At 46.5% G+C, this 48,766-nt stretch carries 41 protein-coding genes and 1 pseudogene; 20 read left to right on the forward strand and 22 right to left on the reverse strand.

What is annotated here, in order from left to right:
• Together D908_RS20535 and D908_RS07140 are read right to left on the reverse strand one after the other, a co-directional pair.
• On the reverse strand, window positions 1–98 hold a 98-nt coding region (locus tag D908_RS20535; protein ID WP_134815413.1), incomplete at its 3' end, for a transposase DNA-binding-containing protein.
• 164 nt (window positions 99–262) lie between these two features.
• Window positions 263–1,609, reverse strand: a complete 1,347-nt coding sequence (locus D908_RS07140) for a DEAD/DEAH box helicase (protein ID WP_001159699.1) — start codon at window positions 1,607–1,609, stop codon at window positions 263–265.
• A gap of 326 nt (window positions 1,610–1,935) precedes the next feature.
• On the opposite strand from D908_RS07140, the gene D908_RS07135 reads away from it, so the two are divergent.
• A complete protein-coding gene (locus tag D908_RS07135; RefSeq protein ID WP_001038494.1) occupies window positions 1,936–2,184 on the forward strand; it encodes an Lpp/OprI family alanine-zipper lipoprotein in 249 nt (82 codons plus the stop codon).
• Window positions 2,185–2,276: 92 nt separating this feature from the next.
• Here the strand turns inward: D908_RS07135 and D908_RS07130 are convergent, their stop codons facing one another.
• From D908_RS07130 to D908_RS07115, 4 genes are read right to left on the reverse strand one after another with little or no spacing between them, the layout of a single operon-like run.
• The gene (locus D908_RS07130) at window positions 2,277–3,197 is read right to left on the reverse strand and encodes a L,D-transpeptidase family protein (RefSeq protein WP_000269112.1); all 921 of its coding nucleotides are present in this window, start codon (window positions 3,195–3,197) and stop codon (window positions 2,277–2,279) included.
• Between the two features lie 8 nt (window positions 3,198–3,205).
• Complete coding sequence (gene phrB / locus D908_RS07125; protein ID WP_005525304.1) at window positions 3,206–4,615, reverse strand: deoxyribodipyrimidine photo-lyase; 1,410 nt, start codon at window positions 4,613–4,615, stop codon at window positions 3,206–3,208.
• 9 nt (window positions 4,616–4,624) lie between these two features.
• On the reverse strand, window positions 4,625–5,422 hold the full coding sequence (locus D908_RS07120) for a MerR family transcriptional regulator (protein ID WP_000742039.1): 798 nt from the start codon (window positions 5,420–5,422) through the stop codon (window positions 4,625–4,627).
• Window positions 5,412–6,365 carry a YbgA family protein gene (locus D908_RS07115; protein WP_001195132.1) on the reverse strand — a complete coding sequence of 318 codons (954 nt, stop codon included), beginning with the start codon at window positions 6,363–6,365 and terminating at the stop codon, window positions 5,412–5,414. The genes D908_RS07120 and D908_RS07115 overlap by 11 nt, the downstream gene beginning before the upstream one ends.
• A gap of 321 nt (window positions 6,366–6,686) precedes the next feature.
• On the opposite strand from D908_RS07115, the gene deoD reads away from it, so the two are divergent.
• The 6 genes from deoD to D908_RS07085 all read left to right on the forward strand — a co-directional run bounded on the left by deoD (window position 6,687) and on the right by D908_RS07085 (window position 13,851).
• The gene (gene deoD / locus D908_RS07110; protein WP_000224888.1) at window positions 6,687–7,397 is read left to right on the forward strand and encodes a purine-nucleoside phosphorylase; all 711 of its coding nucleotides are present in this window, start codon (window positions 6,687–6,689) and stop codon (window positions 7,395–7,397) included.
• Between the two features lie 64 nt (window positions 7,398–7,461).
• Window positions 7,462–8,931, forward strand: a complete 1,470-nt coding sequence (locus D908_RS07105; RefSeq protein WP_005525306.1) for a hypothetical protein — start codon at window positions 7,462–7,464, stop codon at window positions 8,929–8,931.
• A gap of 155 nt (window positions 8,932–9,086) precedes the next feature.
• The gene (locus D908_RS07100) at window positions 9,087–10,574 is read left to right on the forward strand and encodes a tetratricopeptide repeat protein (protein WP_005525308.1); all 1,488 of its coding nucleotides are present in this window, start codon (window positions 9,087–9,089) and stop codon (window positions 10,572–10,574) included.
• Complete coding sequence (locus D908_RS07095; protein ID WP_005525309.1) at window positions 10,555–12,135, forward strand: GGDEF domain-containing protein; 1,581 nt, start codon at window positions 10,555–10,557, stop codon at window positions 12,133–12,135. Before D908_RS07100 ends, D908_RS07095 begins: the two co-directional genes overlap by 20 nt.
• A gap of 196 nt (window positions 12,136–12,331) precedes the next feature.
• A complete protein-coding gene (locus D908_RS07090; RefSeq protein ID WP_000478175.1) occupies window positions 12,332–12,721 on the forward strand; it encodes a DUF3302 domain-containing protein in 390 nt (129 codons plus the stop codon).
• Complete coding sequence (locus D908_RS07085) at window positions 12,721–13,851, forward strand: HlyD family secretion protein (RefSeq protein WP_005525311.1); 1,131 nt, start codon at window positions 12,721–12,723, stop codon at window positions 13,849–13,851. Before D908_RS07090 ends, D908_RS07085 begins: the two co-directional genes overlap by 1 nt.
• A gap of 61 nt (window positions 13,852–13,912) precedes the next feature.
• Here the strand turns inward: D908_RS07085 and D908_RS07080 are convergent, their stop codons facing one another.
• Entirely contained in the window at window positions 13,913–17,170 is a 3,258-nt protein-coding gene (locus tag D908_RS07080; RefSeq protein WP_005525313.1) for a S41 family peptidase, read from the reverse strand.
• A 135-nt stretch (window positions 17,171–17,305) separates the two neighbouring features.
• Between D908_RS07080 and D908_RS07075 the strand changes: the two genes are divergently transcribed.
• A complete protein-coding gene (locus D908_RS07075; RefSeq protein ID WP_005525315.1) occupies window positions 17,306–17,830 on the forward strand; it encodes a DUF2975 domain-containing protein in 525 nt (174 codons plus the stop codon).
• A 14-nt stretch (window positions 17,831–17,844) separates the two neighbouring features.
• Entirely contained in the window at window positions 17,845–18,072 is a 228-nt protein-coding gene (locus D908_RS07070; protein ID WP_001121820.1) for a helix-turn-helix domain-containing protein, read from the forward strand.
• Between the two features lie 102 nt (window positions 18,073–18,174).
• Here D908_RS07070 and D908_RS07065 read toward each other — a convergent pair whose 3' ends face one another.
• Window positions 18,175–18,462 carry a GNAT family N-acetyltransferase gene (locus D908_RS07065; RefSeq protein WP_000185914.1) on the reverse strand — a complete coding sequence of 96 codons (288 nt, stop codon included), beginning with the start codon at window positions 18,460–18,462 and terminating at the stop codon, window positions 18,175–18,177.
• A gap of 130 nt (window positions 18,463–18,592) precedes the next feature.
• On the opposite strand from D908_RS07065, the gene D908_RS07060 reads away from it, so the two are divergent.
• The gene (locus D908_RS07060; RefSeq protein ID WP_001088589.1) at window positions 18,593–19,348 is read left to right on the forward strand and encodes a flagellar brake protein; all 756 of its coding nucleotides are present in this window, start codon (window positions 18,593–18,595) and stop codon (window positions 19,346–19,348) included.
• 86 nt (window positions 19,349–19,434) lie between these two features.
• Here D908_RS07060 and gltS read toward each other — a convergent pair whose 3' ends face one another.
• The gene (gene gltS, locus D908_RS07055) at window positions 19,435–20,661 is read right to left on the reverse strand and encodes a sodium/glutamate symporter (protein WP_005525317.1); all 1,227 of its coding nucleotides are present in this window, start codon (window positions 20,659–20,661) and stop codon (window positions 19,435–19,437) included.
• Between the two features lie 634 nt (window positions 20,662–21,295).
• Between gltS and D908_RS07050 the strand changes: the two genes are divergently transcribed.
• The 6 genes from D908_RS07050 to D908_RS07025 all read left to right on the forward strand — a co-directional run bounded on the left by D908_RS07050 (window position 21,296) and on the right by D908_RS07025 (window position 27,604).
• Complete coding sequence (locus D908_RS07050; protein WP_001108572.1) at window positions 21,296–22,207, forward strand: polyprenyl-phosphate transporter; 912 nt, start codon at window positions 21,296–21,298, stop codon at window positions 22,205–22,207.
• A gap of 182 nt (window positions 22,208–22,389) precedes the next feature.
• Window positions 22,390–22,809, forward strand: a complete 420-nt coding sequence (locus tag D908_RS07045) for a hypothetical protein (RefSeq protein WP_000992665.1) — start codon at window positions 22,390–22,392, stop codon at window positions 22,807–22,809.
• On the forward strand, window positions 22,806–23,402 hold the full coding sequence (locus D908_RS07040; protein ID WP_000042314.1) for an SCO family protein: 597 nt from the start codon (window positions 22,806–22,808) through the stop codon (window positions 23,400–23,402). The genes D908_RS07045 and D908_RS07040 overlap by 4 nt, the downstream gene beginning before the upstream one ends.
• A 117-nt stretch (window positions 23,403–23,519) precedes the next feature.
• Window positions 23,520–23,975: a copper chaperone PCu(A)C gene (locus D908_RS07035; protein ID WP_000769858.1), complete on the forward strand. Its 456-nt coding sequence runs from the start codon at window positions 23,520–23,522 to the stop codon at window positions 23,973–23,975.
• A gap of 366 nt (window positions 23,976–24,341) precedes the next feature.
• The gene (gene sstT / locus D908_RS07030) at window positions 24,342–25,559 is read left to right on the forward strand and encodes a serine/threonine transporter SstT (RefSeq protein WP_001180726.1); all 1,218 of its coding nucleotides are present in this window, start codon (window positions 24,342–24,344) and stop codon (window positions 25,557–25,559) included.
• Window positions 25,560–25,819: 260 nt separating this feature from the next.
• Entirely contained in the window at window positions 25,820–27,604 is a 1,785-nt protein-coding gene (locus D908_RS07025; protein ID WP_005525320.1) for a M28 family metallopeptidase, read from the forward strand.
• Between the two features lie 60 nt (window positions 27,605–27,664).
• On the opposite strand, the gene D908_RS07020 is transcribed toward D908_RS07025, so the two are convergent.
• The gene (locus D908_RS07020; RefSeq protein WP_005525322.1) at window positions 27,665–28,417 is read right to left on the reverse strand and encodes a phosphatase PAP2 family protein; all 753 of its coding nucleotides are present in this window, start codon (window positions 28,415–28,417) and stop codon (window positions 27,665–27,667) included.
• 228 nt (window positions 28,418–28,645) lie between these two features.
• Between D908_RS07020 and D908_RS07015 the strand changes: the two genes are divergently transcribed.
• A complete protein-coding gene (locus D908_RS07015; protein ID WP_005525323.1) occupies window positions 28,646–29,476 on the forward strand; it encodes an HDOD domain-containing protein in 831 nt (276 codons plus the stop codon).
• Between the two features lie 59 nt (window positions 29,477–29,535).
• On the opposite strand, the gene D908_RS07010 is transcribed toward D908_RS07015, so the two are convergent.
• The 4 genes from D908_RS07010 to D908_RS06995 all read right to left on the reverse strand — a co-directional run bounded on the left by D908_RS07010 (window position 29,536) and on the right by D908_RS06995 (window position 36,159).
• Window positions 29,536–31,410 carry a PhoX family protein gene (locus tag D908_RS07010; protein WP_005525324.1) on the reverse strand — a complete coding sequence of 625 codons (1,875 nt, stop codon included), beginning with the start codon at window positions 31,408–31,410 and terminating at the stop codon, window positions 29,536–29,538.
• Window positions 31,411–31,649: 239 nt separating this feature from the next.
• Window positions 31,650–32,486, reverse strand: coding sequence for an arginase family protein (locus D908_RS07005; protein WP_005525325.1), 837 nt, complete (start codon window positions 32,484–32,486; stop codon window positions 31,650–31,652).
• A 6-nt stretch (window positions 32,487–32,492) separates the two neighbouring features.
• Window positions 32,493–33,227, reverse strand: a complete 735-nt coding sequence (locus D908_RS07000; RefSeq protein WP_000005050.1) for an IclR family transcriptional regulator — start codon at window positions 33,225–33,227, stop codon at window positions 32,493–32,495.
• A 388-nt stretch (window positions 33,228–33,615) separates the two neighbouring features.
• Window positions 33,616–36,159 carry a glycosyl hydrolase family 18 protein gene (locus D908_RS06995; RefSeq protein ID WP_005525326.1) on the reverse strand — a complete coding sequence of 848 codons (2,544 nt, stop codon included), beginning with the start codon at window positions 36,157–36,159 and terminating at the stop codon, window positions 33,616–33,618.
• A 431-nt stretch (window positions 36,160–36,590) separates the two neighbouring features.
• Here D908_RS06995 and D908_RS06990 point away from each other — a divergent pair, with 431 nt between their 5' ends.
• Window positions 36,591–37,223 carry a DUF2057 family protein gene (locus D908_RS06990; RefSeq protein WP_005525327.1) on the forward strand — a complete coding sequence of 211 codons (633 nt, stop codon included), beginning with the start codon at window positions 36,591–36,593 and terminating at the stop codon, window positions 37,221–37,223.
• A 105-nt stretch (window positions 37,224–37,328) separates the two neighbouring features.
• Here the strand turns inward: D908_RS06990 and D908_RS06985 are convergent, their stop codons facing one another.
• A complete protein-coding gene (locus tag D908_RS06985; protein ID WP_001081275.1) occupies window positions 37,329–38,717 on the reverse strand; it encodes an SLC13 family permease in 1,389 nt (462 codons plus the stop codon).
• Between the two features lie 310 nt (window positions 38,718–39,027).
• On the opposite strand from D908_RS06985, the gene D908_RS06980 reads away from it, so the two are divergent.
• Together D908_RS06980 and D908_RS06975 are read left to right on the forward strand one after the other, a co-directional pair.
• Window positions 39,028–39,984, forward strand: a complete 957-nt coding sequence (locus D908_RS06980) for an AEC family transporter (protein WP_001002375.1) — start codon at window positions 39,028–39,030, stop codon at window positions 39,982–39,984.
• Window positions 39,985–40,114: 130 nt separating this feature from the next.
• The gene (locus tag D908_RS06975) at window positions 40,115–41,140 is read left to right on the forward strand and encodes an acyltransferase (RefSeq protein ID WP_032467648.1); all 1,026 of its coding nucleotides are present in this window, start codon (window positions 40,115–40,117) and stop codon (window positions 41,138–41,140) included.
• A gap of 61 nt (window positions 41,141–41,201) precedes the next feature.
• Here D908_RS06975 and D908_RS06970 read toward each other — a convergent pair whose 3' ends face one another.
• The 7 genes and pseudogenes from D908_RS06970 to D908_RS06945 all read right to left on the reverse strand — a co-directional run.
• Window positions 41,202–41,588 (reverse strand): MAPEG family protein, encoded by a 387-nt coding sequence (locus D908_RS06970; protein ID WP_005525330.1) that lies wholly within the window; start codon window positions 41,586–41,588, stop codon window positions 41,202–41,204.
• Window positions 41,589–41,690: 102 nt separating this feature from the next.
• Window positions 41,691–42,425, reverse strand: coding sequence for a hypothetical protein (locus D908_RS06965; protein ID WP_005525332.1), 735 nt, complete (start codon window positions 42,423–42,425; stop codon window positions 41,691–41,693).
• Window positions 42,426–42,620 (reverse strand): annotated as a pseudogene (locus tag D908_RS23205) (hypothetical protein); the annotation flags it as partial.
• Between the two features lie 103 nt (window positions 42,621–42,723).
• Window positions 42,724–43,464: a hypothetical protein gene (locus D908_RS06960; protein WP_005525340.1), complete on the reverse strand. Its 741-nt coding sequence runs from the start codon at window positions 43,462–43,464 to the stop codon at window positions 42,724–42,726.
• Window positions 43,465–46,728, reverse strand: coding sequence for a T6SS effector BTH_I2691 family protein (locus tag D908_RS06955; RefSeq protein WP_005525342.1), 3,264 nt, complete (start codon window positions 46,726–46,728; stop codon window positions 43,465–43,467).
• Window positions 46,725–47,612, reverse strand: coding sequence for a type VI secretion system accessory protein VasW (gene vasW / locus D908_RS06950; protein ID WP_005525344.1), 888 nt, complete (start codon window positions 47,610–47,612; stop codon window positions 46,725–46,727). Before vasW ends, D908_RS06955 begins: the two co-directional genes overlap by 4 nt.
• Window positions 47,612–48,766: type VI secretion system Vgr family protein (locus D908_RS06945; protein ID WP_032467650.1), on the reverse strand; the 1,155-nt coding region annotated here is incomplete at its 5' end. The genes vasW and D908_RS06945, both read right to left, overlap by 1 nt.

Consider the following 48,766-nt stretch of genomic DNA (forward strand, 5'->3'; position numbering starts at 1 on the left):
GAGAGTTTAATCAAGCGGTTAACGCGTCGGCTATCACCTAAGTTGGCATGTTGAAAGACATGTTTAGCCCATTGTGCAGAGTTTGATATAAAGTTCATAGTGTTTGCCTGATGTTGTAATGAAGATCAGATCGACAACATCAAACAGAGTTCAAAAAAATCCCCCGTACTTGACGGGGGATTTGTGTATAAGAGACAGCCAATACTGGCGGTTTTTTCTTAAATCAGATCAAGCACAGTTCAAAGAACATTCCACACCTTGCTTATTCGATCTCATCTTCCTGATCGAGTTCAGGCTTTGGTGCCACTTTCTTTTTCGGGATAAATACCGAATCGCCCACAGCCACATTCTGGTAGAAGCTCTTATCACGAGACGCTGGCTTCTTCGCTTTCGCAGGCGCTTTCGCTTTTTCAACACGCTTGCTCGGCGCTGTTTTCTTGGTGGCTTGGCGTGGTTTTAGCCCTTTGAACTTACCGGCTAAGCCATCCAATACTTCAAATTGAATCTCTTGCTGTAAGAAAGCTTCTACACGTTTGAAGCTATCCCAATCTTTCGGGCCAACCAGTGACATAGCATCACCTTTGTTACCCGCACGACCAGTACGACCAATGCGATGCACGTATTCTTCAGTATGTTTTGGCATATCGAAGTTAATAACGTGAGTCACTGTCGGAATATCAAGACCACGTGAAGCAACATCCGTAGTTACCAAAATCTTAAAGACCACACGCTCAAATTGGCTCATGATGGTGTTGCGTTGAGCTTGGTTTAAGTTACCGCTCAGTGCTACTGCTTTAAGGTTGCTCTGGTTGAGTTTTTCAGTCAGACGATCCGTATCCGCACGCGTTGCGGTGAAAATGATCACTTGGCGGTATTCTGCATCCGCCAAGATACGTTCTAACAACGCTTCTTTGTGATCCAGATGGTCACACAGATAGAAGTGCTGAGTAATGTCTTTGTGCTCTTCACTGCCTACGCCAATCGCGATACGCTTTGGCTCATTGAGCATTTCCATCGCGATGTCATTCACGTCCGCGTGATCTAACGTCGCAGAGAACATCAACGTTTGGCGACGGCGGTGCTTAGCGGCGTTATGGATACGGCGCAGTTCTTTGGCAAAGCCTAAATCCAGCATACGGTCAGCTTCATCTAAAACGAGCGTTTCCAAGCCATCCAGAAACAGTGAGCGGTGGTCAAGGTGATCCGCCAAGCGTCCCGGTGTTGCCACGATAAATTTCGGGTCACGAGCCAAAGCTTTAACCTGATCGTTAAAGTTTTCACCACCCGTGATTAGGGTTGCGGTGTAGCTTAAACCACCCAACATAGAGCGCAGCTCACCATACACTTGTTTCGCCAACTCACGCGTTGGAACTAAAATAACACCACGCGGATCTTTAGCTGAAAATGCTTTGGTTTTTAAAGATTTATGTAGCATAGGCAGCACGAATGCCAGCGTTTTGCCTGAACCCGTCTTAGATGAAGCCAACAGATCACGCCCCGCGATAGATAAGGGGATTGCCTGCTGTTGGATCTCAGTCGCTTGTTTGAAATTGTAATGCGCTAGATTTTTCAGTAAGCGATTATCTAAGCCTAAATCTTTGAATTGCAAAGTATTCTCCATCTTTGGTTATGCTAAAAAGTGTAAAGCAGATCACGAAAAAGTCCGTTATGATAGCGCAAATCGCCTATTTATAGATAGTCGAGCTATAAAATAATCCCAAAATGAATAAGCCTATCGAATGCAAAATGCTCAACTCATCAGCCAAAAGTTGAGATGTCGGACAATTTATTGATTCGTTGTCAAATTCTTGGATTTTTTTAACTTTTCAGGGCTAGTTTTGCGCGAAATAGCGACTACAATTTAACTCGTCCTTATTTTAAACACACTAAGTATAGGACGTAACTGACACCGACTTACAAGTTAAGGAGTTCTCTATGAACAAGATGTTAATCGCCGCAGCCGCGTCTTCCGTACTTCTACTGGCGGGTTGCGCCTCAGGTCCTGATGAAGCTACCACTGCAAAAATGAACGAAATCAGCAATCAGGTCAGCGAACTGAACACGCAAGTTGCAGCACTGACATCAAAAGTGGATCAAGCAACTGAAGCAGCGAAAGCCGCTCAGGAAGAAGCTGCACGCGCTAACGAACGTATCGACAACATTGCTCAGTCTTACACTAAGTAATATTTGAGTGATTGATTAATTGAAGAGCCAGCGATTGCTGGCTCTTTTTTATTTTTGAAACCTTAGTCATCATGCCGTGGCTTGGCAATCTGTTATTGGGTGAAGGAATCCCATTGAGGTGGTACCACTTCAATCGGCACTCCATTTTGTGCCAACAGTGCGGCGCGAGCTTTGGCATCAGAAACTTTATTTTCTTCCAACCACCAACTCAGTTCTTGCGGCATCACTAAGCTTTTCTTCACACCATTACTGCGTGTGAGTGGTTCATGCACTTCAATAAACACGCTTCGATCCGGTTCAAGGGCAATTTTGATCGGCTCATCGATAATCCGCACTTTCTCACCGCGTTCAACTTGCTGATAAAGCCATTCGATATCTTTGGGATCCATACGAATACAACCAGCACTTACCCGCATCCCAATCCCAAAATCTTTGTTGGTTCCGTGGATCAAATACTCGCCAGAGCCATAGGCCAATCTCATCGCATAATCACCAAGTGGGTTTTCTGGGCCAGAAGGCACTACGGCAGGCAATTCAATCCCTTTCGCTTTGTATTCACTGCGAATTGAAGCAGGCGGAGTCCAAGTCGGATTTTTGCGTTTACCACTGATCGAGGTTTGCATTACCGGAGTATCGCGGCCAATTCGCCCGATACCGACGGGGAAAATATGCACTTTGCCTTCATCGGGTCGGAAATAGTAAAGGCGCAACTCAGCAAGGTTGATCACGATCCCTTCATAAGGCACTTTCGGCAAAATGATCTGCGCAGGAATCGACAGCACAAAGCCTTCTTGCGGTAAAAACGGGTCAACCCCACGGTTGGCCGCCATCAGCGCCAGAAAGCCAATGTCATACTGTTTAGCAATGTCAGACAGCGTTTGCCCTTTTTGAATTTCATGGTACTGCGTGCTACCGACTATGCTGCTGCCTTCAACAGGCAGTTCAAACACGGCGGCATTCACACTATAAGTGACCACCAATGAACAACCGATTGCCCAAACTTTCCGCCACATACTGCTGGTTATCCCTTCGCTGTTTTATACAAACGTAAGGTTACTTCTCTTTCCTGTTTATGATCAACTAGTGGCGCAGGATATAACACACTATTGACCGCTGGATAGGTCCAAGGCTGATGAATATAGGCAGAGGAAACGGAACGCAGTTCAGGTACCCAACGGCGGATAAAATCCCCATTTGGATCGAACTTTTCCCCCTGACTGACAGGATTAAAAATCCGGAAATAAGGCTGCCCATCACACCCCGTTGACGCGCACCACTGCCAACCACCATTGTTAGCCGCGTAATCACCATCAATCAGACGACTCATAAAATACCGTTCGCCCCAGCGCCAATCGATGTGCAGATCTTTGGTCAGAAAGCTCGCGACTATCATGCGTAATCGATTGTGCATCCATCCCGTTTGATTGAGCTGACGCATCGCAGCATCGACAATCGGATACCCCGTCTGGCCTTCACACCAGCGCTGGAATTTTTCGCTATCGTTCCACCATTCAAGACGAGCACCCCATTCTAGGAAATCTCGGCTTTTGGAAATATTAGGCTCAATCGCCACCAAGTGCTGATAGAACTCCCGCCAAATAAGCTCACTTAGCCAGACTTGGGCACCTTCGCTGAGTGCGCTCATTGCTGATTCTCGATAAAGGCGAGCGACACATTGACGTGCCGACAAAGCACCAATCGCCAAATAAGGTGAAAGAACACTTGTGCCTTCACGCGCTGGGAAATCACGCCATTGATGGTAATCCTGCACTCGCTCTCGGCAAAAATCGCGCAGTTGAGTACGTATAACCTCAAACTCCACGGGCCATTGAGAACTGTCAACTCTTGGGTAATTAAACACTTGGTCTGTGTTCCAGACCAAATGGCTGAACTCGTTGGGTACATCCCAAGGGGCCGCAGAGTGGTTTCTTGGGATCACCGGAGGTTGAAACAAGCTTAACCAAGCGCGTTTGAAAGGGGTGAAAACTTTAAAAAATTCACCTTGTTTGGTGCGTACTGAACCCGGAGGAAGAATGCACTTATCGTCAAAAGCAGACCATGAAATTCCCTGCTCAGCGAGAAACTGCTCTGTGCGAAGATCACGCTGCTGCTCATCCAACTCATAATCTCGGTTGGCCAACACTTGATTGGCATTCAACGCCTTTGCCAATTGATTAACGGCATGGGCGGCCTCACGAAAATCCGCTACTTGCTGATAAAAAAGCGGGATATTGATCGCTGCTAACTCTTGCTGCAATGCGGACAAACGACGCCAGATAAAATCCGCTTGGATCGGAGCTAAATGGTGTTGCAGCCACTGCTGAGGTGTCGCAACATACACCGCTGCCACCGTTTCTCCACTTTCTATCGCAGCAGTAAGTGCCGTGTTATCAAAGCTGCGCAGATCGCGCCGAAACCAAACCAATTTCATGGCAATACCTTATTGTTGTAGCTGTTGCAGTACATCCGATAACACGCACTGTTCACCAAATTGCTCTTGCAGGCGCTCCAATCCTTGTTGCTGAACGGCAGGCAAGGCTCGATGGGCGTGAAACGCCAAAGTTTGATACTGAGCCAAGCCAGCGTGATCCGGCAGGCCACGAATGTCATCCACCGCTTCAAGCAAGGTAACTTGATAGCCTTTTTCAGCCCATGCCAGCGCCCATAACCAAGCATTGAGCGATCCCGCTTCATCCAGACTGATACACAGGCATTTACCTTTGTTAGCAGCTTTGTTTTCGGCATCGAGAATAAACGCCAGTTTCGTCAACATTAAAGTGCGAAACAGCCCCATTTGTAGGGAACGCAGTGGGCCTTTGACTCTTTCTAACGCTTCTGCAACAGGCTGTACAAACTGAGCTTGCATCACATTCAGCGGATATTCTTTTAATACGGTGGCGATGATCTGCTCTGCTTTGGAGCGCTGCAGATCAGCCAGTGCCATGAGTAAAGCTTCGCACTCTTCCAGTTGATTAGCACTTTGTGGGGCGAATTCTGTATCAGTCACGCCGCTTTGTAACAGTGACCCGACTTTACCAATCGCCACCCCTTTCGCCAGCCAGCTTTGGATTTGGCGGATCATTTCGATGTCTTGCTCGGTGAACAAACGGTGCCCTTTTTCAGTACGATCCGGCTGCACCAGATTATACCGACGCTGCCATGCACGCAGGGTTACAGGCTTTACGCCGGTTATTTCTGCTACTTCGCGTATCGCGTAGCGTTTTTCATCACAAGCCATAACGTAATTTCAACTCCTGAGGATAAGGATTCAGATAGCGTTGTTGATCAAGATACCCATCGGGATACAACGCGAGATAATGTTTTAGCAAAGTCAGTGGCGCAAGCAGTGGCAGTTCACCTAATCGGTAACTTTCGATCACTTGCGACAACTCTGCTTTTTGCAGTTTGTTGAGCGAGCGTTTGAAATACCCTTGCAGATGCATCAACACATTGGTGTTGTTCTTGCGACTGGCACGGTGAGCCAAAGCCTGCATCAAACCTAAACGGTACTCCTGAATAAACGTGTCCAGCGGATACTGTTTTACGTTGGCCACCAATTTCCCCAAAGCCCGATAGGACTCTGGATGATGCGCCATCAAACTCAGTTTGTAGCGAGAGTGAAAATCCACCACTTTTTTGGCGCTTGGAGCTTCACCCATGCTGGTGTAAAAATCGTGCAAGCAGTACAGACGAGTGATGAAGTTTTCACGTAGCACTGGGTCATTCAAACGACCATCTTCTTCAACAGGCAACCAAGGCATTTTTTCCATCAAGATTCGAGTGTAAATACCCACACCCTCTTTCTCCGTGCCATGCTGTTTGTACACTTTGACTCGTTCCATACCGCAACTTGGGGACTTGGCACAGACGATATAGCCGCAAAGATCTGAGGTTTGCAACTCCGCGACTTTTTGCTGCGAATAGCGTTCCAGCCCTTCGGTATGGTCGCGAGTGCCATCTTTGGTTTCCACCAAGGCAATCCGTTCACCCTCAGAGATCAGCCTTAAGGTTGCTCGTGGCACCGGCAAGCCCATCCCCATTTCAGGACAGACAGAAACAAATTCGGCGTAACGCGCAAGTTCATCCGTCACGAAGTGGCTGATTTTGTGCCCACCATCAAAGCGCACTTTGGCCCCGAGTAGACAAGCACTAATGCCAATTTTAAGCGGCGTGGTCTGCATACGAGTCTCCAACACTTATCTGTACAATGAGAATTTCTGTACAAGATCTATAGCATGTCATTTTATGGTGTACAAATATTTTTTTTGTACAGAAAAATCACGAGAAGAAAAACCAAACGATTACCAAAACGCTTGCCTTATCAGTTTCAACAAATTTCGTTATCAATAGGCTACCTTGAGCTTAAAAGAGAGTATTTTGTGACACCCCTCTCAAGGAGCCCTGCCTATACTGGCTACTATTGGCTCAACAGATAAATCCTCAGCCAACAGGATTCGTAATCAATATTTTGTCTGTCGGCTGAACTGAATTGGAGAATAACCATGGCAACCCCACACATTAACGCACAACCTGGTGATTTTGCTGAAACCGTGCTGATGCCGGGCGATCCGCTACGTGCTAAATACATTGCAGAAACCTTCCTAGAAGACGCGAAGCAAGTGTGTGATGTACGCAGCATGTATGGCTTTACTGGCACTTATAAAGGCAAAAAAGTGTCCGTAATGGGTCATGGTATGGGTATTCCATCTTGCAGCATCTATGTACATGAGCTGATTGCTGAATACGGCGTGAAAAACATCATCCGTATCGGTAGCTGTGGCGCAGTGCGTGACGACGTTAAACTGATGGACGTTGTCATCGGCATGGGTGCATCGACCGACTCTAAAGTCAACCGCATCCGTTTCAGCGGCCATGATTTTGCTGCGATCGCGGATTACGATCTGCTGGAAACCGCCGTGAATCAAGCACGTGCTCAACAAGTTCCAGTGAAAGTGGGTAACGTTTTCTCTGCGGATCTGTTTTACACCCCTGAGCCAGAAATCTTCGAAAAAATGAAGAAACTGGGCATTTTAGGTGTGGATATGGAAGCAGCTGGTATCTACGGTGTAGCCGCTGACCTTGGCGCTCGTGCTCTGACGATTCTGACTGTTTCTGATCACATTCTGCGTGGCGAGAAACTCAGCTCTGAAGATCGTCAAAAATCATTTAATGACATGATGAAAGTCGCGCTTGAAACCGCAATCAACATCTAATTTATCTTGTCATCACCGTCAGGCTGAAAGGTCTGACGGTCAGAAATACCCCGAGGGGGAGATCGTGCCTAACGACCAACTACCACCGGACGCAGAAGGTTTACAACTCAACTTTTGTAAAACATTGGCGTGTGACAACTTTGGATTGAGTGAAGCAAAACATTACGTTTTGCAGCGCGTAAACCCGAAACGGCCAGCGATGGTTTGTCGTGAATGTGGAGCTTTCCCCCCCTTACTTAATAATCGTGAAGTGGTGAATGAACTGCACCGCTTGCGTCAATTGCACAGTGAAGGCCTTCCCGCTTGCCGTAATCCGGCTTGCGCGAATACGGGTCTATCCGTGCACACTCACAAACAGCTGTACCATGCCTTTGGTTACAGCGGCGATCGCCAGCGTTATCGTTGCAAAGCTTGTCACGCAACCTTTGTCGACAAATGGTCGGGCGCGAACCATAAACTCAATTTCCAAGAATCTCTGCTCGGGTTACTGTTCACTGGCTACTCTGTACGTGAAATTTGCCGTAAGTTAACCATCAATCCCAAGACGTTTTACGATCATCTTGACCATATCGCCAGCCGCTGTCGCCGAAAATTGGCAATGATTGATGCACGCTGGGTAAACCATGCTGAGACGTATCAATTTGCTTCGCACTATCAACCTTTACAGTCACACAGCCATAATGGGGTGTTTTGGATCGCGACGGGGGATGCCAGAACGGGCTACATCCTATGCCAACATCTCAACTATTCGGCTACGGAAGAGCCGCAAGGCTCGTTTGACCACGATCCGTATCAAATGCCTGCGCGTTTTGTTCCTCGGGAATATCTGGCAGAAGCCCAAGCCTTACCTCATAAAAATGCTTCGTTACTGCGTGAGCGCATCGATAACCGCTACCAGTTGATCTTGGCGCGAGGCAATGTGGAAGATCCTATGGGGAATTTGACTCAGTTTCACTACCCGTCAAAAGGTGCGGTGATTCGTCCGCCGTACACTTCATATGCCCATTACTTGCACGTACTGGATATGTGCGATCCGGAGAAGCGCGTTTCGATTTACATGCCGCAAGATCCGCTACTGCGTTCGGCAGCCCTGAGTGTCAGCTTATCCCGAATCCAACGTCAAAATGTTGACCTGATGTACGTAGAAGAAGATCCCGATTGGCAAGCCCAAACCCAATTCGATAAAACCGATATCGTACATGTGGGGTGGTGGCGTGATCGCTGGGCAATCGCCCATTTAGGCACCAAAGCGAAAGGGATTTGCTATCTCGCGGGCAGCCACCCAGACCCACAACATTGGCTACAACACGCTTCAACCCGACAAATCGAGTTCTACCAAAATCGATTCCAACTGCTGTTTGAATCCTTCATTAACGAACCGCGTCGTAAGCTACGCCCGGGGGGAATTCAACCTTTACTGGATATTTTCCGTGCATGGCACAATTTATGCTACCAAGATAAACACGGCTTCACTGCGGCACAAAACTTAGGTTTATCGCAGCACCCTCTAACATTAAAGGAACTTTTGTCCTAAATTGCTTAGAAGAAAGAGTGTGAGATAACACCAATTATTGTCGAATGACTTGATAAAAGTGTCCGTTTTTTCATATGAATTCGTGTTTAATGACGCCTTCACTTTATAATGGACGCGTCATGTCGAGCATTAAATCGCCTAAGGACGACTGTATTTTGGACAAAAGCCAATATCTTCTTGAACTGGAATTAGAACAGCTCAGATCGCGCATTGAATCTGAGCCAGAGAAGGTATTAGTCCAAGCAGAACAGTGTTTAATCCGAGCTCGACAAATTCATTTTACGACGGCCATCATCGAAGCCCTGATCATCATGTCGCGCTGCTACTGGTGCAAAATGGACTATCGAACGGGGCTGAAGTACATCAAAGACGCCTATCAAAACCAGAGTAACCTCGATACCGACCATTTTCTGCCAGAGATCTTGCACATCCACGCTTTACACTGTTGGGGTCAAGCCAAATACTACACCGCTCAGCAATTTTGGATTAATGCCTTAGAACAGTCAGCGCTGATCGATGAGCCAGAAACGGAAATCGAGTGTCTGATTGGCCTTGGCAATATCTGGCGTATTACTGGCGAATATAAACTGGCCTGTTCAACCCATGATCTTGCGGTGAAAGTTGCCAATAACACTCGTATCAGTTGGCTAGAAGGTAAAGCGCGAATTTTATGGGCGTGGGATCTCTACCACCTCGGCCAGTATGTTGACATGCTAACGGTGCTCGATGGCGCGGAAGAAGTGCTACAGAACCACCCCAACACCACATGGCAAGCAGAAGTATGGGATTTTCGCGGTTTAGCGCTGCTTGGTTTGGAACGAATTGAAGATGCGGAAGAAGCGACACGGCGAGCTCATGAGCTGGCGGTAGCCAACAATCTGACGTGGATGAAAGCGCACTCATTCATCAGCCGAGCGCGTTTGGAGCTTCTGCGTAAGAACTTTTCTGCCGCCGCTGATCTTCTGAGCAGTGCTGAGAAAGCGGCCAGCTCATTTGATAATGGCGAACTCCTCTCACAAATCTGTTATCAACAGTCACGCGTGGCGGAAGAGAATGGTGATGCTCAAGCCGCGTTGATCGCCTTTAAAAAATACCGACGCTATACCGTGATGATGCTGCGTGAGCAAACCATGCGTGTGGGTATGGATAAAGCACGTTCATCGAAACGCCAGCTCGAACAGCGGGCGCGCAAACTGATCAATCGGATCCGAGGTCAACACGAATTCGACCCAGAAAAACACCTGACCAACGTGGTTTCAGAAACCTATTGGTGGGAACAGTTGGTGTTGTTCAAAACTGAGCTGAAAAAATCCAACCACGCTGTGGTGGTCATTCAACACCAAAACGCGAAATACATTGATGTGTGTACGGAAGTGATCCATTCACTGTGCGCACCACAAGATTTACTTTCACGGATCAGTAGTGACCGTTTAGGCTTGCTGCTGGCAGAAAAAGGCGATGCCGCTTTAGAAATTTTCCAAGTCATGGCGAAAATGATTGAAATCTACCCATGGCACCGTAAAGGTTTGGAAGGCCCACTCCCCAAAATCATGCTCCAAGATATTCTCTCTTTCCCATTTACCTTGGAACAGTTGATTGATACTCCAGCACAGGAAACGTCGTATGGAAACCCTGCTCAATAAGATCAAAGAAGCTGGGCTGGATGCGGCCTCTGTCGCTGGTGAAGAAGCGATTATTTTCTGGAACCATGTCAGACAGCATGTGGCGACTACTGCGCAAGAGCGTGCACAAAGCTACATCATCAGCGCGGAATATCGCCGTGAAATGAAACAGTGGCAAACCAGTATTGAAGAGTTGCGTGCCGCCCTATCGCTGTTAGAGTTGCCTGCAGATTTGGAGTTGGTACTTTCGGTAAAACACAGCCTCAGTGAGCGTTTGCTCGATCACGGCGAATATATCGCTGCCCTTTCTGAATATGTGGCCATTTCGAATATCGCGGTTCAACATGGCATGATTGATGACTACGTTCTGGCGGTGCTCGGCATGGGCAATTTGTGTGATGCCTACGGCGATCATAATCGTGCATTACGCTACTACCAGAAAATTGATGGTATCGACCACGCGATTTCCAGCCGCTCCTTGCGCCTACGCTACAAGCTCTACATGCTGGCTTGCTACATTAGCCTTGGTCGTTTTGCCGCCGCCAATGATCTCATCAAAGAGTGTGAAGAACTGAGTATTCTCGTCAGCGATAAACTGCTCACCGGGCAGATCATGCTTTATCAAGCCAAACTTTACCTACAACAAGGTAAAGCGCAAAAAGCCATGATGACACTGGCCAATGCCCAGTACTCTTCTTCACTCACCCCTTCTGATTGGCTTTCGAGCATGCTTCGTATTGAACTGGCACATTGCCTATCAAGATCTGGAAAAGCACATCTTGCGACCTTGTTGCTCAGCAGCACAGAGAAACGATTAAAGAACGCCCATTCTCCCTTCCTTGAAAAACGCTTGTTTGAAGCGTTCAGTGAAGTGTGTGAGTTAGAAGGCATGTACTCCACCGCACTCACCTATGAGAAAAAAGTCTTCCGCATCGAAAGCGACTTGATGAAGCGCATTCCAATCAGCGAATTAGGCCCAATTCAATTGCGTCGTCTGTCACGCTTTGAACTGCAACTCAAACTGATCCTGTCGGAATTGGAAAATCGTGAACTCAAAGAGACCACCGAAAGCCAGAAAAATACTGTACTGCAGCTACAACAGGATGTGTTCACCGACCCTCTGACTAAGCTGCATAACCGCCGCTGGCTTGACGTTAAACTTAAAGATCTGCTGCTCCATGAAACACCATTTGCTTTCTTGGTGGTGGATATCGATCACTTTAAATCGATCAACGATGAGCTCAGCCACTTGGTGGGTGACAAAGCGATTGTGAATGTCTCTAGCGAGCTGGCATCCTACTTTAAATTCCGTGGTGCATCCTGTGTGCGTTTTGGGGGCGAAGAGTTTCTGGTGATCATTGAACACGCCACTTCCGAAATGGCGCAAATGCATGCGGAAACCTTCCGTCAGCGTATTTTCGATTTTCCTTGGCAAGAAGTGCTTGGCGAACGTGGCCTTACTGTCAGTATCGGCATCACTTTGCATCGCGATGGTGAAAATACTCAGCGTACTTTCTACCGGGCGGATAAAGCTCTGTACCGAGCCAAAGCTAACGGCCGCAACCAAGTGTGTGTCGAATAGCAAAAAACAGACAATACCCGTCTCAGCGTCATCTTCTGCGCTATGTTTCTAGTATCATTCAGTTTACTATCATTTCGGCGATGAATGTGGTGGTGGACATAGTACCATCCGGACGTCTTTCACTTCGCTCGCCACCCGTTATGCCGTCGTTTGGTATAACAGGTTATTCCGCTTTATTGGATAAAAGGACCACTGCATGTTTCTCGACTATTTTGCCCTTGGGTTGCTCATTTTTGTCGCCCTGGTCATCTTTTACGGCATCATTGTCATTCACGACATTCCCTATGAGATCGCTAAAGAGCGCGACCACCCGCACCAAGATGCGATTCACTATGCAGGCTGGGTAAGCCTGTTTACCCTCCACGCCTTATGGCCATTTTTATGGATCTGGGCCACGTTGTGGCGCAAAGAACGTGGTTGGGGTTTTCAAAAATTGGAAGCCGAACAGCATGATATACATCACCGAGTCGATGTATTGATTGATGAAGTAAAACAATTACGTACAGAGCTAGAAACTTTGAAATCATCTTCCGCCCCTGTCGCTCCGACTGCCGTCGTAGCGCCAACGTCAGAGGAGAAGCAATAATGGATTTACTGCTGATCCTGACTTACACCGCATTGTGTGTGTCCATTTTTAAAATTTTCAAAATCCCACTCAATAAATGGACTGTTCCTACCGCTGTGTTAGGCGGTGTAGTACTCATTGGTACTTTGATTTTATTGATGAACTACAACCACCCTTTTACTCAGTTGGGTAACCAAGTTTATTCAACCACGCCGATTGTGTCGGGAGTGAGAGGTCGTGTGGTTGACGTCCCCGTCAAAGCAAACCAACCTCTCACCCAAGGTGATGTACTGTTTCGTATTGACCCTGTGCCTTTTGAAACCGAAGTGGCACGTTTACGCGCTAAAGTGAAAGAGGCAAGCCAAGGTGCTTTGGGGCTAGAATCCACCTTGAAAGAAGCAGAAGCCGCTGTTCTTAAAGCAGTAGCTGAGCGAGACAAAGCACAACGTGAATTCGAAAGATACAAACGTGGTTATGACCGTGGTGCGTTTACTGAGCAACAAATGGATACCACGCGCCAAGCCTTTAAAGCCGCGCAAGCCGCTTTAGAAGTGGCGCAATCAAAGCAAGAGCAAGCACAGATCGCTTTAGATTCTGAGGTGGGCGGAGAGAACACCACCGTTGCTCAGCTCTTGGCCGAACTGCGTAAAGCCGAGTTCAATTTAGAACAAACGGTGGTTCATGCCCCAACCGATGGTTATGTGACCCAACTGGCTTTGCGCCCAGGCATGATGTCCGTACCACTGCCATTAGCTCCGGTCATGACCTTTGTGCACACTGAAGAGAAAATCTACACTGCGGCTTTCCGCCAAAACTCTCTCCAGCGTTTGCAACCGGGATTCGAAGCTGAATTTTTGTTCCGCGCTCTACCTGGGAAAGTCTTTAAAGGGGAAGTGATTGAAGTGCTGCCAGCGATTGGTGAAAGCCAGATCCAAGCCCGCGGTACTCTGTTGGGTACTGATGCTCTCAGAACCTCTGGTCGTGTTTTTGTCACACTCAAAATTACGGATGATCTCAGCCAATACCACCTCCCTATGGGTACGGCGGTAGAAGTTGCTGTGTACTCCGATAGCTTTGAACATGTCTCTATCATGCGTAAGGTACTGATCCGCATGAAGAGCTGGCAAAACTACCTCTATCTCGATCATTAATTCCTCGCGAATTAATGTAAAAAAGCCACTCAATCGAGCGGCTTTTTGTTTTCTCTTATGCCTATTTAGAGGCAACCTCAATCAAGAGTGCTTCAACGGCTGCCGCTAGCTGTCGGTCGGCTCCTGCCTCCACGGATTCAGGATCGTTGTAAACAAGAATATCGGGCACGACTTCTTGGTTTTCAAACCAACGACCTTGTTCGTCTTTAAAGCCCAATTGTGGCACACCGTAGACTAATCTAGGATCTTGTTGCTGCTCCCAAATTACCGCGGTTCCGGTGCCCGGCACTCGCTCACCAACAAGCTTACCTAACCCTTCCGTTTGGTAAAAATAAGGCACGATTGAACCATCGGAATAACTATCAGCGTTAGCGAGCATAATGCTTGGTTTCGCCCAACGTCGCTCAGGTGCTGAGGCCACCACATACCCATCACGAGTCTGCATCACCGAATGACGAGTACCGGAGAGAATTTCTATCACTTGGTCGTGCAGCCAACCGCCCGCATTAAAGCGTACATCCACCACTAAACCCAGTTTGTCTTTTTCACGACCAAACATGTCGTTCTGCATGCGCTCAAAACTGGCGGCATTCATGGCAGCTAAATGCACGTAGCCTAAGCGTCCATCAGAAAGTTTCTCGACCAGTGCACGTCGTTGTTCAACCCACTGTTCGTAGAGCAGATCGCTCTCCTCCTCAAGCCCAATAGGCACCAAGGTAAAGTTTTTCGCCTTATCATCACCCGGAGTCAGCACACTCAGTCGAGTCAGCTTGCCTTGGGTAAAGTTCAAGAAACGGTGAATGTCTTGTTGATCGCTGATGGCTTTACCATTCACAGAATAGATGATGGCTCCGGCTTTAATCGGTGATTGGTAGGTATCCGCAGGGCCTCCTGGAAGTAGCGCTTTGACTCGAACCCCCTTACCTCGGTAACGATCGTCATAATAAAGACCCAATGATGCAGGTTCTTCCCAACTTGAACTGCCCGCAGCAAACGAAGCGCCAGTATGCGATACATTCAACTCTCCAACCATTTCACTCAGTAACTCAGCAAAATCCGTGTAGGTTCGAATGCTTGATAGATGCTTGCGGTACAAGTCACCGTAAAGTTTCCAATCCACACCATGCATTTGTGGGTCGTAGAATTTGGTTTGGGTCAGACGCCACACATGTTCAAACATGTAAGCCATTTCAGCGCGAAAATCGAAATTGGCCTTCGCTTCGTAACGAATAAACTCCGAGTCTTGCGTAACTACATTCAGGTTTTCAATGCCGTGCTCACCAATAATGAACAAGCTTTCATCGTCAGAGGCCATCGCCAGAAAAGCAGCATCTTCACCAAGGCGGCTGAACAAGTTCTTCATCTCACCATTGTGCAAATCAATTTCTGAGATTTGCACAGATTCCCCCATGCGGTGCGCAATGATCAGGTGTTGGTTATCTGGCATTAAGTGCTTGAAAATAATATCGAGTGAAGTCGGCGTCATACGTATCGTACGCAGTTTTAGACCTTGGTCTTCCACGACGATGGGGACTACTGGAGCTAATGCGTTATCATCCCCCTCTTTATCTGCCGCAATTTCTTCATCCAGCCACTGCTGTTCTTCCGTTTTGTTGAAGTTAAATTTAGCTTGACGATTGAGTGCGACGCCATACACATCATACTGCGCCGCGAAATCATTAATTTCACGCAATCCTTTGGCATCGGTTAGCCAATATACCCACTGCCCATCCGAACTAAATTGCGGATCAAATTCAGAAAAGCCGCTGTTGCTCAGATTCACAGGAGCCTCACTGCTATCAAATTTCAATAGCTGAATATCACCGTTAAATGCTGCTCGATCACGAGTCACTAAGTACTCACTGTCTGGCGACCACTGATAACTGAGATCGGAATCAAAGTAGGAATAGAGCGCTTGATCATCTAATAAGGTAAAGGTTTTATCCTGTTCAATGTCATACACTTTCAGTGTGTTGCGGTTTTCTCGGTAAGCAATGCGCTTATTATTGGGCGAATAGAGTGGCTGGATCAGATCTTCTTCGGCTGTCAGAACAGACTCTTCCACAATATCCAATGAGGTAGAGAAACTCTTCCCTCCATCATTCACGTAGCTTTGATAAATATCCCAACTGCCACCACGTTCAGAAGCGTAAATTAATCGAAAGCCATCGCTTGAAAACGCGATGTTGCGTTCAGCTTCCGGCGTATCGGTGATTCGCTCGGTGAGCCCAGAAAGCAGCGATACCACATAGACATCGCCTCGCGCCACAATGGCCACTTCAGGAGAATTGGGCGATACCACCATTTCCGTCATCTCATGATTGAAATTCACTGAATGACGACCATCAGGCATGGCACTTCGGCGGATGGACACTGGCACTTTTTGTGGTTGCTTAGCACCTGCCTTAAGTTGCCATATTTCGCCATCAAATCCATAAGCCAGATCGCCTTGCAAACTGGTACTTAAGAATCGCACTGGAAGCTGTTTATGATGGGTCACTTGTACCGGTTCAGAACCATCAAAGTTCTGTTGCCATACGTTAAAACTACCAGCCTGCTCAGAGAGATAATACATAGACGTGCCGTCCGCACTCCAAACCGGGTTGCGGTCTTCTCCACGAAATGAGGTGATCTGGCTATGCTTTCCTGTCGTTGGTGACCATTTCCAGATATCACGAGTGGCATCAGATACCGCTCTCTTGCGCCATTTTTGTTCATCTGACGGTTGATTAGCGTAGAGAATGTCAGCCTGGGTTGGGGAGATAGCCAGATCACTGACCGCGATTGGCAGAACCAGTTGTTCACGCCCACCAGTGACGGGAACAGAGTAGAGCTGCGCCGTAAAACCGCCCTGCTTAACATTCGCATTGGCTTTCTCGTCACCGAGACGGCGAGAAGAGAAATAGAGTTGTTTGCCATCGGCTGAAAACGCATACGGCGTATCTTTCGCTCCGTGATACGTTAATCGACGGCTTTCTCCCCCTTGAACCGCAAGGATAAACACATCCCCCATCCCATAACGATTCGCGGTGAAAGCCAGTGATTGACTGTCTGGCGACCAAACTGGCGCTTCGCTGTATACGCCGCTTTCGGTAAGCGCTATGGCTTCGCCACCTTGAGCGGGAACAAGCCAAATTTGTCCGGCATAGGTAAACGCAATCTGTTTTCCGTCCGGTGACAGCACAATATCTCTAAGCCAAGTTGGAGCGGCATGCGCCACTTCTGACTGGGTATCAACATTCGCCAAACTCAAGGTCGGCGTAGCTGCAAAGAAAGTCAGCACCAGCGCTGAACTTAATGTGAAACCTGGCAAATGCATCATTTTTCCTTCTTTTTATTTCTGTATATGTCATTTTTTACAATAAGAACTTATCGTAATGCGATAAATAATTATTGACAAGTATCATTTCAAAACTATCATTCACATCAGAAATCAATATTATTCAGGTGTTCTATGAATTCTTCCATTGCTTTGCTGAGCCGCCGACTCCTCATCATACTGTGGGCCACTTTTATTCTGCTGCCCGTGACTGACATTTTCTTGTGGTTGTGCGTTTCGATACTCGATTGGCCTTGGTTTGAGGCTTCTTTCCCTATTGAGGTGTCATTGCCACTCAATCACAATCAAGCGATATTAGGGCTAATCCCCGGCATGATGCCGAGCTTTGTGGTCATGGCGATTTGCTGGCAACTGATCGTGTTATTCCGCCTGTATAAACAAAACCTTGTTTTTACTCTTCCCAATGTGGCTTGTTTTCGTAAAATAGCCAACCTTTTGATCGCTTTACCCTTTGTTGGTTTTATTGCCAATGCGCTATTAACTATGGCGCTCAGCTATTCAATGGAAGAATTTCAGGTTCGGGTAGATATCACGGACAGTGACTTTGCTGTGCTATTGATTGGTTTGGTGGCGAAAGTGATTGCGCGTGTAATGCAAGAGGCGGTTACGATCCGAGAGGAACAAGACCTCACTATTTGAATGAGAGATTGATTATGCCCATCATCGTGAATCTGGATGTCATGCTGGCGAAGCGAAAAATGCGAGCCAACCAATTAGCACAACTGGTTGGTATCACTGAGCAGAATCTTTCGGTGTTAAAGAATGGCCGAGCTAAGGCCATTAAACTCTCAACGTTAGAAGCGATTTGTGAACATCTACACTGCCAACCGGGCGATATACTGGAATTTGTCGAATCCAGCGATAAAAGTGACGAGGAGTAATTGCAGCGCCGCCTCTCCTTCGTCCATTATGTGTTGCCCAAGCACTCGATAAGTAAGCTCACTACAGGCTATCTCTTCAATGCCGATAGTGAGCTTGATTGTTTAAGCGCTACGATGGCGTAAATGCTGCCACTCAGGATGACGATCAAGGTAGTGCACTACGTAACTGCACACCGGCACTATCGTCAAACCCGCTCGTTCAATTTCAGGTAACACACTTTCCATCATTACCTTTCCGTATCCTTTACCTTGTAGCTCATCCGGCACTCGGGTTGACGTAATATGCAGTACAGAACCCTGCTGCTGATATTTCACTACGGCTTGATATTCACCTTCCAGATCCACTCGATAACAGTGGTTTAAGGCATCATGTTGCACGGTATTTGTCATACTCAATCCTTTTTTGATAGGCAGATCAAATTAGTTGGAGACTCACTCAATTGAATCTACACTTATCTCACCATAGAATTCAATGGACTCTGGGATCCACCGACGTCATATCGCAACACGGAGAAGTTAAATGAATTCACGGCCCGCTGAAAGAATTGATGATAATAATGGCCAAACGCAGTTTCAACGCAGTAAGACCGTATCGACAATTAACAGCACCGATGCGCTGGCAATGGTGGAACACGGTAGCGAACTAACGCTAAGCATTACCACTCCGGTAGGGACGAAATTTGTCTGCCGTACACCTTTTATTGGCACCCATACAGACAAATTTTTACTGGTCGAAATCCCCAAAATCTCGGCTGACGATCTCGAGTATTTCTTCCAAGAAGGATTTTGGATGAATATTCGTGCGATTTCGCCAAGAGGGGAAGGTGCGCTGATCCATTTCCGAAGCCAACTGATGCACATTTTGCAAGAGCCAGTGCCATTCGCTTTTTTGTCTATCCCCAATACCATGCAAGTCTCCCAGCTACGTAAAGAGCCGAGATTTGAACTCAATCTAGCAGGCAAAGTGGTGTTTGATGAACACCGTGGTGATTGTGAATTGCGTGACCTATCACGTAGCGGCTGCCGCTTCATCACTCCACCTTTGGGAAAAACTTACCAAGTCGGTGATTTAGTGGCGTTAGAAATCTTCTCTGATGTACGTGGAACTAAGAGTTTTCCACCTTTAACAGGGAAGATTTGTAACCTGCAACGTTCGCTGCACCATGCCCGTTATGGTTTGGAATTCAATGATGAAGGCAGAACCAACGCGAAAAACTTGCTGGCGCAACTGAAGTTTAATGGTACGAAATTGACGCTTAATGCCGACAAGAAGTAACAAATGAATTTTGGTCTTTCCATAAAACAACAGCCGCGTTAATACGCGGCTGTTGTTTTAAGAACTCATGAGTTCATCGACCTGATTCATCCCAGAAACGAGATGTACCCCTGCAGGATAATCAGGTTAACAATGTCGATAAAGAAAGCACCGACAATCGGCACCACCATGAAAGCCTGCGGTGAAGGGCCAAAGCGCTTCACGACTGATCCCATGTTCATCACTGCTGTTGGTGTAGCTCCTAAGCCAAAACCACAATGTCCGGCGGAAATTACCGCGGCATCATAATTTGAGCCCATGACTTTGAATGTCACAAAGTAGCTGAAAATCCCCAACACCACCGACTGAATGGCAAGGATCACCAGAAATGGCAGCGCCAAATCAAAGATGTTCCACAGCTTCAAACTCATCAGCGCCATCGCTAAAAACAGCGAAAGCGAGACCGTACCCAAGATATCGACCGTTTCAGCATCCAACTTACGCAGCTTAGTCACTTCAAGAATGTTGGTAATGAAAACCCCAATAAACAAGGCATACACAAAATCTGGGATCATCAACCAGCGGATCTCGAAGGTTTTGACCCAAACCTCTAGGTACTTCGCCCCCGTAACGCATATGAGCAAGATAAACAGTATTTCAATCACCTTTTTCGCGGTGACTTTATCTTCTTCATATTCGTTATATGTAACGAGCTCAGGGAAGCGAGAATGAGCTTGGGTTCCGCGCCCGTATTCGGATTCGATACCGTGCTTATCAACCAGCTTTTGCGCAACTGGGCTACCAATGATGCCACCGATGATCAAACCAAAAGTTGCTGACGCCATCGCGATTTCTAAAGTGTTGGTTAAACCATAGTTCTCTGCCAAGGTGTTCGCCCAAGCCGCCCCCGTACCGTGACCACCGGATAAGGTAATTGAGCCTGCAATCAAGCCCAGCAGCGGATCTAGCCCTAAGCCAGCAGCAAGAGACACCCCGACACCATTTTGGATAATGATGAACAGTGAAGCCACCGCCAAAAACAGGAACACTTTCGCGCCACCTTTCATCAACTGGGTATAGTTAGCCGCCAAACCTACCGTGCTAAAAAACATCAGCATGAAGACATTTTGTAACGGCAGGGAAAATTCCATATCGATACCATTGAAATGCAGACCGGTGATCACGCAGGCAACCACTAATCCACCCACAATGGGTTCTGGAATATTGAATTTGGTTAAAACGGGCAGTTTGGAATTAATAAAGTGACCTAAAAACAGGACACTGATAGCAATCAGGAAAGACTCTAATGCTCCAATAGAAATGATCTGATTCATAGTACCTCTTAATTTTTCTAGCTCATCTCTCCTTGATAAGCGGGCGTCGGTGCCGGTTTGGTGACGCCAAAACACAACATCAATCCAGTGCGATAGTTATCCTCTAATAAACGGCCAAAAAGCCACATAAAGCAATGATACTGAACGGTTAGTTTTCCATTTAATGCTAATCATTAGCAAAAAAATAGTGAAAATAGCTGAGAATGATACCTAAAAGACAAAAAAATAGCCAATCGCAAGAACCGCGATTGGCTTATATATAGTGTGAACAATGCTATTCACTAACAACGTCAGTTGGCTAGGTGACCCTCGGCTTAACAAGGGTCGAACATAATAATGCAGGGATCGTGCCAACTTATTAAACCCTATTTTTGTGATACTTTGTCAAAAATCATTAACTTAAGTGACCTTTTATTGCAATTTGCGAATTGCAAATTGCAATAAGCCGCAATATGGATATGAATGCTATTGTTGAGCATGCATGCGACACATTAAATCCGCATAAACAATGTCGACCTGATCTCAAGTAGCAAAAGAGCATGTTCAAACCCTCAGCGACTCGCTAGTGCAGGTAGGCTGCAAGTTAAAACAGAACAGGTATAATGGCGGCCTTATTCAATTGGCAGGAAAAACAATGAACTACTTGAGCACCTATTTAAAAGGTTTAGCGATGGGCGCCGCCGACGTCGTTCCCGGTGTATCAGGCGGAACCATCGCCTTTATCACGGGGATTTATGATACTCTGTTGGAAAGCATTCGTCGTATTAACCCCAGTTTACTCACGGTGTGGAAGGAACAAGGCTTTGCAGGAGCATTCCGTCATATCAACGGCTTGTTCTTGATCACTCTGTTTGGTGGCATTTTCACTAGCATCGCCACATTAGCCAAACTCATTTCTTGGTTGTTGGTTGCTCATCCCATTCCTATTTGGTCTTTTTTCTTTGGCTTAATTCTGGTTTCGGTTTGGCACATGTTGCGCCAAGTGGAGCAAAAGACGGTTTCACGAGCCCTCTATCTCATCGCTGGTGCTATTTTCGCTTACGGCATTACTGTGCTTAATCCATTAAATCTTGAGCCGACTTACCTCAATGTGCTGCTTTCTGGTGCGATTGCAATTTGTGCAATGATCCTACCTGGCATTTCAGGAAGTTTCATTTTGCTGCTGATTGGGATGTACGCTCCTGTGCTAGGTGCTGTTAAAACCCTGCAGGTGGACATTCTGGCGCTCTTTTTAACTGGATGTATTATCGGGTTACTCAGCTTCTCGCATGTGCTGTCATGGCTGCTGCGACGCTACCGCGATATCACATTAACCTTCCTGACAGGCTTAATGCTCGGTACTCTGCCTAAAATCTGGCCTTGGAAAGAAACCTTGTCTTGGCGTGTTAACTCCAGTGGCGAGCAAGTTCCACTGCTGCAACGTAATTTGTCGCCTTTTGAGTTTGAAGCACTAACTTCGCAACCTTCACAATGGGTGTTGGCCATCGTATTGATGCTCGCTGCGGTGGCTTTGGTATTAGGTTTAGAAAAGTACGCAGAAAAATAAACCTAGGCTGTTCATCACTCCCCTGAACAGCCAATCCATATCAACACAAATGAATTCAAGGCGATGAATATCGCCTTGATTTTTCTAAGAGCCTCTGCACATTTCCCCGGTTTTCAACCTCCGCACTTCTTCACTTCATGCTAACATCGCCGCCATTCACTCAACTTTGGAATAATGATGTGATGAACGCATTAAAAGGGATTGCGATCCTACTTGCGCTCGGTGCAGGTTTCTTTGCCACCGATCTTCTCACTTGGCTTCAACAGCCCAAACGAAATCTTAGCGACTACTGCCAACTGTCACAAAGTGGCTGTGAGCAAGCAGGCGTTACTATGACTCTCGCTCAAGATAAAGCACACCCATTGGTCGCCAATCGGCTCACCGTGCATTGGCCAAATTCCGATGCGCAAAACCTGATCCTGACTCTAGAAGGCGTTGAGATGAATATGGGCAGCGCAAAGTTTTCTTTATCACCTACCGCAAAAGGCATTTACAGCGCAGACATTATTCTGCCTGTGTGTACTTCCGATTCAATGACATGGGTTGGTGAGCTAAGCGATGGCACAAAAACGGTTTACCCAGCAATTAGGATGGAACGATGAGTAAAAACTGGTCACTGATCTTAGTGGTCGCCTTCACGCTCGGTTTTGGAGTGAAAGCTTACCTCGATAGCCAACACAAATTGGCAGAGCAGAATTCAGCCCCAATCACTTTGTTTGGTGAAAACCAAAAAGCCGTGCAAATCTTTGATCAAGCCGACCCAAGAATTCGGATTGTCTATTTTGGCTTTACGCGCTGCCCGGATGTCTGTCCAACCTCTTTAGCCATGCTTGCTGGGGCACTGAATCAAATTGATGACAACGCCAAATCTAAGCTGCGCCCTATGTTTATTTCACTCGACCCTGAGCGAGATGACGCTCAACTGGCTGCTCAGTATGCGCATTATTTTCATCCGATGATTGAAGGTGTTTCAGGCTCGCTCACCACCACTGAGCAGCTAGCCAAGACTTACGGTGTAATTTTCCGTAAAACGGAATTACCCAATTCTGAGTTGAAGTACACCTTGGATCACAGCTCTTATTTCTATTTCTTGCAGCCGGATGGCACCTTGATCAATAAAGTGCCGCATACCCAAGACCCCGCTCCTATTGTGGAAGCGATAAAAACCACCCTATACCCAAACAACCTGAAGTAGTCATTAGATAACTGGTGAGTTCCCCCCATGAGCCTAGATAAACTCTACGATTGGGGTGAACACACTTAACCACCACGACTCCAAGTGGGAAGGGTATACAATCAAAAGGATAATTTGATGAAACTTAAAACTTTGCTTCTTTCTAGCCTACTGCTCAGCACTTCTGCCTTCGCTCAGTCTGATATCATGTTCAACCAACCTTATGCTCGTGCCACGCCGCCAGCTGCGGTCAACAGTGCTTTATTTGGTGAAGTGATGAACCACGGTGCCGTAGAGCGTTACATTGTTTCTGTCACCAGCGAAGTCGCAGACAAAGTTGAACTGCATGATGTCATCAAAGAAGGTGACGTGATGAAAATGCGCCAAGTTGAAGAGTTTGTGATCCCCGCTCAAAGCACCTTAGTTTTGAAGCCCGGCAGTTTGCACATCATGTTGCTAGGTTTGAAAAAACCACTGCAAGAAGGCGAGAATATCGAAGTGGAAGTCACTTTTAAAAACGGTGAAAAGCAGGTCATCACTGCTCCAGTGAAAAAAGTGATGTCGGGTATGGCTCAACAACACGGCTCACACTAAGCCAGAGCTGTTGCTGACTCAAACTCAACGGTCAGTAATCTCTATATAAAACAAACAGGGTGGAGTCATTCGCCCTGTTTTGTTATTCCCAAACAAGCCTTTCTCTTTTTCAAACTCTAGAACAATAGCCGTTTTCGATGATTTTGTGACCTTTCGCATTTATTGATATAGCAAACACAATACTGAATCTCCCGTTTCTTAACGTTAGGCAACAAATCAATCACTTCCTCTCAAAATTCTCAACTTATCACGGCTATTATCAATTATCGGTAGACACATTATCTTGTGTGGTTAATATTGGAGGCCTTCAGGATTAATGACTGAAGCTACAATAATTCAAATGTTTTATGATTCGCAGGGATAATTATGCAAAACAACTCGTTTATAGCACGTTTTGCGCGTGGAAATCTGGTATTACAAATCTTAGCTGGCATTCTCTTAGGTTCTGCCCTAGCTATTTTTTCGCCAGAATACGCCCAAAAAGTGGGATTACTTGGTAACTTATTCGTAGGTGCATTGAAAGCCGTTGCACCTGTCCTAGTGTTTATTTTGGTGGCATCATCAATTGCTAACCAGAAGAAAAACCAGCACACTTACATGCGTCCGATCGTTGTGCTCTACCTATTTGGCACCTTTTCAGCAGCACTGACCGCCGTTATTTTAAGCTTCCTATTTCCAACGACACTGACACTCGTGAGTGGCGCGGAAGGGGCAACACCACCACAAGGCATTGCAGAAGTTCTCAATACTTTACTGTTCAAGCTGGTTGATAACCCAGTGAATGCACTGATGAGCGCAAACTACATCGGTATTCTGGCTTGGGGTGTGGGCTTAGGTTTGGCACTACACCATGCATCGACCACTACGAAAGCAGTATTTGAAGATCTTAGCCACGGCATTTCGCAGATCGTACGCTTCATTATCCGTCTTGCTCCATTCGGTATCTTTGGCTTAGTCGCATCAACCTTTGCAACCACAGGCTTTGGTGCTTTAGCGGGCTATGCTCAACTATTAGCCGTTCTGCTTGGTGCAATGGCCTTCATCGCGTTAGTGGTTAACCCGCTTATCGTGTACTACAAAATCCGTCGTAACCCTTTCCCACTGGTACTCCAATGCCTACGTGAAAGTGGTGTAACGGCGTTCTTCACTCGCTCTAGTGCAGCCAATATTCCAGTAAACATGGCACTGTGTGAAAAACTCAAGTTGGATGAAGATACTTACTCTGTTTCTATCCCTCTGGGTGCAACCATTAACATGGCCGGCGCAGCAATCACCATCACAGTGCTCACTCTTGCCGCAGTACACACTATGGGTATCGAAATCGATCTAATGACGGCTCTTCTGCTTAGTGTGGTTGCGGCAGTTTCTGCGTGTGGCGCATCGGGTGTCGCAGGTGGCTCACTACTGCTGATCCCACTTGCGTGTGGTCTGTTTGGTATTTCTAACGATATCGCGATGCAAGTTGTCGCAGTTGGCTTCATTATCGGTGTGATTCAAGACTCAGCAGAAACTGCACTAAACAGCTCAACTGACGTCATTTTCACTGCGGCAGTTTGCCAAGCTGCACATGATGAACGAGTTTAAGTAAGCTTAAATTTCTTTCTTCTTCGTGGCTCTTCAAAAGACGCTCTTATGAGCGTCTTTTTTAATAACAAATATAATGTTAACAATAGCTTATGATGTGTTTTCTGTGATCTCCTTTCTCATATTAGGCAATCAGTTGCTTTATTTCACACCATTCTTTGACCTTAATTCATGATGTAGAAAAATCCATCAAATTAACATTTGATTAACACCAATTCTGCTGAACAATGACTCTGTCTAACTGACACAAGGAGTCTAAGATGCAAGCACGCACTATAACCAAAACCTTCCTCGCCACTTCAATCAGTACCGTATTACTTAGCGGATGTTATTGGGATGATCCTCAATGGGTTGCAAACAAAGTCAGCCAATCTATTGACCGCAGCGATGTGGTGGACCACCTACAAATCCTTGAAGGTATTTCATCTCCTACGCCAGATGGTACATCCATCACTCGCGCAGCGGGGTCCGCAGGTTATCAAGAATCTGTGGACTACATTATCGAAACGATGAGAGAGCTGGGCTATGAAGTCACCACTCAAGAGTTTGATTTTCGTTCTTGGGCAGAGCTTGGCGGCACAAAACTGAATGTCGCCGGAGTCGATCTCATCAGCTCGAAACAAGCACCAGAAGGCACTGAAGGTGATTTTTCTGTTCTCTCTTATGCGGGTAGCTCAAATGGAGAATTAACTGGGGAACTAGTCTTCATTACCCCGGATTTTGACTTTACCTCTCCCACTTACGATGGCAGCGATGGCTGTGAAGCGACCGATTTTGCTGGCATCGATCTTCAAGGAAAAATTGCCGTTATCCAACGTGGCACCTGTGGTTTTAGCGATAAAGTTGTTAACGCTCAGCAAGCGGGTGCGAAAGCCGTTATCGTTTTCAACCAAGGAAACAGCGCGGGCCGTACAGGTTTATTCAGTGGTACACTAAGCAACACCAGCACAGCCACTATTCCAGCCTTCGGAGTGCCTTTCCAACTGGGTAAAAATTGGTTCGATGCCGCTCAATCCGCTGCGATTCCCGTGACACTGACGCTCAACGTTGAGGACAAGATGATTGTGACTCAAAACGTGTTAGCTGAGACTCGCAAAGGTAACCCTGACCAAGTGGTTATGCTTGGCGCTCACTTAGACTCAGTACCTGAAGGTCCGGGGATTAACGACAACGGTTCCGGTACCGCGGGCTTGTTAGAATACGCAGAAAAGCTGGCCAAACTCAAAGTACCTGTGAAGAACAAAGTTCGCTTTGCTTGGTGGGCTGCTGAAGAAGCGGGGCTAGTCGGCTCAAATCACTATACTAAAGCGCTTTTCGAGCCTCTCTACCAACAAGCTCAACAGCAAATCATGGATGAGTTAGGCATTAGCGATCCAGCGCAACTGACTGAAGCGCAGAAAGATCTTGTTGAAGCTCGTTATACTCAACTCAACAAAATCAAGCTCTACCTGAACTTCGACATGATTGGCTCACCCAACTACATTTTCGGGGTGATGGATGGCGATCTGTCTGATACCAAAAATAGCCCTGATAACGCCTACACTGGTGATTTCAAACCGCCATTTGGTACGTCAGATATCGAGCTTCGCTTCAATGATTTTTTCACCGACAAAGGCGAAGGGACGGTTCCACAAGCGCTTTCTAAACGTTCTGACTATGCAGGGTTTGCAGATTGGGGCGTAGCGTTTGGTGGACTCTTCACTGGCGCGGAAAGAACCAAAACGGCTGAAGAAGTGGCGAAATTTGGTGGTGAAATTGATGTAGCCTACGACCATTGCTACCACCAAGCTTGTGATGATCTCAACAACATCAGCCAAAAAGCTCTGTACGTAAATACCCAAGCGTTAGCGTATGTCACCACTTACTACGCAATGAGCAAAACCTTATTCCCTGAAGAAGTGAATGCTGAACCTAAAGCGATGTCGAGACAGAGCTTCCGTCTACAACCGGTAGAGAAGCACCGTATTGGTACTACGCTGAAAGCGGCACACAGTGAATCCGATCACGGTCACTTCCATGGAGATTTTGACCAAGAAAAATTCTAACTTCATTGAAGTACGAGACTCGGTCAATCAAAAACAAAAAATGGGCGTCATGCCCATTTTTTACACCAGATGCATCCGCCGCAACCACGGCTGCCAACGTGGATGTTGCAGTGGATAGGTTTGCGGTACCAACAAATACAAGACACCGACCAACAAGGCAGCGCCTAAAAGGTCAATCGGATGATGCATTCCAAGCCACAATCGACTGTAGGCAACACTAATCGCCCAAGTTAGCAGTAAGCCAAGGCTAACGTAGTGTCTTTTCTCGGCAAGCAGGCTACCAAAAAAGAGTAAACAGACCATAGCGAACACGGTGTGCCCGGAAGGGAAAGAGTAATCCGTTTCGCCCTGCCAATGTTTAATTCGCCACGGACTCACTTTTGATTCCATCGCTAGCATCAAGGCTTCTTGTCTCGGTTCCGAAAGCTTATAAAAATGCCCTGCATTCGGTAACAACAGCGATTGTGTCATCAGTTCTGTGTAGGGTCTTGGCTCTTGAGTGACAACTTTCATCCCCGTTTTCATGACCATAGCTAAGCCGAGCAACAGCACCAATTGGATTGCTTTATTGAGCCACTGCTGGCGTGGTATTTGGCAGCGCCAACCGACCCACAGAACCAAAAACAGCAACGAAAAGAGAAAGCCTTCTTTGCCAGCTGAGTTCGTCAAATACGTCATGGCTTTTCCAACCGAATCACTCACCGGTTGATAAAAATCCAGCTGTAATGACAACACAGTTAAAGGAATCAACAGAAGGATAAACACCAGCAGTAATACCAAGGCACGTTTGCAGCTCGTAATGCGCGCTTTCATAACCATACTCCATCCCAGCACAGGATAAGCATTGTAAAATCCCTCTCTCGAGTAATGCCAATACCATGTCAATTTGCTGGCAAAAAACACTCATCCTTCGCTCGCAAAAACACAAAATAAATTAATGCTTAACTAACAATGAAGTAGCGGTTTCTCTTAATTCGGAAGTTGTATTGCCAAAAATCCATGTCCTATATTTTGGTGAAGCACCAGATAAGGAGAACAAACATGGTGAAGAATGCCTTGATTAATCGTTTGAATGAACTTCCTAGACTTTCTAAGGTTCTGCAAGAATTGCTGGATATGGCTAATCAGCCTGATGTAGATTTTCACAAGTTAAGTAAAAAAATCACCCTAGACCAGATCTTGACCGCGCGTTTGCTGCGCATGGCTAACTCTGCTTATTTTGGTGGCAATGGTCACATCGCTACCGTGAACGACGCGATCATTCGTGTTGGGATTGAATCGGTGCGCACACTGATTGTTGCTTCTGTTCTTTCCAGTACGTTTCCGAAGATTGATACGCTCAATCTCAATGAATACTGGACTAATACCTTTGAAACGGCGCTGATTGCCAGCAAAATTGCGGAACAAGTCGGTTTAGACAAGTCTGAGACTTTTACGACCGGGGTATTACACAATATCGGCGAGCTGATGATCCATACCTTAATGCCTAACGAAGCCGGACTAATTCAGCAAAAGATTACACAAGGGATAGATCCGATTTCGGCTCAAGAAGAAGTCTTAGGGATCTCGGCACCACGTATTGGAGCCATGTTAGCGAAAGAATGGAAATTCCCGTCTGAGATGGTGGATGCAATCAAGCATTTTGATGAACCACGCGAAGCGGAGATCTCGCCTAAATTAGCCGTAGCGATTCATTTTGCCCGCGACATTAACCGCTCTTGGGATGAGCTGGGGCAGACCAAAGAGAAGTCGGTTTACCTCGCCGATCACCCTGATTCACGCTTACTCAATATTTCTGCGACCTTCCAATCGACTATCGATGGAGTTCGTGGCAACGGTAAAGATTTAGCCACCCAACTTATGGCCGCTTAAAAAAACATCCCAAGAAGAGGCTCGTCTTCCTGGGATGAAAGGGGGTTAACTGAGGTGTATTACGCGCCGATCACTCCGCCATCTTCGCGCGTGATCATCATAATGGTTGAACGAGGCTTGCTATCACCACCATAAGGGAAATGTGATGGCGCAGCCTCTTCCCCCGGATGCTGAACCCCCACAAACATGGTCTTATGGTCTGGGCTAAACGTGAGACCTGTGATTTCACACGCAATCGGTCCAGTCAAGAAGCGTCTTACTTCACCCGTGATTGGATCACCACACAACATCTGGTTGTTACCCTGCCCTGCAAAGTCGCCTTTGTTGGAGTAGTTACCATCAGTTTGAATCCACAGGCGTCCTGCTGCATCAAAACCAATCCCATCAGGACTGTTAAACATGTTGTCGGCAGAAATGTTCTCGCTGCCCGCATACAAAGTTCCTTTATGTACTGTTGGGTTACCTGCAATCAGGTAAAGATCCCAAGCAAACACATCATTCGTATGATCACCCTGCGCTGGCATCCAACGTACGATCTGGCCGTAATTGTTCTTCTCACGAGGGTTCGGGCCACCAACCGGCTGGCCTTCTTTACCACGGTTTTTGTTGTTTGTCAGAGTGCAGAACACATGCTTTTTATCAGGGTGTACCGCGACCCACTCTGGGCGATCCATAGTTGTGGCCCCCACTTGAGTGGCCGCGCGGCGCGAAAAAATCAGCACTTCTGCCTGATCTTTAAAACCATTTTCAGGTGTGAGTCCATTTTTACCGAAGCTCAGCTCCATCCAGCGGCCGCTGCCTTTGAGTTCCTTGTCATTAATATCGAACTTGGCAACATAAAGTGTACCTTCCTCGAGCAACTGACGATTTTGCTCGTCATTACCCGCTTGGTAACGATGTTTTGAAACGAATTTGTACAGATGCTCACCACGTTCATCATCACCTAAATAAACCACGACATGACCATCTTTATTGACGACTAACGCTGCATTTTCATGTTTAAAACGCCCCAACGCCGTACGTTTGAGTGGTGTTGAATTGGGGTTATGCGGATCAATCTCTACCACCCAGCCAAAGCGATTGGGCTCATTCGGGTTCTTTGTCACATCAAAACGTGCATCATGTTTATGCCATTGATAGTCACTCGGCGCTGCTGAAATGCCATAGCGTTTTTGGTCAGCATTAACACTGCCTTCCTGATCAGCACCGAAGAAATCGTCAAAGTTTTCTTCACAAGTCAGATAAGTACCCCACGGGGTTTGGCCATTCGCACAGTTGTTAAAAGTACCAAGCACTTTTAAGCCCGTAGGGTCATCAGCGGTTTTCACCAAGTCATGTCCAGCCGCAGGACCAGTCATCATCATTGGGGTATACGCGGTGATTCGGCGGTTACGCTCACCATGACGATCCACCATCCATTGGCCATCTTTGCGAACCACTTCAACCACAGTCACACCGACCGCAGCCTGCGCTTTACGCACATCATCCGCGGTCATCGCTTTGCCTTGATGATCAAACAGATATTCGTAGTTGGTGTATTCATTGTTAATCGTAAGCACGCCACGATCTTCACTGATTGGGAAGAAACTCATTCCGTCCGTGTTATCACCAAACTGCATTTCTTGTGCTTTGGAATCCTGCTTGCCGCTTTGGTCAAATTCTGGAGCTTTAGCAAAAATAGGGTCACCCCAAGACATGAGTGGCGTCGCTTTATAACCTTTCGGAACAATCACAGTATCCTCTGTCGAAACTGGGATTGGAGAGAAATTGAGCAGAGTTGATTTGGCAGGTGCTGCCACCGCACTTGCTACTGGATTGAGGGCTAAAAATGCGCCGGCACTGACCGCTGCACTTCCGGCCAAGAAATGGCGTCGAGAAAGTTGTGCTTCGATCATTTCACTAAATTGAGATTCTTGCTCATCACGCTTCCACATTGGGGGGCTCCTTGACTTTATGTTTATATCCTGACGGTTCAGGTGAATTCATGTTGCGCAAGAGTAGCCGCCCAAAATGACTTCTCGGTGAAATTTATGTTGCTAAAAGATGACAATCGACAAAATAAACCAAAGAGTTAGAACGCAGTACTGTGTAAAAACAAGTCACAAGCGGTGACAATACCCAATGAAAAAAGCCACAGCAATTGCTGTGGCTTCGAAGAATATAATGAATTTATTTAAGCGGCATGCACTAAGTGCGGAGCCAAACTCATCAGCTCGTCCACAATTTCTTTCGTCTGTTTCGAGTAGATAAGTTTATCTTTTGCACCCACCAGTTGGATGTAGCGCACCTTACCGGAGAGCACAATTTGTCGAATCACACGCAACACAACTTGATTATCCAACACCTTGTGCGATTCCAAACCATTACTGGGAACCAAGGAAGCTAAATCAATGTTCACGGCTAACTGTTCGCAGTGTTCAATGTAGCCACTCAGTTGAGTTTTTATCTGAGTACGATTTAAAAATCCGCACTCTTCTTGGCTAACCCAATCGCAGCCCAAATCTTCTGCATACTCCAAAGTTTGGGCGGGTGCACTTTCCTTATCGATGCCGATCGCAAACAGCTTGGTTTGGTTAAAACGCGACAGCGCGAAATGAAATGCACTGCCCACTTGCAGATCCAAGGTTTGTTTTAGCTCAAAGCCATGCCCTATATGAACAATACCAATGTTCATATTCTCTTGCGCCAACACTGGCAAGCTGTGCAGCAAAATCTCATGACAGTTGGCAAAAGCAACCGGAATCACACCCATAGTGACTGATTGATTCAGCGCTTGCTGGTAGTGAGTATGGGTTTGGCCATCAAGCACATGATGGCTGGCATCCGCATACTTCAAACCTGATTGTTGCTGATATAACCAATCGGATGCCACATCTAAACTCTGCTGAGCAAACTCAAACTCTACCAGCGACATAGGCTTCACTCGTTGACACACTGTCATAAAGCCAAACGTTGACGTTGGATGACTGGATGTACGGTTTAAACGATAGCGTTTGAATAAGCTAAGCATGATCAATTACCTTTCTGGTGGCAATGCCCGTGCGGCCTGCAATACATGTAAAATTATCCGTTGTTTGTTGCTTTCCACTCGATGGGCGGGTGCCATCACCGAGATTGCCCCAATCAACTTACTCCCTTTCATTACCGGAGCACTGATCCCGGAAACGCCAGGATCAATTTCAGAAGTGCTCACGGCATATCCATGACGACGTATTTTTTCAAACTCGCTCTGCCATTTGTCTAGAGTCGGATCCTCGCCAAAATAGCGCAGGATCTTTTCACAACGCGCAGCAGGCATATACGCCAACATTACTTTAGATGAGGCACCTCGAAGCAGTGGTTGACTTTGACCCTGGACGAAGCTGCATCGAAGCGCCTGCATACTTTCTTTTTGGCTCACACACAGTGCTCGATAACCGACAGGCACCATATATGCAGCCATTTCCCCTGTCTGTTTTTGCAGACGACTTAACACAGCTTCAACCGCATCAAGATTGTGTTGGCTGGTTTCATAACTTCTCATCAACAGCAATGCTGCCGGACCGATGATCAAGGTTTTGTCGTGCGGACTTTCTTCTATCAAGTTCCACTCTTTGAGTAGTTTCAAATGTCGGTAAAGACTACTCAGTGGAACTTGCAGTTGTTCACTCAGTCCTTTAGCAGATACAGGTTCTGGGTTTACCGCAACTTGCATCAGCAATTGCAGTGATTTTTCATTAACTTGGTTTGCTGAAATCTTTGTTTCGCTCATGTGTGCTTTTTAGCCTTTAATGGTGGGCACCTCAAATCTTGATTCTTGTATATCGAGAAATAGAGAAGAATTAAAGGATTGCATTCCCACCAAGTGAGAATGAAGGCAAAATTGGGCAAATTACCCTAGAAAAATAAGCTTCGTTAGGCCTAACCACCAAGATCACTCGGTTCTTCCATTCATGACTAACTGTAAGTGATTGGGTATTGTATGTGGGTTACCAGCAAGTATTTCCTTATGAAAACAAAGGGCTTCAAGGGTCAGAATAAACAAATGATCGCTTTCACATAGAAGGCGGTCACCAAATAGAAAGAGGCTCTGCACATGCAGAGCCTCTCTTATTAGTTGAGAATCGTCATTTCATTGAGCTTCGCTCAATTGAAACCGATCAGTTAGTGGTACAGCTCGCTGCGCCTAAGTCTTTCCAAACGCCCCACTCACCAGATTTGCTTGGATCGTCGCCGCGTGTCCACCATTTGGCTTCCCACACTTTGCCAGCCCAAGTCACTTGTTGACCAGTATTGTACGTTGCTTCTGCACTCCACAGGTTAGTACAAGTGCCACCAGTGCTGGTTTTCAGTACGACAACTGCAGCAGATGCTTTCGCTGTTGCTTGACCATCACTCACCGTTACAGTGAAATTCAACGTTGTATCTTGGCTGTATTCACCCGCAACAAAAGTCACTTTTGCGCCTTGAACGGTAGCAGTCAGACCCACAGGCAGATCCCAAGTGAAGCTCAGGGCATCTTGGTCTGCATCGCTGGATGTAGAAGCATCAACAACCACAGTTTGGCCTGCGTTCACTGAAGCTGGTGCAGTAACTACGGCTACAGGTGCGGTGTTTCCAGGAGTCGTTGACTTTGGATTCACTGTCACAATCACTGTATCTGTTGCTGTTGCGCCTTTGTTGTCGGTAACAGTCAGCTTGAAGGTGAAGGTCTGCTTCGTTGTCACTTCAGCGGCGTTAAAGCTGGCTTTAGCAGTATTGGCACCCGTCAAGGTTACGGCTGTACCTGCGGTTTGCTCCCACAGGTAGCTTGCGATGGTACCGTCGCTGTCTCTTGATGCACTACCATCTAAAGAAACCGCTGCTGGGCCAGTTACCGTCACGTCCGCTCCTGCATTTGCAACAGGCGCTTTGTTCGCTGGAGGTGTTGTTGTGCCACCCGCTAAGCCTTCATGCATTGCATTGAGGATGTCGCCGTTGTCCGCATCAATTTCCCATGAGAACAAGCCTGCCAAGCCAAGGTTACGTACGTAAGAACCTTTCGCTTTGATAGAACGATCATCATCGAAAGTCACTAACTGACCCGTTGTACGGTTCCATACCCATGGCGCTTCTGCTTGCGCATCGTAGCCATATTCAAAACCATTCACGCCGGTATTGTTCGCACCCAACATATAAGTTTTGATGCCTTTGTAGTCGATTACGCCCGCTTCCCAAACACCTTGTGTGCTTGTGCCTTTCAGCTTGCCGTTACCAACGCCAGTCATTGGATCGTTAGGATCGGTGAGAGATGATGGCAACACGCCTTCCCAACCACGGCCGTACATTGCTGCACCTACCACTAGCTTGCTAGGTGGTACACCTTGCGCCAGCAGCAGTTGAATGCCGTTATCGGTTGTGTATGCAGGACCTTTGTACGGTTCGCCATTTTCATCAACGCCTTTGCCATCACATTGGCCAGGGCGCATGAACGAGCCACAATACAGTGCTGTTTGGTGACCCAATACGTTGTTCCAGCCGCCGTAGAAGTCATAGGTCATCGCGAAGATGTAGTCCATATACTGAACCGCTTGACCGTAGTTCACATCTTCAATCTTATCGTGACCAACACCGATCGCTGACGTCAGTTCATACTTACGGCCTGTTTCAGCTTCAAGCTCATTCAGCATTGCGCGTAGCTCTGCCATCAATGCCACATAAGCTGGGCCATCGTTCACTGGATCGCCTAGGTTAGCAGCTTGACCGCCGCCGCCAGGGAATTCCCAGTCAATATCCACACCGTCGTAGAACTTCCAAGTTTTCAGGAAGCGCTTAACTGAAGCAACGAACACATCACGCTTCGCTTTGTCAGTAAAGCTGAAGAAAGGATCTGACAGAGTCCAACCACCAATTGATGGGATGATTTTGAGATCTGGGTAAGTTTTCTTCAACGCCATCAACATGGCGTAGTTACCTTTGATTGGCGAGCTGAATTGGTGTCCAGCTTGTGGGAAGCTCTTTTGATAAGCCGCCCATGGGTCATGGATAACCACTTCATAATCAGGCACACCCTGACACGCCGTTTGTAGGGCGTTGAAGCTGTTGCCACCGACTGATTTTAGTGATTCGTTTGGACCACAAATTGGGATAAATCCATAGAGAATGTGAGTTAAGTTTTGTCCCGGAATGTTATCCACTGTGTATTTACGGTCGTAAATACCCCACTCAACAAAGTAAGTACCAACCACTGTGTTTTGTGGAATGGTGTAAGACTTGTTGTTCGGGTCAATATTCATGGTTAATGGCTTGAGGTGCGAGCCATCGGTATCCGCGATAGTGATTTCGGTTGGTGCACTCTTGGTACAGCCAGTCGCATCACAAGCTTCGATCACTAATTGATAAACGCCGCCCTTAGGATAAGTAAATTGGGCTGTAGTCTGACTACCTGTGATAGGACCAGTAGCGACTTCTACACCATCAAAATAGATCTTATAGGTGTTTCCAGGCACACCGCTCCATTGGTTGAACTTGAGCGTGATCGGTGCTTGGTCATGGTATTTCACCATTTGGTTGTAGCCCGCAGTGGCTTCCATTGCGAGCTCAATTTTCGAGAATTGCAGGTTATTCGACCCATAAACGTCAACACTAGGAGCCGAGGGTGCTGCCATCGCCGTGCTCGCCAGAGCACAAGCAATACTTGCGGCGCACAGAGTAATTCGATTCATAAGTTAAGTCTCTCTTTCCTTAGATATTTCACTTTTATCAATGACTGCCACCACACACATAACCCGCGTGAAGGCATCGAGCGTCAGTATCTGAGAGACTTTTTTATTTGCGAAAAAAAAATAAATCACTTTTCGAGGCACAATTCGCTAATTTTTCGAAATCAATGAGATGTTGCAGCAATTAAGCAACCTTGAGTCAAGAAATCGGAATTTTGACAAAACAAATTGGCATTCCTTGTTGATTTACGCTAATGAGAGGCAGGTTTAAAGCATATTTACCTTATTTTGTACGAAATATTCCTAGTGCCATTTTCTGTTAAGTTTCAGTGAATTTGCCATGTATTGTGAGACGAGAACCTTGCCTTTTGGCCATGAAGAGCGCACCCTTTGCCGCACTCGTCATAGAACGAAAAACAAAAAAGGATAGAAAAATGAAACCTATGCAGCGTCTCTCTTGTTTGCTTGCCCTTTGCTTTGCTGCATCAGCAAGTGCCAAAGTCACGATAGACATTCCAGACACTATCGACCTATTGGTAGTTAACGGCAGTAGCCCCAAACTCTCTGGTGGCTTTTTTGACGCCACGAAAAAGCTTGAGCTAGACGATGGCGAACAACAAATCGTGTTTCGCTACTCGCCTTATTTCAGCCAAGGTAGCGATCGCATCATCATCGACAGTGACGTGATCATCGCAACTTTCGATGCTGCCAACCAAGATTTCACGTTTGATATGCCCAAATATCGTGACGCCCCACAAGCGACAAAAGCCATCAAAAAAATGGAGTGGCAACTGGTTGATCAGCAAGGGAAAGCGATTGAGATGCGTCAGGATCGCTTAATCAAAGAAGGAATGCAGCTTGGACGTAACTTTGAGTTTGAAACGGCCGAATACAACCGTAAAGGCGGCATTGCAGCGCTAACCAGCTCTATCGCGACCCAACCACTGACTCAGCAAGAAGCCTCTAATGCTGCCGCTTCTGCTGCGGAAGAGATGCTGCATTTTTGGTACAACAAAGCGGATGAAGAAACGAAAGCTCGTTTCAAAGCTTTTGTGAATAAACAATAGTCACTTTCTTCGCATCTGCATGTTCTGATTCGCAATAGTAAATCAGCACCTAAATGTAAACGAGGCCATAGAGGCCTCGTTTTTCATTGCTCACTATTTAATAAATTATTGCCAAAAGAGCATCGCAATCGCCGTCAGTAAACCAATACAAGCGATGTTTAGATAAAGCCCTACACGCATCATCTCGCTCTGTTTGATATGACCAGATGCAAATACAATTGCATTGGGTGGCGTTGCCACTGGCAGCATAAAGGCACACGATGCAGCGACAGCAATCAATACTGACAATAGCACTGGAGACATTCCGAACGCTTCAGCAACGGTTGCAAACACAGGGATTAACAACGCTGCACTCGCCGTGTTACTAGCAAACTCGGTCAAAAACACCACAAAAGCTGCTACTACCAACACCACAACGAAAATGCCCATGTTTGAAACCATATCGCTCAGTGCGTTCGCTAAAAAGACGCTGGTTCCAGTCTGTTTTAGGATATTGCTCAAACATAAACCGCCTCCAAACAGGAGCAACACGCCCCAATCTGCAGTTTTCTGAATCTCTTTCCAGTGCACCACACGCGCAAAGCTGAGCATTAGGATCGCGCTTAGCGCAACGAGGGTATCAAAGCTTTTAAAACCACCAAGTGCCTTGTTTACCGGACCACTAAAAATCCATAAAAACACGGTTAAACCGAAAATAGCCAGAGTCACTACTTTGCCTTTGTCCCAATCGACAGGCTCACGCTCTAACGCAAAGGTTCCGCTTAGATTAGGTTTTAACAGAAGATATAAGAGAGCAATCGCCATCGGCAGCATCATTAACGCCGTTGGCAAACCAAATCTCATCCAATCTGTAAATGAAAGACCCACTTCGGCAGCCGCAATCGCATTGGGAGGGCTGCCAACCACAGTCGCAATACCACCAATACTGGCGCTGTAAGCAATGCCCAATAATACAAACACATAAGTGCTGCGTTGTTTGTCTGCATCCACTTTACTCAATACACCTAGGACCAAAGGCAGCATCATAGCGGCTGTAGCTGTGTTACTGATCCACATTGAGAGTAGAGCGGTGACGCCAAACAACATAAAAACGGCCACACTCATTTTGCCTTGTGCCATTGCTAGCACTTTATCGGCAATGACTTTATCCAACCCTTGATGGTGCATTGCAGCAGCAAGCGCAAAGCCACCTAAAAATAGGAAAATGATTGAGTTTGCGAAGTTATTTAATGCGGCTTGGGTTTCAAAAATACCAAAACCGACTGCCATTACAGGGACTAAAATAGCCGTCACGGTAACGTGCAAAGCTTCAGTCAGCCAAAGCACAGCAATAAATGCAAGGATACTGATCCCCAACACAACATTGTGTTCAAAAGGGAGGAAGTTATAGAGTGCGAGAAAGAGTACAACATCCGCCAAGACAATCAGGCTGTTTCGATGGAGAAACCATTCTCGGGTATTTGTGGGCAAAGGGACACTATCGTTTCTGTTCATTATTATTTTCCTTATGAGGGCCATCAGGCAGGGCAATGATCCCACAGATTCAAACAGAAAAGATAATTATCATTGCAAATTTGTTAACCTTATCAAAAGCATGGTTACAATTTTAACATACTGAAATAATTTGAAATTAATCGAGAGCTTACTTTGTAATCAAAGCATTTATACAAGCGTTTAAAACCTATTCACCACACAGATAACAACTGAGTAAAAATCGCTCATTGAGAATTCAATCAAAATCTCATTTGCCTTCGGGTAGATATGTGGAAGAATGCGGATATGCGAGCATATTCAAAGGATTGATATGAATGAGATCATAGCCCAGCTGCAATTTTCGGCCACCATCACAGGCCCGATCTGTTTGATGTTATGTTTAGGCGTGTTTTTCAAGCGCATCAATCTGATTAACGAGAATTTCATTGAAGTTGCTTCACGCATTGTTTTTCAAGTGACATTACCTGCCATGTTGTTTCTGAGCATCGTCAGCTCAAAGCACGACTTTTCCTCCAGTATGTCTCTCGTGTTGTATAGCTTAATCGCTAATGTCCTCTTTTTTATTTTTACACTATTCAGTACACGTAAATTCACCGATAAGCCACACGACTGGGGAGTGATCACTCAAGGTGGATTTCGTGCTAATACCGCGATTATTGGTTTAGCCTATGTTGCCAATACCTACGGCAATGCTGGGGTCGCCTTAGCCGCTATCTATGTTGCCGCCACAACTGTCTTATTCAATATTCAGGCTGTCATCGCCCTCACACCAAGAGGGGAAAGTAATGGCTGGCAAGCGGGAAAATTAATGTTTAAAACATTAACCAAAAACCCGCTAATCATTGCGATTATGCTTGGTGTGGTTTGCTACATCGCCAGTGTGCCTATCCCACGAATAGTGACTGATGCAGGTCAGTACTTTGCCAATATGACCTTGCCATTAGCCTTGCTCTGCACTGGCGGATCCCTCAATTTGAACTCTTTAAAAGAGGATCGAAATTCAGCTTGGTTTGCTACTGGCTATAAGCTCATTCTCTCACCTTTGCTGATCACTGGTGGTGCATGGTTACTTGGATTCCGTGGTTTAGATCTCGGGCTACTTTTCTTGATGACTTCTGCTCCTACCGCGGCGGCAAGTTATGTGATGGCGCGAGCAATGGGTGGTAATTCTACTCTTGCCGCCAATATTATTGCCCTTACTACTGTATTTTCACTGTTCACTTGCACGCTTGGTATTTTCCTGCTTTCTAGTTTTGGCGTGATCTAATCACCACAGGTGAGCACTGGATCGCAAATTCTCTCTTAGGGTTAAGTGCAAAGGTAAAAAGAGACATAAATCAATAGAATTGAGATTTGAATGGCGTATGGTCGGCTTTTTCAATTTGCCGAGTGTCGTTATGTCAAACCATCAAAAGATCGCCAGCCTTGAGCTTGGGCGAGTGATCGCCATGCTGGCAATTATTGCTTTGCATTGCCAACTTTTTACCACTTATTGGCTCACCGATGAAGAACCATGGGTGGCCTACTTATTTAACCAATCCACCCGTTTTGCTGTTCCACTGTTTTTCCTTATTTCGGGCTATTTGATCCAACCCAAACTCAGCCAGAACCCGATGCAAACCTTGCGTAATTACTGCTCGCCATTACTGAGGATATGGGTGATTTGGAGTGTGATTAGCTTGTTGATGCCTTTCAATCTCGAAGTGGTGGTTAATCAAGGCTACCTCGCTGAGCGTTCAGGTTATTGGGGATTTTTGCTACAACACCCACTTAACTCACTGTTTGAAGGCGGGCTTGTACACCTTTGGTTTTTACCCGCACTGATGATTGCGGTCGCCATCATGGCACTGTTGATCCGCCAACAAAAAACACATTGGATGCTACCGATTGCCATCGGGCTATACATCTACGGTGAATTTGCAGGAAGCAGTGCCGTCGTCACTGGCATGAGCGCGCCCATCTATACTCGTAATGGCCCATTTTTCAGCACTTTGTTTGTAGTGGTAGGTTATCTGATTCGTGAGCGACACATCCTGTGGCAAGCGCGCTCTGCACTGTTATTGGCGTTAGTGGGGATGCTTTTTCACTTCGTTGAAGCGTATGGCTTACATCAACATGGACAGGTGTTTAATACCAATGATTATCTGTTTGGCACCGCTTTGTGGTCGATTGGGCTGTTTCTCTTTCTGCTCGCCAAACCCGATTTAGGTCGAAAGCCTTGGATATTTTCACTGTCACAAAGCATCCTCGGCTTTTACGTCAGTCACCTTTTAATGGTCATCGTAATGATGAACATCGCTGGAATTTTAGGCCTAGCAGGCTTGCAGAAAGACGCACTGATCCTGTTTGGTACTTTGATTGCCACTTATCTGCTCGTGAAAGGCTTAGAACGCACACCACTCAAACGTGTGTTACTAAGATAAAAATGAACTAGATACAACAAAGGGAGCCAAGGCTCCCTTTGCTTTTTACCGGAAATAGTACCTAGAAGAGCTTGCTATAAGGCAATGCCCATAGGTTTAACACCATCAGCACTGCTAAGGAGCCAAAAGTGAGCTGCATACCGCGCACACGATTAGGAATGGTGGCTTTAAACATCGAATCAGCGTGTAACACCCGCCCTACCACAAAGGCCACGCCGAGTACGTGAATCCACCACACATTAACGCCATTGAATTCCGCTAAACCAAGCAGGATTAGGAAAATGGGAATGTATTCCGTTGCATTACTCTGCGCACTGCGCGCGCGAACTAAGGCATCCACACCACCATCGGCAAACAGCACCTGATGTTTACGTCGCTGACGAATCACCTGTACTGCTAAATAAATCAACCAGCCGCACAGCACGACAGCATAAACTGTTGTGACCATAATCTATCCTTATTCCTTATTGGCTTGACGTGATGAGTGTAAGTGCAAATCAGAGAAAAACAAAAGCGCCGCAATGCGGCGCTCAGGGTAAGTAGTTCTGAGCTATTCCTCTTTCAGCTCTTGATGATATTTGCGATGCTTAAATTGATCATTAACCCGCTGTAACGGACAATAATCGATATTATTGTGCACATTTTTTATTAACGCCATAACGCGGGTTTTCTCATCAAATGAATTAAAATAAACTTTCCCTATAAATATAAATATTGGGTCTCTCACTAATTCTGTATTAAAGATCAGCATCTTTTCTTTGATGGGATCAAAAACAATCAATTGCTCGGCAAAGTAAAACTCGTTCTGATGTACCGTCGGACGAAAATTAGTTAAACCAAAAGCCAACAGGGCAAAACCGCCTGCACCAACAAACGCTAACGGACCAACGATGGCTAAGGCCAGCAAACAGACCGCAATCCCCACCCAAGCAAAACCGCGAACAAAAGTGTAGGCCGCATCCGGGATCACTTCTTGGTCGGTATAATGCACACCCGCTTGCGTTAAACTGTAGCAATAGCGGTGGTCGGGCATAAAAAGGTATCTCACCACAGCCATGCCCGCAGCGCCAAAGCTGATAAAGCCCCAAAACTCTGTACTGTTAAAAGCAATATCCCCGAACACAAGAAATAGTGAGGGAAGCAAAAAACCAACACCGATCGCGGTAAGCCAACGTGATAAATAACTCTCATTCATATCACCTGTCGTACACTCCCACTGATACAAAACCTCACTGCTGTGTAAATTTGCCTTTAACTGCTCTAACTCATCTTTATCAATTAACATTTAACCCTTTCCTACAACGAGATTTCTTGTGGCAATATCATTCGCCTCTGCAGATTGTAAATCCAATTCCCCCACGCGAGTTCCGCGGGCGCAAAATTTGAGACTCTGTTCCTTGACCCAATGCAGTGGTAGTGAAACGCAAACTCCAACAGTATCCTTCTCACTGCCACCCAGTGTAATGCGATACACTGGCTTGACCTCTGTCCATGATCCATATGCCCCATTGTTGATTGTTAACCTGCGATCGCTTAAATAACAAAAGCGCCGCAATGCGGCGCTAAGGGTAAGTAGTTCTGAGCTATTCCTCTTTCAGCGCTTGCTGATATTTACGATGCTTAAATTCATCGTTAACCCGCTGTAGCGGACAATAATCGATATTATTGTGCACATTTTTTATTAACGCCATAACGCGGTTCTTCTCATCAAATGAATTAAAATAAAGTGTCCCCATAAATGAAAATATAAATATTGGATCTCTCACTAATTCTGTATTAAAGATCAGCATCTTTTCTTTGATGGGATCAAAAACAATCAATTGGTCAGCAAAGTAAAACTCTTTCTGATGCACAGTGGGATGGAATTTGGTCAAACCAAAAGCCAGCAGGGCAAAACCGCCTGCACCAACAAACGCTAACGGACCAACGACGGCTAAGGCTAACAAACAGACCGCAATCCCCACCCAAGCAAAACCGCGTACAAAAGTGTAGGCCGCATCCGGGATCACTTCTTGATCGGTATAATGCACACCCGCTTGCGTTAAGCTGTAACAATAGCGGTGGTCGGGCATAAAAAGATACCTTGCCACAAGCGCAAACACTATTCCAAAGATCATAAACCCCCAAAAACCCTTACTGTTAAAGGGAATATCGCCGAGGGGGATAAATAATAAGGCTGGTAAAAAACCAGCAAAGATTCCAATAACCCAACGCGCGATATCACCTCGTCGCTCTGAAAATGCCACACATTCCCACTGATACAAAACCTCACTGCTGTGTAAATTTGCCTTTAACTGCTCTAACTCATCTTTATCAATTAACATTTAACTCTTTCCTACAACGAGATTTCTTGTTGCAATATCATTCGCCTCTGCAGATTGTAAATCCAATTCTCCGGCGCGAGTTCCGCGGGCGCAAAATTTGAGACTCTGTTCCTTGACCCAATGCAGTGGTAGTGAAACGCAAACTCCAACGGTATCCTTCTCACTGCCACCCAGTGTAATGCGATATACTGGCTGGTTATCTTCAATACTCCATTTTCCCTGTTGTTCATTGATGAGTATTGGTGTTACCGCCTCCCTTTGCCGTTGATAATATGCCGGCTGCGCTGGCAAACGGGTTATTTGCAAGCCTATCGTCTGCCCTTTAAGATAATCGGGTAACGTGAGTTCTAACTGCCATTGTAAAGAACCTGAATCCATCCATTGCGCTGCTTTACGTTGCGTAACTTGACTCAACCGAAGACTCGGACGATGGAGAAGGCGCTCTAACTCGGTCAATTCTTTGCCTACCGACCAATGAGCACTCTCTTTCCCCCACATCGATTTTGATAACCAGATTTCTAACTCTGAGCGTTTAAACACATTGGTCAAAATCACCCCGATCAAATAGACAATACCAATCACAGCAAAACCGGCGGCCATCCAACCAGCACTGATGGCTGCGATTGTTCCAAAACCTATAAATCGACTTACTCCATATAAAACTAACTGCACAGCAAAAATAGCCATCTGTGTTACCGTCGCTCCCCCTTTTAACAAATAACCGAAGCGTTCAAGATCGGTTTTACTGCTGTCATTAAACTTACCCCAGCTTTCCCATGTTTCTAATGCGCTGGCAATCATGCCCACGGTAGCCACCAAGGCGATGGATTTAGAAAAAGTTTTTAGGGCATCTTGCATTGTCGTGCCCGCAGTAGTCTGTAATGCCCTTTTCAGCGGCGATTCTAAAAGTTGTTGATTACTGGCTATCGTCTTCCAAACGCGCCCAGCACTAATAGCTCCGGCGGCCACAATGGTATAGCCAGTGGCATAAATGGCTTCGCCCAACGCCGGATTCTTCGAAGGATCCCAACTGGGGTATTGTGCGACCTTATAGCGGATATTCTCCAAAACCGCCGTGGTATTCCATAGGTTCAGCGCAAACAGCAAGCCCCCTAATCCACCCAGTTTCTGACTCACCGACGCGCTACTGGTTTTGACGTTTTTCGATAGCGCGCTCAGTTTCTCATTTACCGACTGCTGAAAAGTGTTCATCACCGCTTGGTTTTTGAGCGTCAGCATCATCGGCAGTTCACTACTGAGTAATTGCCCTAGCTTACGTTGTGCGGATTGCGCGGTCGCAATTTGATGGTTTTTCGGGCTCACATTACCGGGTTTGAATTCCAGAGCATCATTCATCTCTTGCAAAATGGCATTCAGCTTAGTCTCAAATTGCTTAAGCTCAGCCGCATATTTGGGATTATGTTGCAACACCGCCTCTTCTCGAACTAGGCTTTCCACCAACAGTAAACGAAGGTTAGCCAGCAAACTGGGCGTCCCTCCTTTAGGCTGGTTCTGATAAGGAAACAGCAGCTCCATCACCGCTTGCCAACTCTCTTTGGCTTGATTGGCGACCGCTTTTTGCAGTGCACTAAAACTCGATTGAACGGGTTCAATCCATTTCTTAAACCATGCTTTCTCCTGAATACGTCCATCCCCCGTGAACGTATCCCAGTTAGCGATTGCAGTCGAAAACGCAACCATATCACTAGGACTACTTGTAGAGAGAAAAGCGGTGCTAAACCCTTGGATATGGTTGTTAATGGCTTGATTTGCCTGCAGGGAAAAGCCAGTTGACGCGAGAGCCATGAGGTTTTTCGGTGAATCAAAACTGAGATCTTTTTTTAGGATCTCAAGCGATTTTTCATCATGATTGACTTGCGTAACCACCACTAAAAATTGGCTAGTTAATGCTAACAAATACGCTTGCTGAACCTCATCTTGGTTATCCATACCAAACAGAAGCGGGTCAAGGCCGAGCTGGTTGAAGGCAGACATAAACTGCGCATAGTGTTGTTTAATCTGTTCATCCAATCCTTTGAGCTCGGTGTAATGCTCCACCAAAAAGTTATCTAAATCCGCCCAACGCACTTCATCAATAAAGCTGTTGTCTTTTTTGCGCCACTTGCGCATCTGAGCACTGGTGGGTTCAAAGCGATAGAGTGTTTTCAATTCCGCCAGTTTCTGCTCCACTCGCTGCTGCATGGGGGCATAGTTTCCCGATGGGGCAAGCCCTTCACTGGCTAAAGCATAAGATTCGATTTCGGCCAATTTTGCCGTAGCACAATATTCAGTAATGGCTCTTTCTAGCTCTAAAATACGGATCGGATCTTGTTTTACAAAATCGGGAATTTCTTTTTCTTCAAGACGAATTCGGCCTAATGTGCGTGTCAGCTCTGCCATCTGCATTTTATGCTGTTGCGTTTCATCACCAACCGCTTTAGTTCGCTTTGCCACTTGGGTAGTAAAAGTAACAAATAAATCAGACACATCAGCTAAAGGGTCATTCAGCGCCACAAATAAACCGCAGTTTTGCTCCGGCAAATCTTGCAGATAATCTTTGCTGCTCACCACCGCTTTGTCGGCCACGAATTTGAATTCCGTACCTTTCACCGCTTCTTCACTTTTTTCTACCGGTAATGAAGGGGTACAGGTAGCTTTAAAAATATCCTGCTCAGCCGGCGTCCCGATGTCCGCCACATAGTCTTCAAGATACTGAGCAAAATGCGCATGAGGGTGAGTACCATTGGACTCAAACTGTTTAAGGCTCACTTTACGCATCACAGCATGACGGCTGCTGGTATTGGAGCGCATATGCTCACACACTCGCCACGTCCATCGTTGATGCGCATAACCGATAGAGAGCGTGTGCTGGGCGGGATAGAGTAAACAGCTTTTGCTTTCACCTTTCGAACCGCGCTCGTGAGTGGGTTTGCTTGCCTCATCATCAGACCAATCAATTTTGGTCAACTTGCAGCCAGCGACTTCATATTCGTGCAGTGTTTTTGCAGTTTCATCATAGACATAGAGCCAACCATCACGTAGTTGCCTTAAGGTGTAACTGCGCTGTTTGATAGAGAATTGGCCTTTCCACTGTCGATCCGCTTTGGGTAAAGGGTGTAATGCTTGACCTTGATCATCATAAACATCAAAGGCGTAACGAACAGGAATTATCCCTATTAACGGCTGTTTAAAAGGACATGCACTGGCTGGATTTTGTGCATCATTGCTCTGCCCTGTTTTCGCAGCATGATTGGGATTACTCATCCTTGTACCTCCTGTGATGATTGTGAATATTGATAAGCTAGCCCTGCGGCAGCTTCAATGCGTTGCGAAGGCGTATGACTTGAAGCCTGATGCAACAAAAGGTCAATCTCGGGATACTTCCCTTTTTCAAGAGCATCAACGCCTAAAAACCCCAACACATTAAAAAACAGCATTAAATCTCGCTCACTGCTAAAGCCCTGCTGGTAAGCCCATTGAGCATGACGATGAAATAGTTCAGGGTGAGATTGCCACTGCTGCGCTAAATCCGGAAACCACTGCTGTACATGCCGCTCGACCGTTTCTAAGGTATTAAGCCATGTGATGTTGCCAAGCCGTTGCCACTGCTCATCGGTTAGCTTGAATCGCACAGGAGTGTCCTGAGTCGCCGTCAGTTCTGGTCGTTGCACATATTGCCAACCTTGACGTGTCGGCAACCAAGCTCGATTGATCACTTTCCACAGTGGTTGGCATTGGGTACTCAAAAGTACATACGCGCATTCACTGTTCGCCATTTTAAGAAACACCGTTGAACCATAAGGGGATTCCACTTGGATCAAACGACGCAGTTGTTCAGCAATCTCTTCAATAGAGCCTAAAGAAGCAAAAAAGAACCCAGCTAACCCTTGATTCTGCTCAAGGAACCAGGTTTTAACCGTATCCGTTGCTAACACGAGATAAGGAGACACCTCTTTAAGCTGCTCAAAAGGCGGAAAAAGGTACAAAGGCTCCAAAACCAATTCACCCGATAGACGATACAAGGCTTGTGCTAGATGGCTGATTTGAGCACCATCAACCAAAAGGTAAAGCCTTTCTTGTGTATCCATTTCCATCTCTGGAACCGAGCTCACCCAGTTATGCACGACAAAGGAATTTGTTGAACGCATTAATTTCCCTTTGCCTCTTCACACACTTCACACACAGGTGCAGGACCTTTGAGTGCTTCAATTTGTCGCGCCTTAAGTAAAGGCGACATAGACTGCTGAGTGGGAGTTACCGCGGCTAGCTCAATCTCTTGCAGTGTTTGGGCTTTATCAACCCCTTGTGGCAACTCGGCCACTTTACCGCCATAACCTGAGCCGCTGCCTACGCTGCCGCCGGAGTTGAGGTTAATGGCAGAGCCGACGACATGCACACCGCCGGCATCGACTTTGATAAAACTGCCGCCGGCTTTGATGGTGAGCTCGTTGCCTGCCTCTAAGACCAGTTTATTGCCCGCTTTGAGGTGAACCTCAGTACCTGCATCATAAATCGCTTTGCTGCCGATTTTTTGCTGCAATGAACCGCCGATTTCGCTGCTGCTGTCGAGTTTGACGAGCGTGCGACTCTCCTCCTCCACCGTCAGGTGTTGATTGTGCTTAATCTGGGTGAACTGGTCATTTTCAACGGTCAGGTGTTGGTCGTGGCGAATGACCGTGGTGTGGTCGTTTTCAATCAAACCATCAAAGTCTTTCTGTGCATGCAGGTAGATTTGCTCTTTGCCCGCTTGGTCTTCAAAACTGAGCTCGTTAAAGCCTTCCCCTTGGTGCGTCTCGGTACGCAGCACGGTTTTGGTTTTGTGCTCAGGCAAGCTGTATGGCGGCGTATTGGTCGCGTGATAGGTGCGACCGGTGATAATGGGTTGGTCTGGGTCACCGTTTAAGAAGGAAACAATCACTTCGTGGCCGATGCGCGGAATGGCGATAAAGCCGTATTGGCTGCCCGCCCAACCTTGTGACACACGCACCCAACAGGAGCTCTGCTCGTTACCGTTGGAGTAGCGGTCCCACGGGAAGTGGATTTTCACGCGACCGTGTTCATCACAGAAGATTTCTTCTCCTTCAGGGCCAACGACCGTGGCTATCATTGGGCCATCAACTTGCGGTTTAGGTTGTGGCTCGGCACGCCAGTGGAGATGCCCAGGAATTAAGCTGAACTGGTTGCTGTAGGTCGTTGCACCACTGCCACCGTCTTCTTGTAGCGCTTGCGGCTGCTCACCTTGGTGATTCACCGATACCACCACCCAATCTCGGTTCATCGCAGGGTCAAGGTGCTCTTGCAG

The sequence above is a fragment of the Vibrio mimicus CAIM 602 genome, from assembly GCF_000338875.1.
In the GTDB taxonomy this organism is placed as follows: domain Bacteria; phylum Pseudomonadota; class Gammaproteobacteria; order Enterobacterales; family Vibrionaceae; genus Vibrio; species Vibrio mimicus.

Excerpts from the sequence above, each read along its gene's own strand:
- D908_RS07135 (WP_001038494.1), top strand. The coding sequence starts at position 1,936 with ATGAACAAGATGTTAATCGCCGCAGCCGCGTCTTCCGTACTTCTACTG.
- D908_RS07130 (WP_000269112.1), bottom strand. The coding sequence starts at position 3,197 with ATGTGGCGGAAAGTTTGGGCAATCGGTTGTTCATTGGTGGTCACTTAT.
- phrB (WP_005525304.1), bottom strand. The coding sequence starts at position 4,615 with ATGAAATTGGTTTGGTTTCGGCGCGATCTGCGCAGCTTTGATAACACG.
- D908_RS07120 (WP_000742039.1), bottom strand. The coding sequence starts at position 5,422 with ATGGCTTGTGATGAAAAACGCTACGCGATACGCGAAGTAGCAGAAATA.
- D908_RS07115 (WP_001195132.1), bottom strand. The coding sequence starts at position 6,365 with ATGCAGACCACGCCGCTTAAAATTGGCATTAGTGCTTGTCTACTCGGG.
- deoD (WP_000224888.1), top strand. The coding sequence starts at position 6,687 with ATGGCAACCCCACACATTAACGCACAACCTGGTGATTTTGCTGAAACC.
- D908_RS07095 (WP_005525309.1), top strand. The coding sequence starts at position 10,555 with ATGGAAACCCTGCTCAATAAGATCAAAGAAGCTGGGCTGGATGCGGCC.
- D908_RS07090 (WP_000478175.1), top strand. The coding sequence starts at position 12,332 with ATGTTTCTCGACTATTTTGCCCTTGGGTTGCTCATTTTTGTCGCCCTG.
- D908_RS07085 (WP_005525311.1), top strand. The coding sequence starts at position 12,721 with ATGGATTTACTGCTGATCCTGACTTACACCGCATTGTGTGTGTCCATT.
- D908_RS07080 (WP_005525313.1), bottom strand. The coding sequence starts at position 17,170 with ATGCATTTGCCAGGTTTCACATTAAGTTCAGCGCTGGTGCTGACTTTC.
- D908_RS07075 (WP_005525315.1), top strand. The coding sequence starts at position 17,306 with ATGAATTCTTCCATTGCTTTGCTGAGCCGCCGACTCCTCATCATACTG.
- D908_RS07070 (WP_001121820.1), top strand. The coding sequence starts at position 17,845 with ATGCCCATCATCGTGAATCTGGATGTCATGCTGGCGAAGCGAAAAATG.
- D908_RS07065 (WP_000185914.1), bottom strand. The coding sequence starts at position 18,462 with ATGACAAATACCGTGCAACATGATGCCTTAAACCACTGTTATCGAGTG.
- D908_RS07060 (WP_001088589.1), top strand. The coding sequence starts at position 18,593 with ATGAATTCACGGCCCGCTGAAAGAATTGATGATAATAATGGCCAAACG.
- gltS (WP_005525317.1), bottom strand. The coding sequence starts at position 20,661 with ATGAATCAGATCATTTCTATTGGAGCATTAGAGTCTTTCCTGATTGCT.
- D908_RS07050 (WP_001108572.1), top strand. The coding sequence starts at position 21,296 with ATGAACTACTTGAGCACCTATTTAAAAGGTTTAGCGATGGGCGCCGCC.
- D908_RS07045 (WP_000992665.1), top strand. The coding sequence starts at position 22,390 with ATGAACGCATTAAAAGGGATTGCGATCCTACTTGCGCTCGGTGCAGGT.
- D908_RS07040 (WP_000042314.1), top strand. The coding sequence starts at position 22,806 with ATGAGTAAAAACTGGTCACTGATCTTAGTGGTCGCCTTCACGCTCGGT.
- D908_RS07035 (WP_000769858.1), top strand. The coding sequence starts at position 23,520 with ATGAAACTTAAAACTTTGCTTCTTTCTAGCCTACTGCTCAGCACTTCT.
- sstT (WP_001180726.1), top strand. The coding sequence starts at position 24,342 with ATGCAAAACAACTCGTTTATAGCACGTTTTGCGCGTGGAAATCTGGTA.
- D908_RS07025 (WP_005525320.1), top strand. The coding sequence starts at position 25,820 with ATGCAAGCACGCACTATAACCAAAACCTTCCTCGCCACTTCAATCAGT.
- D908_RS07020 (WP_005525322.1), bottom strand. The coding sequence starts at position 28,417 with ATGAAAGCGCGCATTACGAGCTGCAAACGTGCCTTGGTATTACTGCTG.
- D908_RS07015 (WP_005525323.1), top strand. The coding sequence starts at position 28,646 with ATGGTGAAGAATGCCTTGATTAATCGTTTGAATGAACTTCCTAGACTT.
- D908_RS07010 (WP_005525324.1), bottom strand. The coding sequence starts at position 31,410 with ATGTGGAAGCGTGATGAGCAAGAATCTCAATTTAGTGAAATGATCGAA.
- D908_RS07005 (WP_005525325.1), bottom strand. The coding sequence starts at position 32,486 with ATGCTTAGCTTATTCAAACGCTATCGTTTAAACCGTACATCCAGTCAT.
- D908_RS07000 (WP_000005050.1), bottom strand. The coding sequence starts at position 33,227 with ATGAGCGAAACAAAGATTTCAGCAAACCAAGTTAATGAAAAATCACTG.
- D908_RS06995 (WP_005525326.1), bottom strand. The coding sequence starts at position 36,159 with ATGAATCGAATTACTCTGTGCGCCGCAAGTATTGCTTGTGCTCTGGCG.
- D908_RS06990 (WP_005525327.1), top strand. The coding sequence starts at position 36,591 with ATGAAACCTATGCAGCGTCTCTCTTGTTTGCTTGCCCTTTGCTTTGCT.
- D908_RS06985 (WP_001081275.1), bottom strand. The coding sequence starts at position 38,717 with ATGAACAGAAACGATAGTGTCCCTTTGCCCACAAATACCCGAGAATGG.
- D908_RS06980 (WP_001002375.1), top strand. The coding sequence starts at position 39,028 with ATGAATGAGATCATAGCCCAGCTGCAATTTTCGGCCACCATCACAGGC.
- D908_RS06975 (WP_032467648.1), top strand. The coding sequence starts at position 40,115 with ATGTCAAACCATCAAAAGATCGCCAGCCTTGAGCTTGGGCGAGTGATC.
- D908_RS06970 (WP_005525330.1), bottom strand. The coding sequence starts at position 41,588 with ATGGTCACAACAGTTTATGCTGTCGTGCTGTGCGGCTGGTTGATTTAT.
- D908_RS06965 (WP_005525332.1), bottom strand. The coding sequence starts at position 42,425 with ATGTTAATTGATAAAGATGAGTTAGAGCAGTTAAAGGCAAATTTACAC.
- D908_RS06960 (WP_005525340.1), bottom strand. The coding sequence starts at position 43,464 with ATGTTAATTGATAAAGATGAGTTAGAGCAGTTAAAGGCAAATTTACAC.
- D908_RS06955 (WP_005525342.1), bottom strand. The coding sequence starts at position 46,728 with ATGAGTAATCCCAATCATGCTGCGAAAACAGGGCAGAGCAATGATGCA.
- vasW (WP_005525344.1), bottom strand. The coding sequence starts at position 47,612 with ATGCGTTCAACAAATTCCTTTGTCGTGCATAACTGGGTGAGCTCGGTT.